General features: G+C 60.2%; 39 protein-coding genes. 23 read left to right on the top strand and 16 right to left on the bottom strand.

Translation table 11 applies throughout. The features are described from left to right. Window positions 1-109 precede the first annotated feature (109 nt). The 4 genes from Q0721_RS10890 to Q0721_RS10875 are packed head-to-tail and all read right to left on the bottom strand — an operon-like array spanning window position 110 to window position 3090. On the bottom strand, window positions 110-1408 hold the full coding sequence (locus Q0721_RS10890) for a PTS transporter subunit IIC (RefSeq protein WP_299029700.1): 1299 nt from the start codon (window positions 1406-1408) through the stop codon (window positions 110-112). A gap of 54 nt (window positions 1409-1462) precedes the next feature. Further along, window positions 1463-1765 carry a PTS sugar transporter subunit IIB gene (locus Q0721_RS10885; protein WP_299029695.1) on the bottom strand — a complete coding sequence of 101 codons (303 nt, stop codon included), beginning with the start codon at window positions 1763-1765 and terminating at the stop codon, window positions 1463-1465. Window positions 1766-1768: 3 nt separating this feature from the next. After that, complete coding sequence (locus Q0721_RS10880; RefSeq protein ID WP_299029692.1) at window positions 1769-2284, bottom strand: hypothetical protein; 516 nt, start codon at window positions 2282-2284, stop codon at window positions 1769-1771. A gap of 14 nt (window positions 2285-2298) precedes the next feature. Further along, a complete protein-coding gene (locus Q0721_RS10875) occupies window positions 2299-3090 on the bottom strand; it encodes a DeoR/GlpR family DNA-binding transcription regulator (RefSeq protein ID WP_299029689.1) in 792 nt (263 codons plus the stop codon). Between the two features lie 158 nt (window positions 3091-3248). Between Q0721_RS10875 and Q0721_RS10870 the strand changes: the two genes are divergently transcribed. The 4 genes from Q0721_RS10870 to Q0721_RS10855 are packed head-to-tail and all read left to right on the top strand — an operon-like array spanning window position 3249 to window position 5875. Beyond that, window positions 3249-3896 carry a hypothetical protein gene (locus Q0721_RS10870; protein ID WP_299029686.1) on the top strand — a complete coding sequence of 216 codons (648 nt, stop codon included), beginning with the start codon at window positions 3249-3251 and terminating at the stop codon, window positions 3894-3896. Continuing rightward, the gene (locus tag Q0721_RS10865; RefSeq protein ID WP_299029683.1) at window positions 3893-4210 is read left to right on the top strand and encodes a transcriptional regulator; all 318 of its coding nucleotides are present in this window, start codon (window positions 3893-3895) and stop codon (window positions 4208-4210) included. Before Q0721_RS10870 ends, Q0721_RS10865 begins: the two co-directional genes overlap by 4 nt. Continuing rightward, window positions 4210-5154, top strand: coding sequence for an ABC transporter ATP-binding protein (locus Q0721_RS10860; RefSeq protein WP_299029680.1), 945 nt, complete (start codon window positions 4210-4212; stop codon window positions 5152-5154). Before Q0721_RS10865 ends, Q0721_RS10860 begins: the two co-directional genes overlap by 1 nt. Then, complete coding sequence (locus tag Q0721_RS10855) at window positions 5144-5875, top strand: ABC transporter permease (protein ID WP_299029677.1); 732 nt, start codon at window positions 5144-5146, stop codon at window positions 5873-5875. Before Q0721_RS10860 ends, Q0721_RS10855 begins: the two co-directional genes overlap by 11 nt. A gap of 166 nt (window positions 5876-6041) precedes the next feature. Here the strand turns inward: Q0721_RS10855 and Q0721_RS10850 are convergent, their stop codons facing one another. From Q0721_RS10850 to Q0721_RS10835, 4 genes are all read right to left on the bottom strand, one after another. Continuing rightward, complete coding sequence (locus Q0721_RS10850) at window positions 6042-8672, bottom strand: PKD domain-containing protein (protein WP_299029674.1); 2631 nt, start codon at window positions 8670-8672, stop codon at window positions 6042-6044. Window positions 8673-9555: 883 nt separating this feature from the next. Then, on the bottom strand, window positions 9556-10137 hold the full coding sequence (locus Q0721_RS10845; RefSeq protein ID WP_299029671.1) for a protoglobin domain-containing protein: 582 nt from the start codon (window positions 10135-10137) through the stop codon (window positions 9556-9558). A 37-nt stretch (window positions 10138-10174) separates the two neighbouring features. After that, window positions 10175-10444: a glutaredoxin family protein gene (locus Q0721_RS10840; protein ID WP_299029668.1), complete on the bottom strand. Its 270-nt coding sequence runs from the start codon at window positions 10442-10444 to the stop codon at window positions 10175-10177. A gap of 15 nt (window positions 10445-10459) precedes the next feature. Beyond that, window positions 10460-11080 (bottom strand): MarR family winged helix-turn-helix transcriptional regulator, encoded by a 621-nt coding sequence (locus Q0721_RS10835; protein WP_299029664.1) that lies wholly within the window; start codon window positions 11078-11080, stop codon window positions 10460-10462. A 156-nt stretch (window positions 11081-11236) separates the two neighbouring features. Between Q0721_RS10835 and Q0721_RS10830 the strand changes: the two genes are divergently transcribed. Continuing rightward, a complete protein-coding gene (locus tag Q0721_RS10830; protein ID WP_299029661.1) occupies window positions 11237-12148 on the top strand; it encodes a cation diffusion facilitator family transporter in 912 nt (303 codons plus the stop codon). A gap of 47 nt (window positions 12149-12195) precedes the next feature. Here Q0721_RS10830 and Q0721_RS10825 read toward each other — a convergent pair whose 3' ends face one another. From Q0721_RS10825 to Q0721_RS10800, 6 genes are all read right to left on the bottom strand, one after another. After that, on the bottom strand, window positions 12196-12771 hold the full coding sequence (locus Q0721_RS10825; protein WP_299029658.1) for a thioredoxin family protein: 576 nt from the start codon (window positions 12769-12771) through the stop codon (window positions 12196-12198). Beyond that, window positions 12758-13210 (bottom strand): hypothetical protein, encoded by a 453-nt coding sequence (locus tag Q0721_RS10820; protein WP_299029655.1) that lies wholly within the window; start codon window positions 13208-13210, stop codon window positions 12758-12760. Before Q0721_RS10820 ends, Q0721_RS10825 begins: the two co-directional genes overlap by 14 nt. Before the next feature lie 22 nt (window positions 13211-13232). Then, window positions 13233-13910 (bottom strand): cytochrome c biogenesis protein CcdA, encoded by a 678-nt coding sequence (locus tag Q0721_RS10815; RefSeq protein ID WP_299029652.1) that lies wholly within the window; start codon window positions 13908-13910, stop codon window positions 13233-13235. Continuing rightward, window positions 13907-14380 carry a thioredoxin family protein gene (locus tag Q0721_RS10810; RefSeq protein WP_299029650.1) on the bottom strand — a complete coding sequence of 158 codons (474 nt, stop codon included), beginning with the start codon at window positions 14378-14380 and terminating at the stop codon, window positions 13907-13909. Before Q0721_RS10810 ends, Q0721_RS10815 begins: the two co-directional genes overlap by 4 nt. An 85-nt stretch (window positions 14381-14465) precedes the next feature. Beyond that, window positions 14466-17312 (bottom strand): transglycosylase domain-containing protein, encoded by a 2847-nt coding sequence (locus Q0721_RS10805; protein ID WP_299029647.1) that lies wholly within the window; start codon window positions 17310-17312, stop codon window positions 14466-14468. Between the two features lie 9 nt (window positions 17313-17321). Beyond that, complete coding sequence (locus tag Q0721_RS10800) at window positions 17322-19190, bottom strand: tetratricopeptide repeat protein (protein WP_299029644.1); 1869 nt, start codon at window positions 19188-19190, stop codon at window positions 17322-17324. A gap of 193 nt (window positions 19191-19383) precedes the next feature. On the opposite strand from Q0721_RS10800, the gene Q0721_RS10795 reads away from it, so the two are divergent. The 5 genes from Q0721_RS10795 (at window position 19384) to Q0721_RS10775 (ending at window position 28665) form a co-directional block, all read left to right on the top strand. Beyond that, window positions 19384-20085: a TadE/TadG family type IV pilus assembly protein gene (locus tag Q0721_RS10795; RefSeq protein WP_299029641.1), complete on the top strand. Its 702-nt coding sequence runs from the start codon at window positions 19384-19386 to the stop codon at window positions 20083-20085. 1 nt (window position 20086) lies between these two features. Beyond that, window positions 20087-21907, top strand: coding sequence for a vWA domain-containing protein (locus Q0721_RS10790; protein ID WP_299029638.1), 1821 nt, complete (start codon window positions 20087-20089; stop codon window positions 21905-21907). 92 nt (window positions 21908-21999) lie between these two features. Further along, entirely contained in the window at window positions 22000-24204 is a 2205-nt protein-coding gene (locus tag Q0721_RS10785; protein ID WP_299029635.1) for a TadE/TadG family type IV pilus assembly protein, read from the top strand. 90 nt (window positions 24205-24294) lie between these two features. After that, window positions 24295-25074, top strand: a complete 780-nt coding sequence (locus Q0721_RS10780) for a CPBP family glutamic-type intramembrane protease (RefSeq protein WP_299029632.1) — start codon at window positions 24295-24297, stop codon at window positions 25072-25074. 93 nt (window positions 25075-25167) lie between these two features. After that, on the top strand, window positions 25168-28665 hold the full coding sequence (locus Q0721_RS10775) for a transglycosylase domain-containing protein (protein ID WP_299029629.1): 3498 nt from the start codon (window positions 25168-25170) through the stop codon (window positions 28663-28665). Window positions 28666-28698: 33 nt separating this feature from the next. Here the strand turns inward: Q0721_RS10775 and Q0721_RS10770 are convergent, their stop codons facing one another. Together Q0721_RS10770 and Q0721_RS10765 are read right to left on the bottom strand one after the other, a co-directional pair. Then, on the bottom strand, window positions 28699-29964 hold the full coding sequence (locus Q0721_RS10770) for a cysteine desulfurase-like protein (RefSeq protein ID WP_299029626.1): 1266 nt from the start codon (window positions 29962-29964) through the stop codon (window positions 28699-28701). A 17-nt stretch (window positions 29965-29981) separates the two neighbouring features. Further along, window positions 29982-31337: an FAD-binding oxidoreductase gene (locus Q0721_RS10765; protein ID WP_299029623.1), complete on the bottom strand. Its 1356-nt coding sequence runs from the start codon at window positions 31335-31337 to the stop codon at window positions 29982-29984. Window positions 31338-31576: 239 nt separating this feature from the next. Here Q0721_RS10765 and Q0721_RS10760 point away from each other — a divergent pair, with 239 nt between their 5' ends. From Q0721_RS10760 to Q0721_RS10700, 13 genes are all read left to right on the top strand, one after another. Next, the gene (locus Q0721_RS10760) at window positions 31577-31939 is read left to right on the top strand and encodes a hypothetical protein (RefSeq protein WP_299029620.1); all 363 of its coding nucleotides are present in this window, start codon (window positions 31577-31579) and stop codon (window positions 31937-31939) included. An 82-nt stretch (window positions 31940-32021) separates the two neighbouring features. Continuing rightward, window positions 32022-34364: an EAL domain-containing protein gene (locus Q0721_RS10755; protein ID WP_299029613.1), complete on the top strand. Its 2343-nt coding sequence runs from the start codon at window positions 32022-32024 to the stop codon at window positions 34362-34364. Further along, complete coding sequence (locus Q0721_RS10750; protein WP_299029607.1) at window positions 34361-34846, top strand: calcium-binding protein; 486 nt, start codon at window positions 34361-34363, stop codon at window positions 34844-34846. Before Q0721_RS10755 ends, Q0721_RS10750 begins: the two co-directional genes overlap by 4 nt. 121 nt (window positions 34847-34967) lie before the next feature. Continuing rightward, a complete protein-coding gene (locus tag Q0721_RS10745) occupies window positions 34968-38870 on the top strand; it encodes a DNA polymerase III subunit alpha (RefSeq protein WP_299029602.1) in 3903 nt (1300 codons plus the stop codon). Between the two features lie 166 nt (window positions 38871-39036). Continuing rightward, a complete protein-coding gene (gene pfkA / locus Q0721_RS10740) occupies window positions 39037-40020 on the top strand; it encodes a 6-phosphofructokinase (RefSeq protein ID WP_299029599.1) in 984 nt (327 codons plus the stop codon). 262 nt (window positions 40021-40282) lie between these two features. Further along, the gene (locus Q0721_RS10735; protein ID WP_299029596.1) at window positions 40283-43723 is read left to right on the top strand and encodes a diguanylate cyclase; all 3441 of its coding nucleotides are present in this window, start codon (window positions 40283-40285) and stop codon (window positions 43721-43723) included. Between the two features lie 59 nt (window positions 43724-43782). Beyond that, a complete protein-coding gene (locus Q0721_RS10730) occupies window positions 43783-44190 on the top strand; it encodes an OsmC family protein (protein WP_299029593.1) in 408 nt (135 codons plus the stop codon). Window positions 44191-44310: 120 nt separating this feature from the next. Then, window positions 44311-45525, top strand: a complete 1215-nt coding sequence (locus tag Q0721_RS10725) for an ROK family transcriptional regulator (RefSeq protein ID WP_299029590.1) — start codon at window positions 44311-44313, stop codon at window positions 45523-45525. A 135-nt stretch (window positions 45526-45660) separates the two neighbouring features. Then, on the top strand, window positions 45661-46998 hold the full coding sequence (locus tag Q0721_RS10720) for an extracellular solute-binding protein (RefSeq protein WP_299029587.1): 1338 nt from the start codon (window positions 45661-45663) through the stop codon (window positions 46996-46998). Between the two features lie 91 nt (window positions 46999-47089). After that, window positions 47090-47971, top strand: coding sequence for a sugar ABC transporter permease (locus tag Q0721_RS10715; RefSeq protein ID WP_299029584.1), 882 nt, complete (start codon window positions 47090-47092; stop codon window positions 47969-47971). Then, the gene (locus tag Q0721_RS10710) at window positions 47968-48822 is read left to right on the top strand and encodes a carbohydrate ABC transporter permease (protein ID WP_299029580.1); all 855 of its coding nucleotides are present in this window, start codon (window positions 47968-47970) and stop codon (window positions 48820-48822) included. The genes Q0721_RS10715 and Q0721_RS10710 overlap by 4 nt, the downstream gene beginning before the upstream one ends. Window positions 48823-48932: 110 nt before the next feature. After that, window positions 48933-50594, top strand: a complete 1662-nt coding sequence (locus Q0721_RS10705; RefSeq protein WP_299029577.1) for a glycoside hydrolase family 66 protein — start codon at window positions 48933-48935, stop codon at window positions 50592-50594. Between the two features lie 2 nt (window positions 50595-50596). Further along, entirely contained in the window at window positions 50597-51703 is a 1107-nt protein-coding gene (locus Q0721_RS10700) for a glycoside hydrolase family 15 protein (protein ID WP_299029574.1), read from the top strand. The last annotated feature ends 42 nt before the right edge of the window (window positions 51704-51745 follow it).

Genomic DNA, 51745 nt, shown 5'->3' with positions numbered 1-51745 from the left:
GGAAGGCGCAGAGTTTTTCCAACAGAGCCCAGTCGTAATCGGTCATCGTATTGCCCCTCAATCCCTTGGGGGGAAGGGTTTCCATAACCCTTCCCCCTATCTCCATGAACTAACTCCCAAAGATCAGGCGGGTGAGGGTAGTCAACACCCAGGCAATCCAGTTGCCGCCAGAAAGGCCGGTGATCTGCACTGCGCCTTGAGGAATAGCGTACCCGATATCACGGGCAATTTGGGTCAGCAGCGGGGCAAAGGCGCTGGAAATGTAGAGCACCATGGTCATAATGAAGATGCCGTAGAGCACCGAGCGGAAGAAGTTCCCCCGTGTCAACGGCGGCACCATGCACACGAAAAACGCCGTGGCGGCCAGGTCAGCGGCGGGCAGGGTGGTGTTGCCCGGCAGGATCGCGGCCAGCAGTAGTGTGATCGGGATCAACAGGATACCGGTGGCAATGGTGATAGGATGACCGATCAGGATGGCCGAATCCAGACCGACGTAAAATTCACGCCCGGCAAAGCGCTTCTGCATGAAGGTGCGCGCCGCTTCTGAGACCGGCGTCAGCCCTTCCATGAAGATGGCGATAATGCGTGGGATCAGCAACATCACTGCGGCCATCTGCACTGCCAGCATCAGTACCTTGCCCAGCACCTCATTGAAGGTCATCCCGGCGGGGTTGATACCATAGGCTAGGATACCAAAGAGCAGGCCCAGGATCGCGCCCATGATAATTGGCTGGCCGAAAATCCCCAGGCGCTTCTGCAGGGTCTCTGAGTCCCAATAGATATCACGCAGGCCGGGGATTTTTTCCACAATCCAGTTAAAGACCTTGATAATCGGCACCGAAGTGATCGCCCAACCCTGCGGGATAGAGATGCCCGGCAGTTTGAAGAAACCTTGCACGTCCTTTGCCACCCAGTCAGCAATCAGCAGGGCAACCACGGCATGGATGGCCGCGGCGATCAACCCCAACAGCAGGTTACCGCCGCTGACCAGGTAGACGAGCGAGCCGGTGAAGGCATAGTGCCAGTAGTTCCACATATCCACGTTGAGCGTCTTGGTCCAGTTGAGTACGAGCATGATCAAGTTGACCCCTAAGGCCACGATGAAGACCAAGGAGCCGACTGCGGTGCCGAACGCGATGGCTGCTGCTACGCCCCACCCAACATCGAGCGAGTTCAACTGCAGCCCGGTGGACTTGACCAAGGCATCAGTGGCGGGCCCCAGCGCCTGGAACAAGAGGGTGATCACCAGCCCCAGGCCGATGAAACCCACGCCCACCGTAAGCGAAGAGATGAACGCGCGGCTGAGTTTCTGCCCCAAGATGAGGCTCAGGATGAAGATGACAATCGGCAGCATGACGGGCGAACCCAGGCCGGTGAGAAAATCGAAAATTGACTTAATCGCCTCCATTTTTTACTACTCCTTTCTTCCTCCCACTTTTGTCAAAAATGAACAACATGAAGATTAGGATTTTTGACGCAGAATGCTTTCAATCTTATCCACCACCTCCTTTACGCCGAATCCAGTTAAAAAGGGAATGCCGTCCACAACCGGGACGTTCACATCGAAGGGCACCTGAGCGGTTGCCACGATTACATCGGCATCGAGAGCCATCCCGGGAAGGTCTTGCACGCGGCATTGCACCGTCTGCACGTTCAAGCCGCGCTCGCCCAATAACTCCTTGATCTTCAGCGCCACATGGGTTGAGGTGGCGATGGCCGTACCACAGGCCACCAGGATGGTGTAGGATTGAGGTGCGTTCGTCATGGGCTACTCTCCGCCGAAAAGGTCGCGAAATGTGAGTTCAAACATCCAGATATCGTACTCGTAGGCATCATCGAAGGGTGGTGGCACAACGGCTAAGAGACGGAATTTCTTGCTGGCCAGCTGGGCCTCGAAGTGGGTGGGGAGGCTGCCCGGGTCGCCAAACTGGGAATGGACGATCACGGTTTCGGCGTTCTCGGCCTCCTTGAGCCATTCGAGCCGTTGCTCAGTTTCGGGCGTGACGGAGCCGGGCTCACACAAGCCGACGATAAACTTATCGCCGGTTTGGGCCAGTACGTCTACGATGAAGGTGTGATCGTTCAAACGCACGCTAGGAAGGATATAGACCCGTTCGGCCCCCTGGTTGAAGAGCGCCCGCGCAATATAGAAGCGGAAGATGTGGCGCAGGTGTGCATCCTCATGGGCCGGCTTGAGGATATCACTACGGAATGCCATGTACGTTTTGGTATGTTCGGGCAAAACCCGTATGGGTTCACAGGTGGGATCAAGGGTAAGTTTCATGACAACGCTCCATGTTACAGAGCGGGAGGAGTGCGGGCGATAATGACCTTGATGCCCGCTTGGTGAAGCGCCTCGATGATCTCGCGAGGGGCTTTGTCGTCGGTGACAATACAATCTACCGCCGAGAGGGGAGCAATCGAAGCAAAAGCGGTGACGCCAAACTTGCTGCTGTCGGCGACCACGATTTTCTCGCGCGCCGTACGCAGCAGGACTTTTTTGATCTGTGTATCCTCAAAGTTATATTCGGTCAGCCCATCTTCAAGGCTGATTCCACCTACGCCGATGAAAGCTTTGTCCACATGCAATTCTTGGTAAATCCGCTCGGCGATGGCGCCAATCATAGAGAGTTCGCGCGGGCGCACGATCCCGCCGGTCAAGATTAGACGTGCATCCACCTCCAGTGAGAGATGGTTGACCACGGCATTAGCGATCTGCAGGCACGAAGTCACAATGGTGAGATTGCGTTTGGTTTTCAAATGGGGCACGATTTCCAGCGTGGTGGTGCCCACATCCAGGGCGATGCTGTCGCCATCGTAAATGAGTTCGGCGGCGGCGCGCCCAATGGCTTGCTTGGACAGTTGATTCTTGGTGGCGCGGGTGCTGAAGGGGGGCTCGTAACTGCGCCCCAAGTTGGCGATGGCCCCGCCGTGCACACGACGTACTAAGCCCTGCCGATCCAGTTCGTTCAGATCGCGGCGGGCGGTCATTTCGGAGACGTTGAACAGACTGGCAATCTCGGCAATTGAGATGCTACCCTTTTCCAGCACCATCTCCACGATCTTAGCCTGGCGTTCTGCCGTGTTCACCGCGCGCTCCGTTATTGTTTGAATTTGTTTATATGATACAAATTTTTTGTTCGAATGTCAATCGGTTTAACGCCCAAAATGGCCTCTTGACAGGGAGAATTTTCCAGTTTACAATGTTTGCAAACAAGTCTGTAATACAAACTAGTATGTGAGGTCTTATGAATTCCCCTCAACCCCCGCTCGATGTGTGGTTGCGCCGCCCCCAGCGTTACTGGTACGCCGACGGCCTAGCCGAGATGGCCGTGGGCAGCATCTTCCTGCTGGTCGCGCTGACCAACCTGGCGGCATGGCGGTTGCCCCCCGGGCCGTGGCAAAGCCTGATATTGGGCCTGTGCCAATTCCTGGTGATCCTTGGGAGCGTGTTGGGAGCGCGCGCCGTGGTGCACTTTCTCAAGGAGCGCATTACCTACCCCCGCACCGGCCGAGTTATCTACCGCCGGCCCAGCCCAAGCCGCCGCTGGCTACTGGCCGGCGCAAGTTTCACCTTAGCCGCAGGCTTGGCCTTTCTGATGGTCACGCTGAGCAAAACGGTTGGCCAGCGCTGGTTACCCCTGGCAAGCGGTTTTCTGATTGCTTTTGCTACTGCTGCCGGCTGGCGCCTAGGCCTGACGCGCCTACTCGTCCTCGCCCTCTACATCCTAGGGGTCGGCATTGGGTTAACTCTGTGGCCACTTCCCGAGCCCCTAGATGCGGCGGCGTTCTTCGGTCTGGTGGGGCTGGGCTGGCTGGCCAGCGGCGGCTGGGCGCTCGGGCACTACCTGCGCCAAACCCGTCCCCAGCCTGAGGATGAAGGGGAGGCCGCATGACCACCCCTTCGCGCTGGCAGGACCTGGATCGGCTGATCCACGAACCGGCCCGCCTGATGATCGTTACCCTGCTCTACGCGGTGGAAGAGGCCGATTTTCTCTACCTCTTGCACGAAACTGGCCTGACCAAGGGCAATCTCTCTACCCACCTGAGCAAACTGGAAGAGGCCGGCTATGTGCGCATCACCAAGACCTTCCGCGGCAAGATCCCGCGCACCCTGGTCGCGCTCACCCCAGAAGGGCGCCAAGCCTTTGAAACCTACCGCCAGCGACTCAGTCGCCTGATCCACCCCCCTGCCGAAGGAGAAACCTGATGTCCCAGTATGCCATTCGCACCGAACACCTCTCGCGCGCGTTTGGTGCCCTGCGCGCGGTGGAGGACCTCACCCTGGAAGTGCCTGCCGGGATCCTCTTTGGTTTTCTGGGCCCCAACGGCGCCGGCAAGACCACCACCATCCGTCTTTTGCTGGGGCTGTTACCCCCCACAGCCGGCACAGCGTTCGTCCTCGGGTACGACGTGCGTACCCAGGCGAATGCCATTCGCGCCCGCTGTGGGGCACTGCTGGAGCATGCCGGCCTGTACGAGCGTTTGAGTGCCGCCGACAACCTGGAGTTCTTCGGACGTGTGGCCCGTCTGCCCCGCGATGAGCGCCAGGCGCGCATTCGTCAGTTGCTGACCGATTTGGGCTTGTGGGAACGGCGGGGTGAGCCCGTGGTCACCTGGAGCCGCGGGATGAAGCAAAAACTGGCCATTGCCCGCGCCTTGCTGCACCGCCCGGATTTGTTGTTCCTGGATGAGCCCACCGCCGGGCTGGATGCTGTCTCGGCGGCAGCCCTGCGCGAGGATCTGGTGCGCCTGGCGCGCCAAGAAGGCATTACTATCTTTCTCACCACCCACAACCTGAGCGAAGCCGAGAGACTCTGCCAGCAGGTAGCCGTGATTCGCGAGGGGCGTTTGCTGGCGGTGGGTAGCCCAGAGGCGTTGCGCCGCCAGCGCCGCGCGCCGGTGCACCTGGTCACTTCGGGGCTTACGCCAGCCGTGCTGGAGGGCTTGCGTGCTACCTTCGGCGTTGAGGTCATCCAGTCTGGAGAAGCCGATGGGCACTGGGCGGTCAACCTGGGCCCACAGCAGTCGGTGGCGCCGCTGGTGGCTTACCTGGTGCAGCACGGGGTGGCCGTGGAAGAGGTGCGGCGTGAGCACGTCAGTTTAGAAGAGGTTTTCTTGAGCCTGGTGCAGGAGAACGAGCATGCTGAATGATGTGTACACCATGATTTGGAAAGAGTGGAGGGAACTTTTTACCTCCCGCGCTGTCGGGCGCGGTACCCTGCTCTCCACACTGATCATCTTGGGGATATTGGGGGTGTTTCTGCCTCTGCAGGTGGGCGCGGAGTGGTTTACCCAGCCCCTGACGCTAATGGTCTGGGCGTGGATGCCCATTTTCCTTACCCTGGGCATGGTGACCGATTCGTTCGCCGGCGAGCGTGAGCGCCATACCCTGGAGACGCTGCTGGCCACCCGCTTGCCAGATGCGGCCATCCTATTAGGGAAGGTCCTGGCGGCAGTGCTATACGGCTGGGGCGTGGCCGTGCTCAGCCTGCTGCTGGCGGCGCTGACCCTCAATCTGAGCCTGGGAGGTGGCCCTCGTTTTTATACCCCGCCGTTCTTCGCTACTGCACTGGGCTTCAGCCTGCTCAGCACGGGCCTCTTTGCCGGGCTGGGGGTGCTGGCTTCACTGCGCGCTGCCACGGCGCGTCAGGCTTACCAGCGCCTGAGCCTGATCTTACTGGTGTTTTACTTCCTGCCCTTTGGGGTGCAGTTCTTGCCGGCTGACTGGCGGCTGACCATTCTGGGGGCGCTGATGCGCCTGGACCTGACGAGCGTGATGGCGGGGGTGATGGGCGCGCTGCTGGTGTTCAATCTTGCGGTGCTGAGCCTGTGTTTCCGACGCTTCCAACGAGCACGGCTGCTGCTGGATTAAGGCAGGTGCGGCTTGGTTTTCGTCCCACCAAGGGGGCGCCTCTACGGGGCTAACCCACTAATAGGGAAGGGGCGCACAAAGTGTGCGCCCCCGAGGGACTGCGCCGGCGAAACGCCTCCAAAGCGGGTTCTTGAGTCAGGTAAGGCCAAACCTCAAAAGCATTGCTTCACGGACTGGGTGGCTTTACATAGTTTTTGCTGACGCAGAGGACATCCACTCGCCAGTCTTCCTCCTTGTTGTGTGTGGCAAAGTCCGCCCATATCTGCCATTGCCCACTCACAGGAAGTGTGCGCACGGCTAGGAGCACGTCCCGGGTACCATGCTCCTCGATATCACCGCGCTCGGCTGACACGCCCACCACCCCACATTCGTAGTCGCTAACTTTAATGTCGGTGGTGTATGTGTGCCCAAGCGGCTGGATGAGATTGTAGGTGCGCATCAAGAAGGGCGGCTTCTCAGTGGCCAGGTACAAGCCCCCTTTGATACACAGCACATTAACATTCCAGGTCTCCTGAGGTTGATCGCGATGGGTGGCAAAATCCACCTTGATCACCCATTCGGAACCTGCGACATCCATATAGGCTTGCCAGATGACGTTTTGTACGTTTCTTTCCTCTATGTCGCCCCAGAGCGCCGCCTGTCCCACAATGCCACAATATTTGTAATCCTCGATCATAACACCGGTTAGGTGATCTTTGCCACCCTCTAGGGCTGTGTACTCACGATATACGAACACCGATCCCTCGCCTTTGCGATCGAGGCACAAGACCTTTACGACCCAACGCTCTTCTGGCCCCTCGGTGCGGAAATCGCTGGAAAGCCACCAGGTGTTCTTGCGAAATGAACCGCTGTATTGAGGGAGGAGATAGGCCTTTAGAATATCCCCCGCGCCGCTCTCCCTGATATCGCCTCTGGTCGCTGTCATGCCGATGATGCCACAAACGTATTGGTCAGAAGCCCAGCCGGTATCCACAAACCCGCCCCCGTTCAGAGTGTATTCGGAGACATGTGCAGTGATCTCGCCGGGGATCTGGAACAAGGGCGGCAAAATCAAGCCTGGACGCCATTCGAAAACCTGGAGAGTAATATAACCGTTCCGCCTGAGAGATTGCTTCTGACCTGCGGCATTGGTCACCGTCAAAGTGACATCATAAGGTGGTTTTTTCTCAGCATTGGAATCATAGGTATAGGTGTGGACGGGGTTACGCTCGGTGGAGGTGCTGCCATCGCCAAAGTCCCACTCCCAGGCCACGATGTGGCTACCCCTGGACTGGTCCTGGAAGGACACCGTCAGGGGAGAGCGGCCGCTCAGCGGACTGGCGCTGAAATCGGCCACCAGTTTTTCCAGCACCAGGATGCGATCCGGGGCCGTATAGGTGGCGCTGCCCGTAGCATTGCTCACGCGCAAGGTCACACTGTAGCCCTCGGGACGGGGATGGAGGTAAATATGCACTGGGTTCTGCTCATTGGAACGTTCGCCATCTCCAAAATCCCACTCCCAGGCCGTAGGATTGCCGCTGGAGCGGTCAGTGAACTCCACCACCAACGGCGCTTCGCCCTGCCGCGGGCTGAACGTGAAGTTTGCCTGGAGTTCCTCGCCCACCACCAGGATTTGAGAGACGCTGGATGACCCCAAGGGGTTTGAGACAGTCAGTTGAATCTCGTAGCGGCGGGCCTCAACAAATGTGTGGGTGGGATGGCGCTCGTTCGAGGTGGCGCCGTCCCCAAAATCCCACCACCACTCGGAGGGGTCGCCGCTGGACGTATCGGTGAACTGCACGGTCAAAGGCGCATTACCGCCGGTGGGCGTGAACGTGAAACTGGCGACAATGGGATTGGCCAAAGGCATTAGAATCGCCACGCCGGTTGTCTCGGGAACATTGGGCCAAGCAAAGACGATGCGCGAACGCGGTGGAATGGCACTGAAATCTAACCCTTGCAGGTTAAGTTGAATCTGATAGGGGCTGGTGCGGTAGGGGAACAACTGCAGGCCGGGGAGAGGATTGCCGGCCTCATCGGCGATATAAGCGCGCGGCGCGTTGGCGTCCACATAGTTATAACCGGTCAGGGTGAGCAGGCCGGCCTGGAAGATTAGACGCTCACCCACTTGCACCAGTTCCACTCGTTCCGGGATCACCTGGCAAACCCACGGCGTAGGAATGGGCTCGGTTGGGGGCTGGCCGGAGAGGATGTTGCGCAACTTGCCCACGATGGAATGACCGATGAATTCTTGTAACGTCGCGCCAGCCTTGGAGCCGAGGAAATCCACATTGCAGCGGAATTCGGTGCCCGCAATGGCAGTCATCTGTTGCATGTTGAGGCGGGCTTCGTTCATGACACCCTTGACTTCATCCGCCATGCGGCCGGCCATGCTGCCGCCCGAACGCTCCAACGTGCGGATGATCTCGGTCGCGGCGACCTCCCAGTTCCCGGGTTGGCGATCAATCATCTCGACTAAGCCGTTGAGGGTGCTCAAAGTCTCATCATCCAGGCCAATTTTCAAACCATCTTCGACCACGCGCAGCAATTCATCCACACGGCGCAGGGTGGCTTCATCGAACCCTCCCTTGACCCCCTGGCGGATGGTCTCGTTGAGTTCCCGAATCACCTGACGGGTCTCGGGGCCCACCTCCATCCCGGTTGCCAGGGTGCGGTTGACCGCATCAATACGCGCCAGGGTGTTGGGACCGAGTTCGTTGGTGGTTTCCACTTCAAGGTTGAACGCGGTGGGGATGCAACTCCGTGCCGGGAGTACAAGGCTCAGGCACACCATTAAACTTAAAACGATCCGGTACATCTTTCCCTCCCTGAATAGGCCAAAAGGGACGCGTGCATTTATAAATGCCCCGGGTCTTAACAAAACGAAGAAGGCGATATCAGCCCGCCGTGGATCATACGGGGGTGGAAGGATTCCAGATCAGGGGCAATTAAAACGCAGCCTCCTTATCTAGGTGTGCTCTTCTGGCCTGTCGGAGCATCTTAATCTATGCAGAGGCTGCTGAGGTTGATTTTATAGAAGCCCAAAACGATTCCCGGCACGTTGGAGAGCCCCTTACCAGGGGTGTTCCTCGTGGTCGCGGTCGTGGCTTACCGGGCTTGCATGTTGGGCGATTGAAAAGCTCTTGGGTTCCCCACCAAAGGTTCTGGGCTGGAGGATGGCGGCATTATCCTGATGATAACATCGCTTGGTATTGACCTGCTCCAACAGGCACTTGGCCAGACAGCCACCAGCGCATGGCTTTGAAAAGATCAGCGCCCGTAATTTGCGCACTGCTTAACAACATTGTAGCACGCTTGTCAAGGGTTATTGATGGGGGTCGCGGTTTGCAAGTCTCCCGAAGGAGCAAGCCACTGAACGGCTATGAAACCGCACGCGATATGCCAAAGTGATCGGTGTAGGGCTTCGTTGACCGTCTCGTGGAGGTGTACCGTTGGTATGACGCGAGCCCCTCGCTTTGGCTCTGCAGTATGGATATATAGCCCGTGCTACCTGCGCAGAGAGACAATCCAGCATCCGAGCAGGCAGCACGCATTGTGGCAGAATGCTGGCACCGCTGACGGGGCAGCCACCGGAGCTACTCGAGGCCCCGATGGCTGCCCTCTTTAGGAAACAGGCCAGGCAGTGGGCGTAGGCTTTTTAACCTTGCCCCCCAAGTCATATTCCCAGCCGCCAACCAGCCCTAAAACTCGCCCGCGTGGACGTAAGGTGCGCTCCACAGCGCCACCTGCAGTACTACGGCCTTAAACCAGGCCTGGTGCATCTTTTCCACCTCCTCAGGGCTGTGTCCTTTGCGCGCCAGGAAAGGCTTGATCGTAGCCGTGATGGGGTAGATAAAGGCCACCAGGTAGCGGTGGTGCACCAACGGTACGGAGGTCACCCCGTCGGTGCGGTTTTTCTTACTGTGATGGTGACGCAGGCCAATTTCGTGCTGATAGTTGAGCCAGTCTTGGTCGTAAGGGCGCATACAGGTATCCAGGATCCATTGCCCAAAGCGACGGCGCACCGCGGCCAGATAATCTGCGTTGGGATTGCCATGACCATCGGTAAAATAATACAACAGGTGAGAGTGCGCGCCGACAAAGCCATACCACACATCGAGGATTTCCTCAATGTGATCTGCCAACACCTCGCCGGCCAGGCGCAGATATCGCTCGTCGTCTGGCCCAAAAAGCACGGCCTGTTTCAAGTGTTCCAGATCGGCAGGTGTGAGGGGTGAACGCGTCTCCGTCACGCCGTAGGTGTAACCCGGAATGGCGCTCATGCGTAACCTCCTTTTATTTAGTTTGTATCAACCAGAGTTATTCGTGCAACGCAGTAGCCAGGCTCAAGGCCCAATCCAGATCCGAAGGGGTGGGTTCGGTCAGAATCACCTTGCGCTTCCCGCTCCCGATCACCAAAGTGGGGGTGCTGCGATAGCCGCGGTTGATGAACCTCACGAAGGCCTCCGCAGCCGGATCGGTCGCTATGTTGATCGCTGTATAGGCGATGCCCCGCGCCTGTAAGGCGGCACAGGTGTGAGCCGTGTCGTCACAATCGGTTGCACCATATAGGATGATCGGGATGCTCACCGCTCTCACCTCCTTTCAGGTAGAACGCGGAATAAAATCGGGGCATTCCAGATAGGTGTAAGGATCAGATAAGGGGGTATCGACAAAGGCGCAATGATGCGGCGTTTGGGGGGTTTCGGGGTGGGCATAGGGGCGAAAGAACTGACACCCCCAACACATCTCATAAACCACCACGTCGCCCGCCTGTTGCAGAGTGCGCACCAAGGCCTGCACGGCGGTCAGTAGCGCCTGCTGTTGTGCGGGGGGTAGGGCGGCCAGAGTGGTTTCGAGGTCGTCCAACCAACCTTCAAGCGCGGTGATCTCCTGCTCTCCCGCGGGGGTCAGGCTGAGCGTGATCACCCGTTGATCTTCTTCCCAGGGGTGGCGCTGGAGTAGCCCTTTGCGTTCAAGGGCGTCAGCAACCTCGCTGGCCGTGGCGGCTGTGCAACCCAACCGCTGTGCTAACCCCCCGATGGTACGGACGCCAGGGCGGGCGTATCTGAGAAAAAGTAGCGCCTGTACTTGGGCCGGCGAGAGCCCGCGCGCTTGTCCCCGTTGACGTAGGCGGTGCTGCAGCCCCTGGGCAAGGCGGTACAGCCCGATCAGGGCCTGGGCCGAGGGAGTGATGCGCGCGCGTGGGTCAAAAAAGGTTGCCATTATTTAGGACTCCTAAATAATTATAGGTTATAAGGTCGGAGTTGTCAAGATTTTGATTGACAGCAAATTTATCCCATTGACAGAGACATGAACCGGGGGTTAAATAAACGGACATTTTGGGAGGGAGCATCCCCCTAAGGAATGGGGCAAATAAAAATGCATAACCATGCTATAGAACACAACAGCAAGAAGTTATTCATTGCACTCGCTCTGACAGGACTAATTTTCATCGCCGAATTTGGCGGGGGTTTATGGACTGGCAGTCTGGCGCTGATTTCCGATGCTGCACATGTCTTCATGGACGCGTTCGCCCTGGGATTGAGCTATCTGGCACTGCGTGCCGCCACTCTTCCAGCCGATGACCGTCATACCTACGGTTACCATCGTATGCAAGTACTGGCTGCGCTGGCGAATGGCGCAACCTTGCTGTTCATTTCGTTTGAGATTCTCAAAGAAGCGCTCACTCGCTTTCAAAGCCCGGAACCGATTCTAGCCGGCCCTATGTTGCTCATTGCCGTAGCCGGTTTGGGGGTGAATATTGTGGTTGCCCTAGTGTTGCGCGAGCATGACCCCGCCGACTTAAACACCCGCGCTGCATTTTTACATGTACTGGGGGATGCCTTGGCCTCGGTGGGCGTGATTGGGGCTGGCATTGCGATCTATTTGACAGGACAATTGTGGATTGATCCCTTGGTCAGCGTGCTGATCAGCCTCCTGATCCTATTCAGTTCCGGTCGCTTACTGAAAGAGACGGTGCATATTTTAGCGGAAGGAATGCCAGAAGGCATGACCGCCTCGGCTGTCGCTGAGAGCATGAAATCGGTTGCCGGAGTTTTAGAGGTTCACGATCTGCATATCTGGACGGTCAGCCCAGGATATGTTGCTCTCAGCGCGCATGTTGTTCTGGAAAATCAGACGCTTGCCCAAACCGAACGGATCATGAGGGAGTTAAAAGACAAGTTGGATCAACAGTATGAGATTGAGCATACTACCATCCAATTCGAATGTGCCAACTGCGGCCAGGGATCAGTCGTTTGCCTTCAGGCGCAAGGAGCCGGCACAGTTTGAAACCGTGTCAAGCAATTGGGCCTATACGCTAAAGAAACCAAACCGCCTTAGGGTTCGTCCATCCATGGCCACATGCGCGCTTCGAGACTTTGGGGGTACCGTTCCAGAATCTCGCGCATGGCGCCGCGAAAACTACTTTTTTCTTTACCGATTAGGTACTCGGCCATCCCCCGAACCAACAACAGGGTGGCGGCCCGAGGGTTTTCGGGGAAACGCGCCAGCCCATCGTCCATGAGATCAATCACCTCGAAGTAACGGCCGCGCGGCAGATCCAACGCTGCCTTGCCCAAACGCAGCAGTACGCGAAAATCTTCCACGTTGAGATAGCCATTGAACGAATAGAGCATGTTCCCCCGTGTATTCAAGAAATAGAATGAAGGTGTCCAGTAGGCGGAATAGCGCGAGCGGATGGCGCGATCCCTCAAAATATCGGCACGCAATAGGACGAACCAACGCTGCATCTCTTGACGAACCTGCGCATCGGCGTAGGTTAACGCGTACAACTTTTTGCAGCCCGCACAGTCATCCCGATGAAATTGGAGTAGCACGCCCTTGCCTTCGGTGCGTGCCTGCTGTAAGGCGGTTTCTAAATCGTTTAACCAAACCAGGTCATTCTCGGCCATGCTTCATCTCCCGAATTTTTTGCTCAAAGGTTTTCAAGTCCAGTGGAAGGTCATCTTGGATAACTTCATTCTGCTGGTAAATCACACGGCCGGCTTCGTCCAGCAAAATCAGGGTAGGGGCCCGCTGCACCTTAAACCGCTGGCCTAAGTCTGGATGTCGGTCAAGATTGATTACGATTACTGGCACCGATGAGCGTGCTTCCTCTGGCCAGACCTCCACCTGCCGTTCTGCGGCCTTGTACACGTTCAATGCGCATTCACAACCGCGGTATCGGTTAAACAGTAACAAGACCGGTTGAGGGGGGATTTCTACCGGCGTTACGGGAGAAAACCAGTCCTCCTGCCACGCTTTGAGGCCCAGGACTACGCCGATTAACACCAAAACCATTCCCCCCACGAGCATTCGCTGATGAACATTCCTCTTCTGGCCCTCGGCCATCTGCTACCTCGTGCCAACCGGCTCAGGCAATATATAAGAAGTATAACCCAACGCCTATTAAGATCGTACCGGCTATCTTTTCCAGCGATGAGGCATATGGTGCCATCGCGCGAAGACCCTTTAGCACGCCGGTGAAGGTGCCAGCAAGGACAATCGGCACGCCGCGTCCCATTGCGTAGATGAAAAGTAATAAAGCCCCATAGAGGAGACCGGTTTTTTCGGCCATCACATAGGTTAGGATGGCAGCCAGTACAGGTGTAGCGCATTGAGACGCCACCAAGCCTGAGACCAGGCCCAGCAACAAAGCCCCGCTTAGGCCTCGGGCGGTTACTTTTTCACGCAGGCTGCCAAACCAATCCGGCAGGGTAAACTGGAAGACTCCCAGCATCTGCAAGCCGATAAAAAAGCAAACAGCGGCAACTAGGTAATACCAAAAGCGCGTGGTACCGCCCAAAAGCCCGCCGATCAGCGCGGCGGCCACCCCCAGCAGCACAAAGGTGATCGCCAGACCCGTTGCAAAAACAAATGAAATGGTGAATGCTTGGCGCCGTGTGATCTGAGTGCTGCCCCCGATTACTCCCACAATGAGTGGAATCATGGCTACATTGCAAGGGCCAATGCTGGTCAGCACTCCACCCAAGAAGACCAGGACGTACCCAATTAAGGAAGTGGGTTGTAAGAGAGTTGGATCAAGATTCATCGGGGTTCTTCCGCGAGTTGTTGTAATTCTTGCTGCAATTGTTCTTTGCTCATCACGCCAAGAAACACTTTGCCGCGGCCGTCCTGGCCAATAAAAATCTGGGTTGGAATGCTAAGAATACGTGCCCGCCGCAACAAGTTTTGATTGGCAGGATCATATACATTGACATCTACCAGAGCCACCTTTTCTTGAAAAGGCGGATACACTTCATCCACCAACTTCATCATCTCAATGCAGGAATGGCAATCGGTCGAGTGGAAGAAGGCCAACATTGGTTTCTGTTGCTGTAAGTTTCGGTCGAACTGAGCTTCTGCGGGCTCATCAAGCCCCGGTTGGGCCGATGGATTTTGATGCTTAACCCACAAAAGGATTCCCACGAGCCCAATCACTACGGCCAAAATCACCCAGCGGCTGGTTTTTGAAGAGAGCGGTGCATGTCCCGAACGGGGGTGGGGGTGTATGTTCGGCATGTTGAGTTATTCCCTATCCTTCAGGAGTTTACCAATTGGGTTTAGCGGTGTCAATGCTGCGCGTTCAGCACCCTTTGCGCCCGGGTTAGCGCACGCGGAAATGGACCTTGCCTGAAGAAGCGCGGTTGCCGGCGAGGTCTTCGGCCACCACTTCCAGGGTGTGTTCGCCGCGGGTGGCGTTCCAGATCAGGATGTAGGGAGGAGTGCGGCTCTCACCCACCTCACGTCCATCCACCCGCCAGACCAGGCGGTGTACGCCGTAGGCATCGCTGGCCTCAGCGTACAGGCTCAGCCGTCCGTTCGCGGGCAGCAGCAGGCTGGTATTGGGGGTAGGAAGGCGCACTTGTACCTGGGGCGGGGTGTTGTCTACCGTCACTTGGAGCAGGGCGATCTCAACGCGCTGATCCAGATGCACGAGCGATAGGCGCAGGATGTAGAGGCCATCGGGCAGGCCGGTCGTGTCCCAGGTGGCCAATGCTCCCTCCTCCACCGGCCCGCGGCTGGCCGGGGTGAGGGTCACCCAGGTGCGTGGGTTGAGCCCCTCGCCCACTTGAACGCGGTAATCAGCGAAATCGGGGGCGCTGGCGGTGCCGCGCAGGGTGACCGTGCCGCGCACGTAGGCAAACGGCGCAGGCTGGGTAAAGTGCACCTGTGGGTTGGCAGTGGGGTTCGGGATGTTATCGTACTGGGTGGGGGGCAGTGGCAAGCCGGCTTGCGCCGCCCACGCGCTGGCTTCCGGTGGTACGACTAGGTAAACGCGTTCCTCCACCAGTTCCGGCGGGGTGAAGGCGGTGGCGAGACGCCCGGTCTCACGGTTGATCGAGTAACGACGGTAGAGTGTGTCGTACTGGGTGGGCTGGTTTTCGCTGAGGAAGATCTCGCGCACTACCTGGGGGCAATCAGCCGTAGGGAGCAATCCGGAAGGATCGCACACATTTACCAGCGCCAGCCCCGGCGGGATTGACCAATCGGTGGCCGGCGTATCGCGGTGCAGGTCGCGCATCAGACCATGCCACAGCGTGGCGGCCAGGCGGGGGTTGAGCGGCGCGCCCTCGGCGCCGGAGCGGTAGCCCACCCACACGGCTACCAGGTAGTGAGGTGTGTACCCCACCGCCCAAACCGTCTGCCCATCGGCTACCTGGCCCAGTTTGGCCGCCGCCGGGCGCCCTAGGTCGAGCCAATCTGGACTGCCGAGGCGCTGACGACGGGCTTCGCCGTCGCTGAGCACGTGGTGCACCAGGTAGGCCAGTTGGGCGCTGATCAGCGGACGTACCTGCCCCGACTCACCTTGCATCCACAATGTTCCATCGTACCCTTCCACGCGGCGCAGGGCTAGGGGCTGCGCTTCTGGCCAACCCGGCAGACGGTAGCCCAGCCCCAGGGTGGCTAAGGGTAGGTACATCTGAGCTACTTCCGGGAGGGTGAGGGGGGCGCCGTGGGTGAGGAAAGGGGCGGCATCACTGGATGTCAGGGTCAGGGGCACCCCCAGCGCGCGGACGGTCTGCACCACGGTGGGCACGCCAAGTTGTTCCAGCAAGCGGGTCAGGGCGCCCATATCGTCGCCGGCCAGTGCCAGGCGCAGGCGTTCCGGGCCGTGGTAGTGTGCGGCGGTCAGGGTGGCTTCCTCTGATGCAGGAGGAACGTCCCACACCAGGCTAGCCGGGCTCATCCCGCGAGCAAACGCCGCGAGCGCCAGGAAGGGGGTGAGCAGGCTACCGGTGGGGCGGCGGCTCAGGCTGGAGGCTGGCTGGCCACGGGCGTCCATCTCCACCAGCGCGAGCATCTCGCCACGGGTTACATCCACTACCACGGCGCCGCCGGCCAGGTCCTCGGGCTGCGCAGGCCAGAGTGCGCTGGGCAGGGTAGGCAGGTCGCGGGTGGCTTCACAGGTGGCCCCCTCGGCGGCTGGGGCTCCCAGGCTCTGGAAATAAGCGCCCAAGACACACCTCACTTGCTGCTGCAAACCCTCGTCCAGGGTAGTGAGCAGGCGCAACCCGCCGCGTTCTAGCACTTCTGGCGGAAAGGTTGCGGCCAGGGCGCCCTGCACCTGGTGGACGAAGGCATCGGTTGAGGTTGGGGGGGCCTCACGGCGCGGCAGCAGAGCGGGGGCATGCTGATGGGCCTGCTCGTAGGTAGGCAGGTCAATCACCCCGGCGCTCAGCAGGCGCTCCAGGACCTGCTGCTGGCGCTCCAGCGCGCCTTCGGGGGTATCCAGGGGATTGAGCGCGGGGCTTTCCAGCGCGGCCAGGAGTAGAGCCACCTCGCCCGCATCCAAATGGGTGGCCGGCTTGCCCAGGTAACGCCGTGCCGCGGCTTCAGCGCCGTAAGTCTGAGGACCGAAACGAGCACTGTTAAGGAAGCCTGCCAGCACCTGCGCCCGTCCGTAACGCGTGACCGCCTGCCAGGCCAGCAGGCGCATGCGCAAAGTTCGGCGCAGGGAGGGCGGTTCGCGCCAGAGCAACAAGTCACTCACCAGGCGCTCGGCGAGAGTTTGGGGAGCGGGATTCAGGGTGAGGGCGAAGCCCGGGCTGGTCCAGAAATCGGGTTGAAGGAGGGCCAGGGTGGCCTGTACCAGGAGCGGGCTATAGGCTTCCGCCGTGCTGGGGTCCACACTGCGGAAGGTGCGTGCGCCCACGCCACCATCCAGAGCGGCCAGTAGGTGGGTGCCGGTGCGGTCGTAGAAGCGGGTGGGCTGGGTGAGCGTCCCCGCGGTGGACGCCAGTAGGGTCTCCAGGGACTCGATGGGGGGCAAATCGGCAGTGAGTGCGGTGTAGCCCAAGGCTAGCACGAGGCTGAGCAGGGCCAACGTGAGGCTAAGCAGTAGCGTCAATCCGCTGCCTATCCGCAGAGTGTAGTGATCGGCGCGGCGCCGTTGGGCAGTCTGACGCCGCCGACGGACTTTGAGCCAGTGCTGCACCCACAGCGCGCGCATGGGTGGCCCTCAGCGAATGGCGGTGGCCGCATAGGTGGGGGTGACCTGCGGCGGGGTGCTGGTGAGGGTGAGGGAACGCAGTGGGGTGGCGGTGGGAGTGGCCAAGCGGGCCAGAGCAGCCTGCGCTTGAGTGCGCCAGGTGGCCGGCATGGCCGTCTCAGGTAGGGCTAGCAGACGCTGCCAATCCGCATAGGCAGCGCGGGGGTCAAGGGGTTCGACGGCTTGCGCGCGCCAGTAGTAGACGGCCGCCTTGTCTGCCGCGCTGCGTGCCAGCCCTTCGCTTTTGCTCAACTGCATGTAGGCATCGCCATAGGCCTGTAACCCCAGCAAGGCGCGCCCGCGCCCCAGGCTGGCCGCAAATGAGCGCGGGTTGAGGTTTAGCGCCTGTTTGAAGTCCTCCAGGGCCGCCGTGTTGTTGCTGGCCTGCAGGTTCACCTCGCCGCGTTGCAACCACAGCGTCAGGTTCAGACGGTCAGCGGCCAGCGCACGGTCGAGCAGGGCTAGCGCCTCGTCCGCGCGCCCCTCGCGGGCATAAGCCTGGGCCAGCCAGCCCAGCGCCTCCACATCCGCGGAAGGTGGGCCGTAGGTCAGGTACACCTCCAGGGGAGGGATGGCTTGCGCGGGCTGATCCTGGAGCAGGTAAATCTGCCCCAGCAAGCGGTAAGCCGGCAGTAGCGTCACATCGCGCCGTAAGGCTTCCTGCACCTGGCGCAGGGCCTCATCCAGGTCGTTGGATTGCAAGGCGAGCCAGCCGCGGTAGTAGGCCACCAGCGGGGACTCCGGCAGTTGTGTGGCCGCCTGCTCGATTTGGCGGGTGGCTGCGGCGAGGTCGCCCTGCTCGGCTGCCAACCTAGCCAGTTCCAAGCGGGCCTCGGCCAGGTTGGGATCGAGGCGCAGGGCTTCTTCTAGGTTGCGGCGGGCTTCTTGTTCGGGGTTGGGCGCGCTTTGGAGCAGCGCGCGGGCCCGCCCCAGGTAAGCCGGAGCGTAGGTTTTATCGGTTTGGATGGCCTGGTTGTAGGCTTGGAGGGCCTGGCTGTAAGCTCCTTGGCTGAGGTAAATATCCCCGATCAGGGTATAGATATCGGCGGCGGGCTGGATCTGAGCGGCCTGATCAAGGTACTGGATGGCGCGGTTATAATCGCCGCGCTCAAAGGCGCGCAGGCCCAGGCTGTAGGCTTCGATGATCGGGTGAGGGGTGCGCCCGTAGGCTGGGGTGGGGGTGTAGGTAGCGGCGAGAGCGGCCCACGGCGGGGTAATGGTAGGGGTGAAGGCGGGGTTAGGGGTGGCGGCCGTCTGCGCAGCGGGCAGGGGGGTGGCGGTGGGCAGGGGCTGGAATGAGATCACCGGGCGGGTGGGCTGGGCGCGCTGGCGTAGCCGGTTGACGCTGAAAACGCCCAGGGTGACCAGAGCGGCGACCAGGATGACCAGCCCGGCGTAGAGGGCAACGCGCCGCCACAGATGGTGGGTGACTTCATCGCGGGGTTTCTCCAGGTCAACCTGCCAGGTGCGGCGCTGCAATGCTGCCGGGGCCACCAGGCGCTCATCGTGGGGCAAAGCCCCCATGAGGATCAAACCGCGCCGGGCGTCCAAGTTATCGGGGTCCAGGCGCAGGACCTCGCGCAGGCAGTAGAGGCGCTCTTTGGGCGTCTCCACGGCGGCGCTCATCCACAGCCAGTACTCGGGCTGGTTGGGGGCGCGGCGCAGCAACCGTGTCAGCAGGTCACGGGCGCGGGCGCGCTGCCCCTGCGCCAGGGCGGTGCGCACTTCCTCGAGGATCTTCTCGTCGGCCATCCTGGTGAAAAGTGTAGCACAGCCCGTCCTCAGGGGCAAGGTGAAGCGCGCTGCTTCCTGTGCCAGCGCGGGTGGTGCAGCAAGCACCGTGTAGAGGCTTGATTGTGAAAATGAGATGAAAAAATGGTGATAAAACCATGACAGCCACCTTACAGAATCCTAAGAATGGCTTGACAGACAGGCCGGCTTTCGGATAATGTAAAAACAGGCCGCACTGGCGGAACAGCCCAGGCGGGTAATGGGATGGACCGATCTGCAAAACTTTACGGAGAAGGTCAGAGTGAGGCTATCTTTAGGGCGTGTTCGATTTTCCCAACCGCGCGGCCAGTCGTTTATTGAACTGGCCTTGGTGTTACCTGTTCTGCTGATTCTGCTGCTGGGGGTGGTGGAGGTGGCTTTTTTCATTGGGCGCTACCTCGACCTGCTCGACCTCACCCGTGAGGCAGCGCGTTTTGCCTCGGTGCGCGATCCCTTCCAGACCGCTCATAATGGCACGCGCTCGTGTAGCAATCCGGAATACTACGATTTCTGGTTCACCACCTCCTGCATTTTTTCGCCCCCACAAGGGTCAACCCTGTGTACCGACCCCAATTTCTGCAACGGGATGAATCCTTTCGTCTACCTCAACCCTGCCACCGATGATGTGGTCATTTCGGTTTACACCGTCTCCGGAAACGTGGTGAGCGATGTGCACCCGAAGCCACAGGGATTCTACTCCCTCTACGGGAATTGGAACAAGGATTGTCAGGGCAATATTGTGCGCACCACCCCCCATTTCACCCGGGAGGTCGTTCAAAGCTTGCTTTCGGATTATTCCACCCCCAATAAAGGCTTTGTAGCCGTTGAGGTCTATTATTGCCATGAGCAGATGCTCAAGCTCCCCATTTTTACCGCCTTTGTGCCGGATCCGTTCCAGGCGATTGCCTACACCATTATGCCCCTGCCGGCTGCCCAACCCACTCCTACTCAAGGAGCGCCTTGAGATGAACCTTTCTCGTCCACGTGGTCAAATCCTGGTCGTTTTCGCCATTACCCTGCTGGCGCTCGTCTTTTTTGTGGGCCTGGCCATTGATGCGGGTTCCCTCTATGTGACCTACGGGCACCTGAAGCGCGCAGTAGATGCGGCGTCGGTGGCGGCGGCCAATTCGTTCAAACGCGGTGAGGTTAACCGCAACCCGGATGGCAGCATGGACCTGACCCGCATGATCGGTTCGGCGGAGGAAGCCCTGGAACTGCATAACTTGGATATGAGCCAAGTGGATCTGGTGGTGCGTATTTGTGATGCCGATGGTATCCTCGGCCCTGATCCCGATTTGCAGACCGTAGCGCCGTTCTTTTACACCCGTTGCCCGGATACTCTGCGTGGCGAGGCAGCGCGCCGCCTGGTGTACGTGCGGGCAACCCAGCATGCGCCGTTGTACTTCCTGAGCCTGATGGGGTTTGGTAGCATTCCCCTGACTACCGACACCATCTCTGAAGCCGCTTCGGTCGACCTAGTCATTGCGATTGATATCTCTGAATCCATGGCCGAAGGCACCCCGGGTTTCGGCCCCGACTACGACCCGGATGGGCCAGGTGGCTGTAACCTCAACAATTCGTGCAAGGCCCTGCGCGACGCCAAGGAGGCTGCCAAAGCGCTGGTGGATAAGCTTTATGATGGGTACGACCGCGTGGGGCTGGTGACCTTCGACTCCCAGGCGGTGATCTACCCCATCCTGGATAAAAACGGCCAGTTGGTCATGATGAGTGACGACCTGGAGCAGGTGAAGGCGGCCATTGACCGCATCAAACTACACGATGACCCACCTTTTGGTAAGTTGTGGGCGCCCTGGCGGAATTACAAACTGTACAACCCAGTTAACCCTGAAGATCTGGATGGCGATGGCAGCGATTATGACGACCCGGCAAAACTGGGCTACACGTGCCCGCCGATGACCGACCCGCGCGTGGCGGATCGCTGGTGGAGCACCGATGAGGGAGCGCCAAATCCCTTTGGCGTCGGTGGGGTGCCGTGCGATGACAACGGTAAACTGGACGCATTTGATTGGGACGGCGATGGGGTCTTCACCCAGGCCGATCACGATGCCAGTATGGCCTATTATGATAAGGAGCGGGCCAAGTACGGAGTGCCGGGACTGAAACCCTCGTTGTCTTTCCTCTCCACCTGCACAGGGTGTGGCATCCGCGCCGCTACGCGCGTTTTTGAAGATGCCCGCCCCGATAGCATTTGGGTGCTGGTGCTTCTCTCAGATGGGTTTGCCAATCTTAGCGATACCTACGGCAGCGGCGGCACCAGCCCCGGCGACACGCCCAACACCGGTGGTGCCGTCCCCGCGGTTTATCCCAACGGCTTCTGCAACGGTAAATTGAACCAGGGCTGGTGGCCGGGTATGTGTAGAGATAACTCGCTGACGCCCCGCTACTGCATTGATGTTGATCCGGCGACATGCCCACCGGGAACTACCTGGGTGCTTCAGAACCCCGAGGATTACCGCTATAGCGTCATGGACTACGCCATGGACATGATTGACCAACTGGCGCTGACCAAATCCACCAACCCCCGCGAACCACGTGGCAATGACGTGGCCATTTATGCGATTGGCCTCGGCAATGTGTCTTTGGGGGAGAAATTGTTGCGTTACGCTGCCGCGGTAGGTGATGACGGTGACCGCACCACCGATCCCTGCGCCTCCACTCCCGCCTACCGCAGTTGTGGGCAGTACTACTACACCAGCACCAGCAGTGGCCTGCTTAAGATCTTTGAGGACATTGCATCGCGTATCTACACGCGCATTACCGATTAAGAGGAGGGCTTGGATGGCTTTCAAGATCGGCTTAGGCCCTTGGCGACTTTTCTACCGCATTCATCCCGTTGGCGGGATGGGGGAGGAGAATAATGCGACTTAAACTGCCGTACTTCAGAAAGCGCGCCGCACGCCGCCGCGCCCAGGCGCTGGTGGAATTTGCGCTGGCTTTGCCGTTGCTCTTGTTGCTTGTTTTCGGCATCATTGAGTTCGGGCGTTTTATGCAAGCCTGGCTGGCGCTGGAAAATGGCGCCCGCTTTGGGGTACGCTATGCCGTTACCGGAGCTTATAATCCCGATTATTGTGACGAGGCGGATGCCCTCTTTGGGCTGGGTGATGAGGACTTGGCCGACGGCAAGGTGGATTGCAAGGTGCCGCCCCGCCGGGATTGGAACGGCGACGGCAGGGTGACCAGTGAGGATGACCGCCTGGCCGAGGAAATGACCAACCGCCTGCAGGATTGGGCGCGCCTGCCGTCAATCCGCGATGCAGCGCTGGCCGGCGCCATGGGCATTGCCGCCGCCTTTGATGATTTCGCCATCGCGCAGGATTACTTCGGCTATCTCAGCCATCCGTTCAATTCCTTCAGCACGCAGTACCGCGGGAATCCCAACCGCACTGGCTACTTCGCCATCTCAATCTGCAGTAGCCGCCATTATGATGATGGCAGCCCGCAGTTTGGCTTCCTGACCGCTGAGCGCCTCGACGCGCAGTACCACGGTTACCTGCCGGTGTGCATTGAAATGGACGAGAACGGCAACATTATCCGCTACATGGATGATCCCGGCGGGCCAGGCGACCGCGTGCGTGTGACCCTGACCTACCGCCATGCCTTGATCACGCCCCTGCCCAATGTAGCCGCCCTGTGGACGCCGGGTGCCAACGCCTGGTGGGATGGGCTGCTGGTCAGTGCTCAGCGTGAGGGTATCGTGGAGAAATTCCGTGTCTCACGCGTGACCGGCCTGGCCGGCGCCATCGGCATGGCGGCGACCTTCACCCCCACACCCTCCGAAACCCCTACTGCTACCTCTACGCTGACCCCCACCGAAACGCCCACCAGTACCCCCACTCAAACCAGCACCCCGACGCCCACCCGCACGCCCACCCCCCTGCCGGATTGCTCACTGTTGCAAAACATCGGCGAGGAAAAACTGATGTTCCAACTACTGACCAGTGGGGGCTATGTGCTCGAGTCCCAGTTGCAGAACACGGGGCCCTACCTGATCCAATTTAGCGGGGCGGCGTTGGACTGGAACGGCAACTGGCACAATCAGATGCAGGGACCGCGCCCTGGTCATATCTTCAACTGGTACGCCAACAACAACAACACGACCAAGATTTACGATCCGCCCGATACCGGCACCTATCCCTTTGCCCACACCTTCATCAATCCCAGCAACCAGAACCTAGGCGCGCTGGGCAGCACCTGGTTCAAGTGGGTCTATGGGTCCCCCAATCCTGGCCAGAATACATTTACCTTCTGGATTACGCCCTACGTCAATTCCTACCCAGTGGTCGGTGCCGGCACGCCCACGCCGCGCATGAGCGTGACGCCGGTTGCGGTGGAAGCGCAAAATTTCTACTGGAGCGGCGAATTCAACGGTACCATCTACTACAACCTCATCCCACCCACTCCGGTGCCCACCTTGGCCTGTGATATGAACGTCAGCGGCCTGATGGGTCCTAACATCCAGCCTACGCCGATCATCTCGGGGCTCAATTTCAGCCTGCGTGCCCGTGTGGAAGGGCATCAAGGTAGGGGGGACTGGGATCGCAATATCAGTTATGTGTACTTCTTTGTATATAACAGCGCCGGCAACCTGGTACACTACTTCCGTGATACCGCGCCCATCTACTGCCTCTTTGGTGATAGCGGCGGCCAATGCACGACGCGCCGCGTCGGGATTGATACGTGGTGGCAAGGCGCCTCCAATCGCCCCGGCCAAGTGATCCAGAATGGGACCTACACAGTGGCCATCCTGGCTCGCAACAGCGATGGGCGCCCCAAATCCAACCTGATTTTGACCACATTGGTGCTGCAGGCGCCAACTCCCACACCCACCTACACCCGCACCGTTACGCGTACGCCCACGATTACCTTCACGCCCACGCGCACGTTCACGCCGGCCCCGCCGACCGCAACGCGTACGATCACCCCCACGCGTACGATTACCCCCACGCCCACGATTACGAACACCCCCACGCGTACACCCTCGCCTACCAACACAGTGCGACCCACAGCGACGCGCACGCCCACACCCTGCTTGACCCCGCCTGATATGGGCGGCTGTGGGTAATCCCATCTGATTCCCACCGGGGCGGTTCCACCGGCCTGGGTCTCCCGACCCAAGCACGGTAACCGCCCCGGGCTGCTGGTACGTGCTCTCGTGCCTACCTCCGCTGAGCTGCGCCCCCTGCTGATCTTGCTAGCCCTGTTGCTGGGGTTATTGGGACTGGCACTGAGTGGGTTACGGCAGGTGTTGCGCTGGCTACAATCCCACCCACGCTGGGCGGTGGCGGGGACGTTTGGCTTGGCCTACCTGCTGCCCTGGGGGCTTTACCTGGGGGTGCTGGGGGTCAGCACGCGTCTGAACCCGCAGGCCTTGCCCTGGTCAACGCAGATCCTGATCTTGGGGCAGCCCTGGTTGTACCTGTGGCAGATGCTGGCATTGGCGTTGAGCACGCCGTGGCCGCCCCCGATGACGCTGGCGGGACGCGGATGGGCTTCCCTGCGTTGCCAAGGGGCGGCTTTTCTTGTGGGATTGGGGCTGGGGGGGCTGGGTGGGTTGGGGTATGCGCTACTCCTGGCTGGGTTTGAGGGGCGTTGGCCCGGCGCGGTGGAGCGCCTTCCGGGCCTGCCCCCGCTGGCGCTGGGCCTCTGGCTGGGAATTGGCTTGCTTCTTGCACCGTGGGTGGAAGAGCATTTTTTCCGCGCTACATTGCTCAATGCGGCTGCCGTGCGGTGGGGCCGTCCGCGCGCCGTACTGCTCTCGGCGGCGCTGTTTGCCCTCGGGCAGGGGCGGCCCCTGTTGCTCCTACCAGCTTTCATCCTGGGGCTGGCACTGGGTGGACTGGCGCTACGCCGGGGGTCGTGGGAGGCGGCGGCGTGGGCGCACATGGGCATCAACCTGGTCCTGGGCGGTCTGGCGTGGTACCTGCTGATCTGATCCCCTTCCCCTTTTTCTTGTGTTAGAATGAAGGCAATCTGCGCCGCACGGCAGGAATGGCCTGCTTTGTCGGCGCTGCAGAAGGTAAGGCCTATGAGCGAGAACGAGATGCCCAACCTGGAGGATACCCAACCCACCCGTCCGGGGGAGCGTTTGCGCCGGCTGGTGGCCGCGGCTCAGGAGGAGACTGGCGCCACGGCGTCGCCGCCGCCCCCTGCGGCTGACCCCGAAAAGCCGCCGGTCGAAGCGGCCTCCCCAGCACTACCACCGTCGGCGGCCTCCGAGGCACCGCCTCCAGAGGTGCCCCCAGAGGCAGCCCCGCCGCCCTCCGCAGTCTCACCCACCGCTGAGGCAGGTGTCCAAACCCCATTGGCCTCCTCACCAGCCCCTACCGAGACCCAGGCGCTGCGACATCACCCCACCGGCTTGCCGGAGCGCACCGGCGGGTGGTTTGGCGAGGATCTGTTCCCGCCACAGCCGCCGCCTGCCGATGAACCGGCAGCCCTGTCAACGCCCCCGCGTGAGCCAGTCACTCCATCGCCATCCCCGGGTGAAGCGACGCCCCCGCCCCCCTCGATGGATGAGCAGGCTACGCTACCGCCACCCCCATCCCCGTCGCGCGCCCCGCAACGGGTGGAAATTGTGCCCGATCCTAACCTGACCCGCGTCCGCCAGCCGGGGAGTGTACCGCGTCCCCCCGCTGCCAGTAGCGCCCCCTCCGTCCGTCCGGCGACTTCGACCCCGCCGGCGCGCCCTGCAGGGACACCTTCGCCTTCGCGTCCGGCGGTACCTCCTGGACGCAGTACGGCCTCTCAGCCCCCAACCCAGCCGCCATCTCCATCCGGCAACGGCCGGAAGCGCGCCCTGGGTTGTTTGTTGCGCGCCTTTATCGCCCTGCTCTTTGCTGGCGTGGTGGTGCTCATTGCCATTGGCTCGTTCCTGATCTACCGCTACTTCTCGATTGCGGCCAACCTGCCCAGCGTGGATGACCTGCAGGCGCGCGCCTCGCAGTTTGAGACCACGCGCATTCTCGACCGCAACGGCAACCTGATCTACGAAATTCTTGACCCACGCGCCGGGCGGCGCACCTACGTGCCCCTGGAGAAGATCTCACCCTACCTTATCGCCGCTACGTTGGCCACGGAAGATAAGGAGTTCTACAATCACCCCGGCTTTGACCCCTGGGCGATTGCGCGCGCCCTGTGGCAGAACTACACCACCGGTGAGGTTGTTTCGGGCGCCTCGACCATCACCCAGCAACTGGCGCGGGCGCTGCTGCTTTCACCGGATGAGCGCGCCGAGCGCACGGTTGAGCGCAAGGCCCGCGAGATCGTTCTGGCCGCTGAGATCACCCGTAAATACTCTAAAGAGGAGATCCTTGAACTTTACCTCAATGAGATCTACTACGGCAAACTGGCCTACGGGGTGGAGGCGGCGGCGGAGACTTACTTTCACACCAGTGCCGAGAAGTTAACCCTGGCGCAGGCGGCTTTCCTGGCCGGGCTGCCCCAGTCGCCCGCAGTGTACGATATTGAGACCAACCGTGAGGTCACGCTCAACCGCTTCCGCCAGGTGCTGCGCCTGATGTACGAGATGAGCCAGGAGAAAGGCTGTATTGAGGTCAGCACCAGCCTGCAGCCGGTATGCGTCACGCAGGAAGATGTGGCCTTGGCGGCACGCGAGATGGAAAATTACCAGTACCAGGCGCCGACCAACGTGATGCGCTTCCCTCATTGGGTGGTGTACGTGCGCTCGCTGCTGGAGGCCCAGTACGGCGCGGATGCTATCTACCGTTCGGGCTTCACCGTCTATACGACGTTAGACCCCGACCTGCAGCAGCAGGCCGAGGAGATGGTCAGGCGTCAGATTGCCCAACTGGCCGACCGCCACGTAACCAACGGCGCTTTGGTGGCCCTGCGCCCTACCACCGGCGAGATCCTGGCCATGGTGGGTTCTGCCGATTTCTACAACGAGGCCATCTCCGGCCAGGTCAATATGGCGCTGGCGCCACGCCAGCCCGGTTCGGCCATCAAACCGCTGACCTACGTGGCCGCTTTTGAAAAGGGCTGGACACCTGCCACGCTGATTTGGGACGTGCCGAGCGAGTTTCCGCCTTCTGGCAATCCCAACGACCCGCGCGAGCCCTACCGCCCGGTTAATTACGATGGGCGCTTCCACGGCCCGGTGACGGTGCGTGTGGCGCTGGCCAATTCCTACAACGTGCCAGCGGTCAAGACTCTGCAATTTGTGGGCATTTACGATGACCCCAATACGCCCCAGCCGGATGGCCTGATCAACTTTGCCAAGCGCCTAGGCATTACCACGCTCACCCGTCCTGATTACGGCCTTTCGCTGACCCTGGGTGGGGGCGATGTGAGCCTGCTCGAACTCACCGCGGCCTATGCCGTCTTTGCCAACGGCGGGCGGCGCGTGCCCCCGGTGGCAATCACCAAAATTGTGGATTACAAGGGTAACCTGGTCTATGAATATCAGCCCCCGGCGGGTGATCAGGTGGTGCGCCCGGAGCACGCTTTCCTGATCTCTTCGATCCTTTCAGATAACCAGGCGCGGGCGCCGATGTTCGGCACCAACTCAGTGCTCAACCTGCCCTTCCCAGTGGCGGCCAAGACCGGCACAACCAACGATTTCCGCGATAACTGGACGCTGGGCTATACGCCCGACCTAGCGGTGGGGGTGTGGGTGGGCAATGCCGATTATACGCCGATGCAGAACACCACCGGCCTGACCGGCGCGGCGCCCATCTGGGCCGAGTTTATGCAGGCAGCCATCCAAAAACTGACCGACGGCCGCCCGACCCCCTTCATCCGGCCGGCGGGCGTGGTGGAGAAGATCATCTGCGAGGTTTCGGGCGCTGAACCCTCGGAGTGGTGCCCCTCGCAACGCCTGGAGTACTTTGCCTATGACCAGCCGCCGCTGCCCAAAGAGGACGATCTGTGGAAAAAGGTGGTGATTGATACCTGGACCGGCTTGCGCGCCACCTCGGCCTGTGCCGATTCGATCAAAGAGGTGCTGGCGCTTAACGTTACGGATCCCTTTGCCATCAAGTGGATTCGCGAGACCGCAGAAGGACGGCGCTGGGCCGAACAATACGGCTTCAAGGATCCTATCGTCTTTGTGCCCGAGCGGGAGTGCCGGCCGGGCGACCCGCGCCCATTGCTACTCTTCTCCAATCTGAGCGAGGGGCAGACCATCACCACCAGTCCGTTGGAGATCTACGCCCTGGTGACTGTGCCGGAGCCGTTCCGTGAATTTCGGTTGGAATACGGTCTGGGTGATGATCCCGACGCGTGGACGGCGCTGGCGGTGGGTAACACTAGTGAGAACCAGCCGCGCCTGTTAGCCACCTGGGATTTGCGCGAGGTGCCCGCAGGGCGGGTGACTCTGCGCCTGTATGTTGAGAGCCAGCGCGATACGTATGCCGAAAGGCGCATCCACTTGAACCTCCAAGTGCCGACGCCAACCCCCACGCCCACGCCGACGGCAACGATGACGCCAACCCCGACGCTGACCCCCACGCCCACAGCGCCCCCCTTCCCCCTGCCCAGCGAGACGCCCACCCCGGGGCCGTGAGCCGGGGGGCGGGGGCGAACCTGAGCGCCGCGCTCAGGTAGTCTCGCGTTCTAGGTGGCGCAGGGCCTCGCCCAGGCGCTGTACCTCCTCAAGCGTGTTGTAGTGCACCGGGCCCACCCGCACCAGTCCGCCGCGCCCTTCCAGCCCCAGGCGCTCGGTCACGGCCAGGGCGTAGAAGTTGCCATCCCAGACGTAGATGCCGGCGCGATCCAGCGCTGCCGCTACCGCGCGCGGGTGCCACCCCGCCAGGGTGAAACTGACGGTTGGCACGCGTTCGGCCAGGCGGTTGCGGTCGCGCAGGCCATAGATCGTCACCCCTGGCGTGGCTTCCAACACATCCAGCAGAGCGCGGCTGAGGTCGAACTCGTAGGCCTGGATGGCCAACATTGCCTGCTTGAAGGTGCGCCGCCGTCCGCTATAGGCTGCCAGCGTGGGCGCATCCACCGCCGCGCCGTAGGTACGCCCGAGCCACTCCAAGTACTCCAGCGCCCCCAGCACCCCGGCGATGCCCTCGTGGTTTTGGGTGCCGGTCTCGAATTTACCCGGTGGTTCCTCGGGCGCCGGGCGCACTTTGTAGGCGCTCAGGGCCTGCAGGTGCTCATAGCGCCCGTACAGCACACCCACGTGCGGGCCGAAGAACTTATACGCCGAGCAGACTAGAAAATCGCACCCCAGCGCCTGCACGTCTATCGGGCCATGGGCGGCATACTGCACCGCATCCACGTACACCCACGCCCCGGCGGCATGTGCCAGCGCCACAATCGTTTGCACCGGGTTGATGGTGCCCAGCGCGTTGGAGGCATAACCCACCGCCACCAGGCGCGGCTTTTCTTCCAGTGCCCGCTCCAGATCCTCCAGATTAAGCGTGCCGTCCTCGGGATGAAAATCCACCCAGCGCACGCGACAGCCGCGATCCTGGGCGGCCAGCACCCACGGGGCGATGTTGGCATCGTGATCAAGGCGGGTGACCACAATAGTATCGCCGGGCTGCCAAGTGCGGGCAATCGCGCGGCTGAGGTGCAGAGTGAGCGTGGTCATGTTGGCGCCAAAGACGATCTCATCGGCTCGCGCCGCGTTGAGCCATTCGGCCACGGCTTGGCGTGCCCGATCCAGCACGGCATCCGATTCGCGGCTGGTGGCAAAGGCGCCGCCGTGGTTGGCGTTGTGCAGGGTGAGGTAATGCACCATACGGTCCAGCGCCATTTGGGTGATCTGGGTTCCACCGGGGTTGTCGAAATAGATCACCGGGCGGCGCAGAGCGGGGAAGTGGGTTCGAATCAAGTTAAGGTCGAGGGTCATCATGGCCTCCAGGGGGGTTATGAGGATAGGGATTGAGATTGCCCACGTTCGTTGGCCCAATCTTCCAGTTGGAGATAGGCGCGCAGGCCGGCGGCCAGGGCCATGCGCAGCGGCTCCGGCGGCCAAGGCAGGATGCGGCGGTTAACAAAGGGGCAGGTCTCCAACCAAGGGTTGGGGCGTTCTAGCACCAAATCTGCCAGCAGGTGGGCGTTGAGGTGGCTCATTGAGACGCCGTGCCCAATGCAACCTAGGCTATAGACGGCGCGGCGGTCGCCCAGGTAACCCAAGGCCGGGGTGAGATCCAGGGTGACCGAAAACGGCCCACCCCAGCGATGGCTGATGTGCACCCCGCGCAGGTGGGGGAAGAGGTAAGCCAGGTGCGCTTCCAGGTGGCGCCAGGCGGCCAGGCTCTGGTCGCCATCCAGGCGGTTGGCCCAGGTCAGCCCTACCGGGCCGCCACCAAGCACCAGGCGCCGGTCGGGGGTGAGACGGTAGTAGTGGATCAAATTGCGCGCATCCTCGATGCCTTCGAACCCCTGCCAGCCGATGGGGGCCAATTGCTCTGGGGTCAGGGGTTCGGTAGCAATCATGTAGGTGAAGGCGGGAATCTGGTGGCGGCGCAGGGATGGGAAGAAGTGAGAGTAGGCATTGGTGGCAAAGACCAGTTTTTCGCTCTCCACCTCGCCCTGCGGGGTGCGCAGGCGGAAGCGGGGGCGTGCGGTGATCTCTAGCACGGGTGAGTGTTCGTGCACGGCTACCCCTAAACGAAGAATGAGGTCGCGCTCGGCGCGCACCAGTTTGAGGGGATGGATGAGGAGCAGGCGTGGCTCCCACAGGGCGCCCAGGTAGCGCGGCGAATTCACCCGCTCTCGCACTGCGGCTGAATCCAGCCAGTAGATATCGTCAAAGCCCAGGCGATTCATGAGCGTCACCTCGTGCTGCAGGCGGCGCACGTAGGTCGGCGTGGTGGCCACGCGCAGAAAACCTGGGCGCAGGCGCTCGCAGGCGATGCTCTCGCGTTCGATAAAGGCATCCAGAGTGTCCACGGCCTCCATCATGTAGCGGTGGGCGGCGATGAAGCGTTTGCGGCCGAGCAAAGCCGGCATGACGCCAAAGCCCAACCCGACCACGGTCATCGCAAATGAACCGTTGCGTCCGCTGGCGCCGTAGCCGATGGCTTGAGCTTCCAGCACGACGATCTCCAAAGTGGGGTCGGTGCGCTTAAGTGCGTAGGCGGTCATCAAGCCGGTAAAGCCCCCACCGATGATGGCTACATCAGCGCGCACTCGCCCCTGGAGCGGGGGTTGGGGGGTGTAGGGGCCGGCGCTATCCAACCACAGCGAGCGTGGGAGGGGTGGGAAGGTGAGAGACATGAGCCACCTCAAACTAGGGGAAATGGAAAAATCCCCTATATTTTAGTCCTAATTGAGCCCCCTCGAGGGCCAAAGCGGCCGGTTGTGGCACAGATCACCATGCGGGTCATCGAGGGTTTTGCCTGGACGGGAACTTTACAATTGCCTTACAACTGGCGCCAGCCTAGTTGCAAATTTGGGTCAAAATTCCTTAAAATGTGGCTAATCCCGATCCCGATACCGAAAGGAGTTATTTGAGTATGAAACCTCGGTTGCGCTTATTGTATCCGCTCTTAATCGCTTTGGTGCTGGCGGCGGTGACCTTTGCCTATGCCGCGGCGAACACGGTGCCGGGCTCCTCGGCAGGGGATGGTAGCAACACCATCAGCGGCTATACCGTCAGCAATGTTCACTATGTGCTGGATAGCAGCAACCCGGCGCTGATCAGTGCCGTCGAGTTCACCCTGAGCGGGGCGAATCCGGCTCAGACGGTCAAGATTCAATTGACCTCAAACGGCTCGTGGTACTCCTGCACCCTCAGTGGCTCCACCTACTCGTGCAATGTGGGGGGTGGGGTGAGCGCCTACGACGCCGGTATTCTGCGCGTGGTAGCGGCGCAGTAACCTTCGAATCGGGTAAAATTGGGCGCAGGGCGCGCGGTCTGGAAACTGGACGCGCCCTGCGTTGCCTATTCGGAGGTGCCCAGTGCGATGGTGGTGGCGCGGTACGCGGGCGCGGGTGGCCGCGGGGATAAGTGCGTTGGTGGTGGTGTGGGTGCTGTTGGCCCCGCGCGCCTTTGGTGGGGGCGTGGATTACCTCATCCTCAGCGGCAACAGCATGGCGCCACGCTTTGTCCGCGGTGATCTGGTACTGGTGCGCCCGGCCCCGTTTTACCAAGTGGGCGATGTAGTGGCTTACCGCCACCCTGAGGTGGGCCCCGTCTTCCACCGCATCATCGCCCAGGAGGGCGAGCACTTCGTCTTACAGGGGGATCATAACACCTGGGTAGATGGCTACCGCCCCACCGCTGCCGAGATTTTGGGTAAACTATGGTGGCATGTGCCCGGGCTGGGCCGCGTGATTCTGGCTCTGCGCACCCCCGCGGCCCTGGCCGCCCTAAGCGGATTATTCGTTTTCTTGGTTGGAGCGACCCTGATGACCCCTTCCTCCGCATCGTCTTCTCGTGCACGTCTGCGCCGGCAGGCCCGCCGTGCCCTCACAGCCCTTAGCAGTGGCGTGGCGGCCCACGCCGAGGGCTACCTGATCGGGCTTTACCTCCTGGGCTTCCTGGCGCTGATCCTGGGCGCGTTTGCCTTCACCCGCCCACTTACGCTGCAGGCCTCGGAAGCCATCCCTTACACCCAGCAGGGCGCGTTTGCCTATACGGCTCCCCTGCGCGCCAGTGGGGTCTATGACGCTGATCACGTGCCCAGCGGCGGCGCCATCTTCCCGCACCTTTCCTGTACGGTGACCCTTACCTTTGCGTACCGCCTGGAAAGCGCGGTGCCGTTTGAGGGGGGTGGCAGTTACCGCCTGCAGGCCGAAGTGGCCGCACCCAACGGGTGGATGCGCGTCTTCCCGTTGCAGGATGAAGGGCGTTTCAACGGCAATGCTTTCCAAACCCAGGCCGATCTGAACGTGTGCTTGCTCGAAGACCTGCTGCGCCAGACCGAGGCCATCACCGGGGTGCAGCCCTTCCAATATACACTGGCGCTGACCCCCAACGTGCGGGTGCTGGGCGCACTGGGCGGTCAACCGTTACAAGCCACCTTTGCGCCCGCGCTGACTTTTACCGTAGAAAGACAGCAGATCTACCTGCGCCGTGAGGGCGGGAGCGAACAAGATCCATTAGCGCCACGCCGCGAGGGCCAAGTCACGCGCCCGGTGAGCCTTCCTAACACCCTGCCCATCTTTGGGCTGGCGCTCCCGGTGGGGTTGGCGCGCGGGATCGCCGCCGCCGGGCTGGGGCTGACCTTGTTTGGCCTGCTCCTCCTCTACGGGGTGGAGGCCTGGACAACGCGCCAGGCGCCGCCGCTGGCGGCCCGCCTGCGTGCTGGGGGGCAGGTGGTGGAGATTGACCGCCCGCTGACGCTGGTACATCCGGCACGGATGGTGCGGGTAAAGCAGCATGCCGATCTGCTGCGCCTGGCCGAGAAGACGGCACAGCCCCTGTTCCTCTACGCCGATGCGGCCTACCTGGAATACTACTTGCGCGCCGATGAAACGCTTTACGTATACCGTGAAGTGCCGCTCACCGCTCTCACCGCGGCTGAAGTGCAGCACGCTTTGGAGGAAGGTCAGTTTGTGCTTTACTACCAACCCGGGATTGCGCTGGAAGACGGGCGGATCACCCATTTAGAAGCCCTGCTGCGCTGGCGTCACCCCGCCCGCGGCCTGCTCACTGCGGCGGCCTTCTGGCCGCAGATCGAAGCGACCGGGTCGGCGGCAGACGTGGATCGCTGGGTGTTGGATCAGGTGGGGGCTCATCTGCGCACTTGGGAGGGTGCCGGCAGCCCGCCGTATCCCGTGGCGGTCAACCTGGCGCTGGCAACCTTGCAGACCCCGGGCTGGGCCGAGGCCGTCCACCAGCAGGTGCTTGCCGCCGGTCTTTCCCCTTCGCGCCTGATTTTCGAAATCCCGCCCGATGCGCCGCTGGAAGATCCCGGCGTGGCGCACACCCTGCGCACCTTGCACGAAGCCGGCTTTGGCATCGCGCTCAACGCCGTCAGTGATGTGGAAGTGCCAGCCTGGCAGGCTCTGCCAGGGGTGGAAGTGGTCAAACTGGGTTACCCTGCTCTGCAGCGCCTGGCCAGCACCGCCAACGCTGCCGAGGCGCTTGGACGCTGGATTGCTGCGGCGCACCAGGCGCACACGCACGTAGCGGTGGTGGGGGTGGAAACGCTTCAGCAGTTGCGCCTCTTCCGCGCCCAGGCGTGCGATCGCGCCCAGGGGTATCTGATCAGCCCGCCCCTGGCCGCCGAGGATGTGCCGCTCTTCCTGGCGCGGCGCGAATCCTTGCTCGATCCACTCTGGCTGGAGGTGAGATGAACACCCTGCGGCGTAGATGGCGTTGGCTCCCCTTCTTGATGCTGGCGTTGCTGGTGCTGGCTGGCATCGGCGCTGCCTCCGCCGCCGCCAATGTTGTCCCGGTGACCTGGTTGGGGGCCACCAACCTGCCCATCACCCCCAATGACCTTAAGCCCGCCGCGTGTGCTGCGCTGAACCTGACCAACTTGGTGGTGAACAGCGGCACGTTCAACGGCACTAATAGTAACGATCTGATTTTGGGCGGTCCAGGGGCGGATACGATAGATGGTCGTCAGGGCGGGGATTGCATCCTGGGCGGGGGTGGTAACGATGTCATCCGCGGGTTTGTCGGCAATGATGTTTTGCTGGGTGGGCCAGGGGATGATGTCCTCTACGGCGATCAGGGGAACGATATCCTCATTGGTGGCGACGGCTACGATATTTGCTACGGCGGGGGTGGTGCGGATACGTTTGATCCCTCGTGTGAAGTGCAGTATCCATAAACACCTCATCTTAAAATCCCTTATTTTTTAAGCCCCCCGTGGGTAAGGCAATGATGCCCCCATGCTATAATCGTTAGCGTCCCCGCGTTCATTTCCCTCATTGCCTTTCCCAGGGGTAGGTATGTCATTCGTCCACCTGCATGTTCACACCCAATATTCCCTGCTCGATGGGTTTAGCGATGTCAAAAAACTCGTCCAGCGAGTTAAGGAATTGGGCATGCCTGCCGTGGCGATCACTGATCACGGCGCCATGTACGGTGTAATTGATTTTTTCAACGCCGCGCAGGCCGCCGGGGTCAAGCCGATCATCGGGCTGGAAGCCTACCTGGCCCCGCGGCGCATGCAGGACCGCGACCCCAAGATTGACCGTGCCGCCTATCACCTGCTCCTGCTGGCCGAGAACGAGACCGGCTACCGCAATCTGCTGCGCATTGCCTCGGCGGCGCAACTGGAGGGGTTCTACCAGTACCCGCGTATTGACCGCGAGTTCCTGGCGGCCCACGCCGAGGGGTTGATCGCCACCTCGGGCTGCCTGGCCGCCGAGGTGCCCCAAACTCTGCTCAAACTCGGCCCCGAGGCCGCCCAGCGCGTCCTAGATTGGTACTTTGAGGTCTTTGGGCGCGACCGTTTCTTCATTGAACTGCAGCACCACAACATTGAGGAACTGCACACTGTCAACCGCGCTTTGCTCGAATTGCGCCAGCGCTACCAGGCGCACCTGATTGCCACCAACGACGTCCACTACATCAACCCCGAGGACTGGCGTCTGCAGGATATCTTGCTGGCCATCCAAACCGGCGCCCTGCTCAGCGATCCCAATCGCTTCCGCATGACCGATCCAACCTACTACCTGCGCACGGCGGAGGAGATGGCGGCGCTGTTCCACGAGGTGCCTGAGGCGCTCCAAAACACGTTGTGGATCGCCGAGCGCGCCAACGTGGACCTTTCGCCCAAGGGCTACCATCTACCGGTCTTTGAGGTGCCGGCAGGCTACGATACGCAAACTTATCTGCGCAACCTGTGCGAAGAGGGGCTGCAGCGGCGTTATGGCCCACGCGCTCACGACCCGGTAGTGCGCGAGCGCCTGGAATACGAACTCCAGGTTATTCACGAGATGGGGTTCGATGCCTACTTCCTCATCGTGTGGGACCTGTGCCGCTACGCGCGCAGTCAGGGCATCTGGTACAACGCGCGTGGCTCGGCGGCAGGTTCAATGGTGGCGTACGTCCTGGATATTACCAACGTTGAGCCGCTGGAGCATGGCCTGATCTTCGAGCGTTTTCTCAACCCCGGGCGTATTTCCATGCCCGATATTGACCTGGATTTTCAGGACGACCGCCGCAATGAAATGCTGGCCTACTGCGCACGCCGTTACGGCGATGATCGCGTGGCGCAGATCATTACGTTTGGCACCCTGGGTGCCCGCGCGGCTATCCGCGATGTGGGGCGGGTGATGGACATCCCCCTCAGCGAGGTGGACCGCGTCTCCAAACTGATTCCCAACATCCCCGGCAAGCCGATCTCGATCCCGGAGGCGTTGGAGCAATCGCCCGAACTTAAAGCCCTCTACGACGAGGTACCCTATCTCAAAGAACTGATTGACACCGCCGCGCAGATGGAGGGTTCCCTCCGCAACGCCGGCACCCACGCCGCCGGGGTAATCATCACCGACCGCCCGGCCATCGAGTACGTGCCGCTACACCGTCCCACCGGTGGCGATGAGGATAACCCCATCAAGACGGTCACCCAGTTTGAAATGGCGGTACTCGAGTCGCTGGGCCTGCTGAAAGTGGATTTCCTGGGGCTGGCCACACTGACCATCATGCAGCGTGCCTGCCGTCTGATCGAACAGCGTCACGGCGTGCATCTGGACCTGAGCAATATCCCCACCGACGATCCTGCCACCTACGCGTTTTTGAGCGAAGGGCATACGGCGGGCGTCTTCCAGTTGGAAGGTGCGGGGATGACGCGCTACCTGATGCAGATGCGCCCCAAGACCCTCGCCCATGTCATCGCGATGGTGGCGCTTTACCGCCCTGGCCCGCTTGAATTCATCCCTGCCTATATCCGCCGCATGCACGGTGAAGAAGCGGTGACCTACCGTCACCCGGCCATGCGGCCGATTTTTGAGGAGACCTACGGCATCCCAATCTACCAGGAACAGATCATGCGCGCGGCGGTGGAATTGGCGGGGTATGCGCTTTCTGAGGCGGATGACCTGCGCAAGGTCATTGCTAAGAAGCAGAAGGACAAACTGGAAAAGCATCGCGAGAAGTTCGTCCGGGGAGCTGTGGCACGGGGCATGGACGAGGCCACGGCCCAGGCCATCTTCGCCGATTGGGAGGAATTTGCCCGCTACGGGTTCAACAAGGCCCACGCGGCCGATTACGGCATCATTGCCGTGCAAACGGCCTACCTGAAAGCCCACTACCCGGTGGAGTACATGACCGCGCTACTCTCGGCTTCGATGAACGACAGTGAGAAAGTGGCGTTTTACGTGGCCGACTGCCGTAGCATGGGGATCGAAGTACTGCCACCGGACGTGAATTACAGCGATTACGATTTCACTATTGAAGATCGCCCCGATGGCAAGGTGGCCATTCGCTTTGGGCTGGGCGCGGTCAAGAATGTCGGGCAGGGCCCGGTGGCGCTGATTCTGGCGGGGCGGCGCGCGGGCGGTCCCTTCCGCGACCTGAACGACTTTGCCCGCCGTGTGGACTTGCACCAGGTGGGGCGGCGTGCCCTGGAATGCCTGGTGCGGGTGGGGGCGCTGGATGGGTTAGGCCCGCGCAAGGCAATCCTAGAAGTGCTCGACCGCCTGATTGCGCTCAGCCACAGTCACTTCCGCGCCCTGGCCAGCGGGCAACTCTCGTTCTTTGGCACTGTGCAGGGGGTGGAGGAACCGGTAACCCTGCCGACGGTGAACAACATCAACCCGCGTGAGTACCTGGAGTGGGAGCGTGAGCTGCTGGGGCTATATGTTTCCTCGCACCCCCTGATGCCCTACCTGGAACGCCTGCGCCGCGAGGTGACCCACTTCTCCACCGATTTGCCCAATGGAGCTCACCACCAGAAGGTACGTGTGGCCGGCCTGATCAGCCAATGGCGCACTTATCAAGCCAAGAGTGGCAAGCCAATGGGGTTTGTCACTTTGGAAGATCTGCAGGGCACCATTGAACTGGTGCTCTTCCCCAAAGTCTGGGAGCAGTACCGTGGGCTGTTGGTGCGCGATCAGGTGGTGTTGGTCAGCGGAACGCTGGATCTGAGCAAAGATGAACCGGTGGTGCTGGTGGACACGCTGGCGGTGCTCTTGCCTGAGGCGGTGGAGGATCGGCCGTCCGATTTGTCCCTACCGGCATCGCCTGTCATCGCCGAGGTGACACTGGAGGATGAGGCGGAGCTGGTGGCGGCGCCACCGCCCAACCTGCGCGAGAAGCGAGCGCCTTACACCATCCCCCCCCCACCGCCGGAGCCGGACGACTGGCATCTGCTCCCGCCGGTGGGCGAGGAGGGAGAAAGCGAGGTAGAGTCCCTTTTTGCCGATGATGCGTTGCCCAAGGCCCTGCTGGAGGTGCGCGCCGGCCACGCGCCAGAAGATTCGATGGACGACTTGCTCCTGCCCACTCCTGGTGCCAATGGACTCCCTCGTCCCGCCGGTGAGGCGCCGCCTACCCCCTTTGAGCCGCCCCCGCCACCCTGGATGGGAGAGGTGGACTACCTGCTGCCACCAGCGCCGCGGGCCGCCGATGGTAGCACCCTGCCGGTGGACCTGCGTATGATCACGCTGGTCTTCCGCTCCAGCGGTGATAAAGGGCGCGATGTGCGTCGCATCCGGCACGCCTATTATCTGCTGCGCTCCTCGCCTGGGCGGGATCGTTTCGCCTTCTGGGTTTTTGAGGGTGGTGCGCGCTATCTGCTGGAATTTCCGAACGAAAGCACCGGCATCACGCCGGAACTGCTCCAGAGCCTAGTGCGCTTGGTAGGGCAGAATAATGTCTTCATGGAGACCATCCGCGTGCAGTGAGCGGATTGATGTTGGCTCCGGTGGTGGGGAGTCGTAGCGGCGCGGCGTGTCCGTCCCCCGCGCGCGGGGAGCGCTTGAGCGCACACCCCCTTCCATCCCGACAGGGAGTCGGGTACAATCCAGGTCAATCCACAGCACGCTCATGGAGCCACTCAGGGAGAAGAGTATGGATGCAACGCCAAAGATCCGCACACTGGCGGTGATGACCGCCGGAGGGGATGCGCCGGGCATGAATCCCTGCATTCGGGCCGTGGTGCGTACGGCCTTGCATTACGAAATGAAAGTCTTGGGGGTGGTGGGAGGATTTGACGGGCTGATTCGCGGCAACTTCACCCCGCTGGGGGCGCGCGATGTGGGCGGCATTCTCCAGCGCGGTGGCACCATTTTGCAAACTGCGCGCAGCAAGGCCTTCCTGGAGCCGTTTGCGCAGCAGGAGGCGCTGCGCCAGCTCAACGCTGCTGGGGTAGATGCCCTGGTCGTCATCGGTGGTGGGGGGAGTCAGCGTGGGGCATTAGCGTTGCACCAGCGCGGGGTGCCGGTGGTGGGCATCCCCGCCAGCATTGATAACGACATTTACGGCACCGATATCTGCATTGGGGTGGATACCGCCCTTAACACAATTGTGGACGCGATTGACAAACTGCGCGATACGGCCTCTTCACACAACCGGGCTTTCTTAGTCGAGACGATGGGGCACGAATCGGGCTACTTGGCCTTGCAGGCCGGCATCATCAGCGGGGCCGAATTGGTGCTTATCCCCGAGATTGAAACCTCGGTGGAGGCGGTGGCGCAGGCCATTCAAGATGCCTACCGCCGCGGCAAGACCCATGCCATCATCGTGGCGGCAGAGGGGGCGCGTCCCTCGGTGACGCAACTGGCCAGCCAGATTGATGAGATGGAGGTGGGCTTTACCATGCGGGTGACCATCCTGGGGCACATCCAGCGGGGTGGCAAGCCCAGCGCCTTTGACCGCCTGCTGGCTTCGCGCCTGGGAACCAAGGCGGTGGAGTTCCTGCGCGAGGGGCGGCACGGGGTAATGGTGGGGCTGAGCGGCCGTGAGGTGGTGGCGGTTGATCTGGCCGAGGTCAGCAGCCGTAAACGCGAACTGCCCCTAGAGTACTATCAAATGGCGGTGACGCTGGCGCGCTAGCCCCCGTAGCCGGCTAAGGCTAAGGGGGAGTGTAGCGCTTGACCCAGGGCTTTCGTCGTTCCCGCGCGCAACCTGACCCCTGAACGCGGGTTTATGCCCAATAAAGAAGGGTCGGTGGGTGTCAGTTGTATTCTTCCTCTGCGTAGCCTAGGTTGCACTGAAGTGGGCAAGAATGGCAAGGAGGATGATGGGTCAATAACCTTCTGAACCGACAGACAGAGAGCGTTTTTGAACGGGGAGAGATAGAAAGTGCAGGTAGAATGTGGATTTACCCCTGGATACCCTGACCAATGTTTATTCGCGTGCCGCATTAATTCCACTGGTGCAATCCCAACCCCCTGAGCGGCCTTGGGCTCTCTTTTTCCTGGATCTGGATGATTTCAAATCCATCAATGATGCGTTTGGCCATGCTCGCGGGGATGCCATTCTGGCAACGCTGGGGGCGCATTTGCGCGTTTTCTTGGGCGAACGGGGTTGGGTTGTGCGCTACGGTGGGGATGAGTTTCTGATTCTCCTGCCCGGACTGGCAGCCGCCGACGCAGTGGCGTTGGGGGAAGACCTGGTCTCCAGCGTTGAGAACTGGGCATTTCCGGGTGACCCTCCCTTGCGCTTACGCCTGAGTCTGGGGGTGGCGCTCTACCCCCAAGATGGGACGGAGATTGAGACACTGCTGGGGGTGGCGGATCGGCGTCATTATCAGGCCAAGCACAGCGGGAAAGGGCAAGTGATCGGGCCGCATAGTCCAGTGCTGGAGTGGCGTTCCCTCCCGCTGGTTCCGCCGCGCCTGATCGAGCGGGAGGCAGCGCTGGCGGCGCTGCGTACTTGGTACGACGACCTGGAGGATCATCATCGCGGCGTCTTGCGCATCGAAGCCCCACCGCAGGGGGGCCAAACGCGCTTTCTGGAAGAAGCGCAGCGCCTAGCGCATTTGCGCGGGCTGGCTGTGCTAGCGCTTAACGGCACACCCGCCCGCTCGCGCCGTCACCTAGGGGCGCTCAGTGAAGCCGCCCGCACTTGGCCGCTGGAGGTATACCCCGCGCAGGGGCTGGCATCCTTCTTTGCTGCGCTCTTCCGCGAGGTGGCGCGCCAGAATGCGCGTGGCTTGCTGGTCACGGTGGATAACCCCGCCTGGGTAGATGCCGCCTCACTCCAGGCCATTCGGGCTTTATTGAGCGAAGAAACGCCCTGGCCGTTGGGGGTGGCTTACACCACCCAGGGCATGGTAGGTGATTTTCGGGCGGCGCTCTTCTCTGTCATCCGCCTGGGCCCGCTTTCGGAGTACGGTACCCGCCTGTGGGTACGCCAGGCGTTGCAAATAGAGCCTGCGCCGGATTTCCTGGCTTGGCTGCACGCGGCTAGCGGCGGTCTGCCCGGGGCGCTGGAGGATCTGATGACGGGGCTGATCGCTCATCAGGTGTTGCTGCCCACCCCAGCCGGGTGGCAGTTTCAAGCGCCGGTGGTGGGGCTGGATGTAGAGCAGTTACGTCCCCCACGGCCTCCTCATAACTTGCCTGAGCCCCTGCTCTGGATGCCCATTGTGGGGCGCGAAGAAGAGCTTTGGGCGTTGGAACGGATGGCATTGCAGCGCCGCCTGGCGGTGGTGGTCGGGCCGGGCGGGGTGGGAAAGTCCCGCCTGGCGCTACAGGTGGCCTGGGAGCACCTGGATGATTTTCCGGATGGCGTCTTTCATTACTCGGTGGCCGCGGCCAGTTCACTAGAGGAGGTCGCACTGGGCCTTGGTGAGGTGCTCGGCCTGTCTTTCCGTCACGCTACCCATTCCGTTTGGGAGCAATTACTGGACTACCTGCGCCCGCGTCACCTGCTGCTCGTGCTGGAGGACATGGAGCACCACCTAGAATTGCGCACCTTCCTGCTCCAGTGCCTAGATGCTGCACCCCGGGTGCACCTCCTGGTGACCAGCCGCCAAACGCCGCACCTGCCAGGCGAGTGGCTGTATCCATTACATGGGCTGGCCTACCCGCCCGTTTCAACCGTTGAAGCGCTGGAGGACTACCCGGCAGTGCAGGTATTCCTGCAGCGAGTGCACCAGATTCAACCTGCTTTTGCCCTGAGGGATGAGGAGCGCGAGCCGGTGGCCGAATTGTGCCGGCTGAGCGGTGGGCTGCCTTTGGCGCTTCAGATTATGGCTTCGTGGGCGACTTCGTTGGGTTGTACCGAAGCCCTGCGCCTAATCCGCCAGCGCTTGCCCTGGTCGGAGGACCTCGGGTTGATTACGGCTGGGGAGCCCCCCTTGCAGGAGGTGCTGGATTCGTTCTGGAGCCTGTTCTCGCCAGAGGAACAGCGTGTGCTGATGCGTTTGAGCGTGTTCCAGGGCGGGTTTACCGCTGAGGCGGCACGGGGGGTGGCGGGGGCCTCCATCTTTTTCCTGGATGGGCTGGTGGGTAAGGCCTATTTGACCCTGGAACCAGAGGGTCGTTATCGGGCACACCCGCTTTTGCATCAATATGCGGCCGACCACCTGAGCACTTCCCCCGCCTTGGAGGAAGAAACCCGCCGCCGTCACGCTGAGTGGATGCTGTGGCAAGCCGGACAGGTCAATGCTCGACTGTATGGAGCCGAACAGGCCAATGCGTTGCAAAGGTTGGAGCAGGATTACCTGAACCTGCATCAGGCTTGGACATGGGCGCTGGAGCGAGGGCGCTATGAGTGGCTGCTTGCGGCGTTGGATGCACTCAGCACGCTGTTGAGTACGCGCGGGCGTTTTCTGGAAGCGGCGCACTGGCTGAGCGAAACGATGAGAGCACTAACCTCTGAGGCGATGACGGTTGAGACAGAGGCGCGGCGTTTTTTCGCCCAGGTGCTGATGCGGCGCGGGGAGTTTGCTTATCATCTCGGGGATTACGCTGAGAGCCTGGGCTATTTGGAGCAGGCGCTTGCCCTGCTGGATACCGAGGACGAGGGCCAGGTGTATGCGTTGGCGCTGGACAGTCTGGCTAGCACCTTGCGCGCCCTGGGACGGCTGGAAGAAGCCCAGGTACAACTAGAGCAGGCGCTGTATCTTTTTCGCCGCGTGGGCAACCTGCGTGCGGTGTGCGAGGCGCTCAATCACCTGGGAGTGGCGGCGTATCAGCGCGGGGATAACACGCTGGCGGTGGCGTATTTTCAGCAGGCCCTGGATCTGGGGCGGACGCTGCGTTATGAGGGTCAGGTGGCCCGTGCACTCAACAACCTTGCCAACGTAGCCCTGGAGGCGGAGGATTACCCCCAGGCGCGCACGCTACTGACCGAGAGTTTGGAGATGGCCAGACGGTTGAGGGCGGCGGTGCTAAACGCGGCAGTATTAGATTCGTTGGGCAAGGTGCATGCCGGCTTGGGAGAAGTGGAAGCGGCTGCCCGTGCTTTTGGCGAGGGCCTGGTCCTTGCCCTGAACAGCCAGGCCTGGCCGCTACTGCTGGAGATCCTGACCAACCTAGCGGCACTATGGGCCCAACAGGGACAGACCGCGCGCGCTCTGGCCCTGCTGGAGAGCCTCAAGGCGCATCCCCAAGCTGTGCACGAAATCCGCCAGCGGGCGGAGGCGGTTTATCGGCGTTTGGTTCACGTGGAAGTGGCCGAAGACGCGCTGACCGCAGCCCGGGCGGAGTGGCGGGGCCTTACGGTAGAGGGAATGGTGCGACGCGCGTTGAGTCTGCTCCCACTGCATAGGGTAACGACCCTGAACGGGGATATACCGGCTTCCTGAAAAGTGGCGTTGGCGGTTAAACTAAAGCCGTTTATCCATTTCTTCCTAAGGAGACGCGCATGGCAACTGCATCGGTTGAGTGGATCGGCGGTCAGCGGTTTGTGGGGGTGGATTCGACCCGCCACAGCGTGGTGCTTTCGACGCCGGATGAGGGGGTGGGCATGAAGCCTTCCGAACTGCTCCTGGTGGCACTGGCGGCTTGTACGGCGGTGGATGTAGTGGAGATTCTGCGCAAAAAGCGCCTGGACTTACGCGGGCTGCGCATCACGGTGCATGGCGAACAGGATACTGATCCGCCCTGGACGTTTCGCAAGATTCACATGCATTATGCCCTGCACGGTCCCGATTTGACTCTCGAGGCGGTGGAGCAGGCGATTCGCCTTTCGGAGGGGAAGTACTGCTCGGTTGCGGCCACGGTGCGCGGCGTGGCCGAAATCACCTATGATTACGAGATTGAGAGGGTGTGAGGGGAGAATCGCCCCTTGCGCCGAAGTTGTTTGGGGGCGGGAAGTAGAAAAACCACTTGACATTTTGTTGAAATCGATGTATGCTTGATTTTGATACTATATTCAGTGAATAAACTAACTATGTCTCCTGCCCCCCTTGGTAATCGCGACTTGATGCGTGCACATAATCGTTCAATCATTTTGAACGCCATCAAATCCCATGGCAATATTTCGCGTGCGGAGATTGCCCGCCTTACCGGCCTCAGTCCGGCGACCGTGAGTGCTATTACCGCTGAGTTGATAAAGGAGAATCTCGTGCTGGAACACGCCGAAGGGGATTCGAGCGGTGGGCGCCCTCCTATTCTGCTGCGTCTGAACCCCCATGGCGGTTTTGTGGTAGGTGTCAAAGTCACCGAACATCATCTGATTGGCGCGCTGACGGATTTGACCGCCTCGGTGATGGCCAAGCAGGTAGTGACCCTGCCCGATCATACGCTGGAAGACGTCCTTGCGGGAATTGCCGAGTTGATCACCCGCTTGCTTCACGCGGGGGGGGTGCGCAAAAAACAATTGCTGGGGGTAGGAATCGGGCTGGCAGGGGTTGTAGATGGTCGTCAGGGGGTGCTCAAACACTCGCCTATCTTCGGGTGGAGTGAAGTGCCGTTGCGCGATCTTCTGCAATCTCGCTTGCGCATTCCGGTGTACGTGGATAATGATGTCAATACCCTTACACTAAGCGAAAAGTGGTTTGGCACAGCGCGTACTATGGAAGACTTTCTTGTCATCACCTTGGGGCGGGGAGTGGGGATGGGCATCGTGGTGCAGGGCCAAATTTATCGTGGGCATGGCGGCGGTGCTGGGGAATTCGGGCATATTGTGGTAGATCCTCAGGGGCCAGCCTGTGCTTGCGGTGGACGAGGGTGTCTGGAAACCCTGATTGCCGATCCAGGCTTGCTACGTCAAGCGCAGGAAGCCTGGCAGCGCGGGGAATTGCGTCAACCAGTTGGGCGCATTGAGGAATTGGTAGCCCTGGCCGAAGCGGGCGATGAAGGTGCACGGCGTATTTTTGCTCGGGCTGGTGAATTGCTTGGACTCCAGATTGCTAATCTCATCAATATCTTTGATCCTGGAATGGTCATTATCGGGGGTGAAGGCACCCGCAACGGTGAGTGGCTGTTCGCCCCGATGCGTCAGGCCATTGCACGCCATGTCATGCCGGGGCTGCGCAACGATGCAGAAATCCGCATTGATCCGTGGGGCGACGATGCCTGGGCGAGAGGGGCGGCGAGCCTTGTTCTGGGTGAGCTCTTCAAGTCGCCCATTCAGCACGAAGCCATTGCGGGCTCAATCGGGTAAATTTTTTTACCGCCAATTTGTTTATTCGATGAAAATAGTAACTAAAAGGAGGTGACGCGTTGGGCTAAAAGTAAGGCAAACCTTTTTCCGGTTCCCTGTTTTGTCCCCCACATAAGGTAGAAAAAGGAGAAGAAAATGAACGTTCGGAAGATGTCGTTGACTTTGATGACCCTGCTGATGATGTTTGCAACCTTTCTGGCAGCCTGTGCGCCTACCGTGGTTCCTCAGACACCCTCGACGATCAAAGAGACCGTGGTAGTCGAAAAGGAAAAAGTGGTCACTCCCACTGCGCCACCCGCCGGACCGGTCACAATTTCCTTCTGGCATGCCTATAATGCCGACGTGGAAGCCAAGTTTTTGGAACAAACCATCATTCCGGCTTTTGAAGCCCAGCATCCCAATATTAAAGTGCAGGCGGTTTTGGTGCCCTACGATCAATTTCGGCGCAAACTCCTGATCGCGCTTTCGGGTGGGACGGCGCCAGATGTGGCCCGCGTAGATATTATCTGGGTGCCCGAACTGGCCGACCAGGGGGCTCTGGCCCGGCTGGAGGAAGTGATGCCCGATTTTGAAACGCTCAAGGAGCAGATGCTGCCCGGGCCGCTTTCAACCAACTTTTTCCAGGGCCATTACTACGGACTGCCTCTAGATACCAATACACGGGTGCTGGTTTACAATAAGGACATGTTTGCGGCGGCCGGCGTTGAAAAATCCCCGGCTACCATCGAGGAATTTCTGGCCGTGTGTGAGAAGATCAAGCAATTGGGTGCGGGCAAGTACTGCTTTGCCGATGGTGGCACATACGCTTGGGCGGTCAATCCATGGATCTGGTCGTTTGGTGGTGATATCACCGATCCCCAGATTACCAAAGCCAGCGGTTATGTGAACAGCCCGGAGACGGCGGCGGCTTATCAGTTCCTCAAGGATGGCGTGGATAAGGGCTACATCCATCCGGGGATTAAGGGCGGTGGCGTAGATGCGTGGGGCGGTTTTGCAAAGGATGAGATTGCGATGTTGCTTGAAGGGCCCTGGTTCCCGCCCCTGTTTGGTAGTCAATTCCCGGATAAAGCCTATGGATTGGCCTTGATGCCGGCTGGGAAGGGCGGCTCGATCTCGGTTGTAGGTGGTGAGGATATTGTGATCTTCCAGCAAAGCCAACACAAGGAGGCGGCGGCGGAGTTTGTGCGCTTTATGCTCTCCGAGGAGACTCAGTTGAAGTGGGTGGAAACCGGCCAGATGCCGGTGTTAAAGAGCGCAGGAGAAAGTGAGGTGATTCGGAACCACCCCTTCTTCGGCATTTTCCTGGAGCAACTCAAAACTGCCAAAGCCCGCACACCTCACCCTGCCTGGGCACGCATGGAAGAGAAACTCACCAACACCGGCCAGGCCATTCTAGCGGGTGAAGGAACCGTCCAAGAGAATCTGGATCGCCTAGCAACTGAATTGGATGCTCTGTTAGCCTCCACGCCGTAATTACCTCCAAGGGGGGTGTGATCCACTTGCACATCCCCCTTCCTCCATGTTCTGCTTATCCGGTTGGGTGCCCATGGCTTTAAGTCTGAAAATGCGTAAAAGGCTTGTGCCGTATTTATTCCTGGTGCCAGGGTTGCTATTCTTCCTCATCTTTCAGATCTACCCGTTGGCCAAGGGGCTTCAGATGAGTTTTTACCGCTGGTCTATCATGCCGGGCAAAGCCAGTCTGTTCATTGGCTTGGCGAATTATCTGCGCGCCTTTGAGGACCCGGTGGTGGGGCGAGCCTTTCTGAATACGCTGATTTACACCTTGGTAACCGTCCCTGGTCAGATGATTTTGGCCATGCTGGCGGCACTGCTCTTGCACAGCCTGCCGCGGGGGCGGGCCTTCTTCCGCACCGTTTACTATCTTCCAGTGATCACCTCATGGGTCATTGTTTCCCTTCTCATTCGCTACCTTTTCCAAAGTCCCAACGGGCTGATCAACTATTTTTTGGTTGAGGTGTTTCACGTGATCAGCCAACCAATCATGTGGTATGAGCAAGCCCGCACAGCCTTTATTCCCATTCTGGTGTTGGGAATTTGGAAGGGCATTGGGTGGTCCATGGTCATTTACTTGGCTGCATTGCAAGGCATTCCCAAAGAACTTATGGAGGTGGCGGCAATTGATGGTGCCAGTGGCTGGCAGCGGTTCTGGCGCATTACCTTGCCTTTGTTGAGCCCAACGGTCGTTTTTACGCTGGTGATGCTACTGATTGGTGGGTTCAATGTGTTCATTTCGGTGTACCTGATTACCGGGGGAGGACCGCGCCAACAGACAGAGGTTTTGCTGAGTTACACCTACCGTCAGGCCTTTGATTTCCTGGATTTTGGTTATGGTGCCGCCCTTTCGATGCTCATGGCGGTTTTCCTGATCACGGCCAGTTACCTGCAAATGCGATTTTTACGCAAACCCGTTGAGGTTTACGGATGAAAAAGTCTCAACGCCCCCTCAATCGCTCCCGAGTTTTGCGGCTTCTGCTGCTTTATCTCCTGGCCGTGGCGGGAGCTGCGGTAATGGTCTTCCCGTTTCTGTGGATGGTTTCCAATGCTTTCAAAGAGCATGTTTTTGTCATCGAGTATCCACCTCAATTGATCCCCACCCATCCCTCAGTGGGTAATTTCGTGCGAGCCTGGACATCAAACAATTTTCAATTGTATTTCACCAACAGTGCTATCGTTGCGCTGACCTCGACTTTCTTCACCGTTCTCTTCTCGGCCATGATGGCCTATGCCTTTGCGCGTTTCCAATTCCCGGGGCGTGAAGCGCTGTTCTTCACCATTCTCCTGGTATTGATGGTGCCCGATATGATCACCATCATTCCCAAGTTTCTACTGATCAAGACGCTGGGATTACGCAATAGTTTGTGGGGCTTGATTCTGGTTTATATTGCTGGAAGCACCTCCCTCAATACCTTCCTCTTGCGCGGCTTCTTCGAACAATTGCCTCATGAACTGGAAGAAGCCATGCTGATTGATGGAGCAGGTTACCTGACCATTTTCTTGCGGATGATCTTGCCACTTTCGGCGCCGGCGCTGGCTACCGTGACCATTTTCTCCTTCCTGGGCCATTGGGATGAGTTTACTTGGGCGTTGACCATCATTGATGATCCCTTGAAGCGCACTTTGCCCATTGCTATCTATTCGTTTCAAGGCCAACATGGTACTGAGTGGGGGTTGGTCTTCGCGGCGATGATTATTGCATTGATTCCAGTGTTGATCATTTTTATTGCGCTTCAGCGCTATTTCGTTAGCGGGATCACCGCAGGTGCGGTCAAGGGATGAAATGGCGTTGGCTAGCCTGCATAACGCTGATTGGCGCAATGCTACTGAGCGCTTGTGCAAATCCGCCTTTGTCTTCCCCCACAATAACATCTTTGCATTCTGAGGTTGAGATGAATACTGCTGCGATCACGATTGCTTCGGTTGAATTCCCACGCGCGTTCTTCCTCCCCGGTGAGCCAGTACACTGGGTGGTGAACCTAAAAAATACCTTGACAACTCCGCAGGCGGTCACCTTAAGGGTGCGCATTACCTATCTCACCCAAACGTTGCTGGAACTGGAGCGCTCACTGAGCCTCTCCGAGGGTCTCTCTCCGGTGGAGTTTGTCTGGCAGGCAGAGGAAAAAGCGCCGCGCGGGTACGGGATGGACCTGGTTCTGAGTACTTCAGATGGGCAGATTCTTTCAACGTATTCAACCGCCTTCGATGTACTGGCGCACTGGACCCAGATGCCACGCTACGGCTTTTTGAGCGATTTTGCCCCCGATCGCCAGAACCTTGAGGCTACCTTTCGGAGCCTGATGAAATACCGCATTAATGCTCTACAGTTCTACGATTGGATGTACCGCCACGAACAATTCCTCACGCCCCAGGAACCATACCCAGATCCTCTGGGACGGACGCTTTCCCGCCGTACAGTTGAAGCCCTAATCGCTGCAGCCCACGCCCGGGGCATTGCGGCCATGCCCTACACATCCATTTACGCTGCTTCCGTCGCGTTTTACCAGCAGCATCCCGATTGGGCGCTCTACCGCCCAGAGGGTCAGCCTTATGTGCTGGGGGAGAATTTCCTCGTTTATATGGATCCACGCCCGGGTTCGCCCTGGTCTCAACATTTGCTGGCTCAATTCGATGACGTCCTCACCCGCACCGCTTTTGATGGAATTCACTTGGACCAATATGGCGATCCTAAGGACGCGTATGATGCGCAGGGGCACCATTTTGGCCTAGCCGAGCCGCTGGCTGCACTGATCAATGCCACCCGCGAGCACGTGCGGCGATTGCGTCCGGATGGGTCGGTTGTCTTTAATGCGGTGGGGAATTGGCCAATTGAGACCGTGGCTTCCGCCGGCCAAGATATTGTTTACATCGAGGTGTGGCCTCCCTATACCTCGTTTGATGCGCTACATACTTTGATTACCCAAGCCCAGCAACTCGGTGGTGGAAAGGCTGTGGTGCTGGCAGCTTATATTGACCCTACTTACGAAGTGAATGCCCGCCTCATGGATGCAGTTATTCTGGCCAGCGGAGGCACTCACATTGAGTTTGGGGAGCAGGAAGGATACTTGGCAGAGCCCTATTTTCCTCATTACAAACTTCTCCCCCCTACTCTGGGGGAAGCGCTGAGGCGTTACCAGGATTTTGCCATCCGCTACCAGAACGCATTCGGGCCGCTTGCCCACGAATCCACGTTCAATTACCTCCAGCGTCTTACCCTGCCCGGGGTAGAGATCTCGCCTAGCCTGCAGTGGAACAAGGTGTATCCGCTGGTGAGAGACGGCGACGCCTTCACAGCCATTAGCCTGATTAACTTGGTGGGGCTTTCTAGCGGTGAATGGAATCAGCCGCTGACCCGGTCCCCATTTCCATTACTCCATCAGCCCGTCCTACTTAGAGGGGTGTCGCAACCGGTACGTTACGTGGGATGGGCTTCACCGGATACCCAAGACCTTTCCCCAATTCCACTGGTTTTTCGCCAGGAAGGGGATCAATTGAGCCTTCAAATACCCTTTCTCCATTACTGGGGGCTTATTCTACTTGAATGGAGCAAATGAGGATGCAACCCAATCTATTGCGTGCGAGCATCGCTATCATTCTTGAAAATCAGGCGCCTGCGGGCAGTTATGTGGCCTGCCCCAATTTTCCGATCTACCAATATTGCTGGTTTCGGGATGGCGCCTATACCGCCTATGCTATGAATCTGGTGGGCGAACATGCAAGCGCGCGCCGCTTCCATACCTGGTGCGCTGCTACCATCCTGCGTCACGCCGAGCAGGCCCTGCGGGCCATTGAAAAGGCGCGCCATCATTTGCCGCTGGGTGCGGATTACCTGCATACGCGGTACACCCTCGAGGGGGAGGAAGGGCGCAGCGAAGGTTGGGCGAATTTTCAGCTTGATGGGTTCGGAACTTGGTTGTGGGCGGTTGGAGAGCATCTACACAAAAGTGGTGATACCCTGCCAGGAGATTGGCAGCAAGCAGGCGAACTGGCAGCCGCTTATTTGGGTGCGTTGTGGTCATACCCGTGTTATGACTGTTGGGAAGAACGCCCGGGAATGATTCATCCTCATACCCTGGCCGCGATTTATGGGGGGTTGATGGCTTACTCACATTGGGGAGGAAACCCCGCGTTTGCCCAGTTGGCACAGGGCATTCGAGATTTCCTTCTCAACCGTGCGGTCCATGCGGGGTATTTTGTTAAGTACCTTGGGGCTGAGGACGTGGATGCCAGTTTGTTGGGTTTAGCGGTTCCCTACGGTGTGGTTGCAGCCGAGGATCCGTTAATGCAGGCGACGGTCAGACGCATTGAGCAGAGGCTTCGCGTGCCTCGCGGTGGGGTTCACCGGTATGCCACCGATACGTATTATGGGGGTGGGGAGTGGATATTGCTGGCTGGCTGGTTGGGCTGGTATTACGCTGAGGTGGGTGAGGACGCCCGTGCACTGGAGCTGCTGACCTGGATGGAAGCGCAGGCCGATTCAGCGGGTCAGTTGCCCGAGCAAGTGCCGGCAAACTTGATTGCGCCTTCTTTCTACCGCCCCTGGGTGGAGCGCTGGGGGCCTATTGCCACGCCCTTGTTGTGGTCGCACGCCAAGTATCTCATCCTTTACCAGGCTCTAAAGCGTTACCGCGGTACCGGGGATTCAACGCATGGGGAAAGGTAGGGAGTGGCTTCCTGGTCATGCCATCTCTCTTGTTGGTCCTGT

The organism is uncultured Thermanaerothrix sp. (assembly GCF_938028735.1).
In the GTDB taxonomy this organism is placed as follows: Bacteria; Chloroflexota; Anaerolineae; order Anaerolineales; family Anaerolineaceae; genus Thermanaerothrix.
Note: the sequence above shows the minus strand (reverse complement) of the source record. Positions and strands in the feature narration are given on the sequence as shown.

Excerpts from the sequence above, each read along its gene's own strand:
- Q0721_RS10890 (WP_299029700.1), bottom strand. The coding sequence starts at position 1,408 with ATGGAGGCGATTAAGTCAATTTTCGATTTTCTCACCGGCCTGGGTTCG.
- Q0721_RS10885 (WP_299029695.1), bottom strand. The coding sequence starts at position 1,765 with ATGACGAACGCACCTCAATCCTACACCATCCTGGTGGCCTGTGGTACG.
- Q0721_RS10880 (WP_299029692.1), bottom strand. The coding sequence starts at position 2,284 with ATGAAACTTACCCTTGATCCCACCTGTGAACCCATACGGGTTTTGCCC.
- Q0721_RS10870 (WP_299029686.1), top strand. The coding sequence starts at position 3,249 with ATGAATTCCCCTCAACCCCCGCTCGATGTGTGGTTGCGCCGCCCCCAG.
- Q0721_RS10865 (WP_299029683.1), top strand. The coding sequence starts at position 3,893 with ATGACCACCCCTTCGCGCTGGCAGGACCTGGATCGGCTGATCCACGAA.
- Q0721_RS10860 (WP_299029680.1), top strand. The coding sequence starts at position 4,210 with ATGTCCCAGTATGCCATTCGCACCGAACACCTCTCGCGCGCGTTTGGT.
- Q0721_RS10855 (WP_299029677.1), top strand. The coding sequence starts at position 5,144 with ATGCTGAATGATGTGTACACCATGATTTGGAAAGAGTGGAGGGAACTT.
- Q0721_RS10850 (WP_299029674.1), bottom strand. The coding sequence starts at position 8,672 with ATGTACCGGATCGTTTTAAGTTTAATGGTGTGCCTGAGCCTTGTACTC.
- Q0721_RS10845 (WP_299029671.1), bottom strand. The coding sequence starts at position 10,137 with ATGAGCGCCATTCCGGGTTACACCTACGGCGTGACGGAGACGCGTTCA.
- Q0721_RS10835 (WP_299029664.1), bottom strand. The coding sequence starts at position 11,080 with ATGGCAACCTTTTTTGACCCACGCGCGCGCATCACTCCCTCGGCCCAG.
- Q0721_RS10830 (WP_299029661.1), top strand. The coding sequence starts at position 11,237 with ATGCATAACCATGCTATAGAACACAACAGCAAGAAGTTATTCATTGCA.
- Q0721_RS10825 (WP_299029658.1), bottom strand. The coding sequence starts at position 12,771 with ATGGCCGAGAATGACCTGGTTTGGTTAAACGATTTAGAAACCGCCTTA.
- Q0721_RS10820 (WP_299029655.1), bottom strand. The coding sequence starts at position 13,210 with ATGGCCGAGGGCCAGAAGAGGAATGTTCATCAGCGAATGCTCGTGGGG.
- Q0721_RS10815 (WP_299029652.1), bottom strand. The coding sequence starts at position 13,910 with ATGAATCTTGATCCAACTCTCTTACAACCCACTTCCTTAATTGGGTAC.
- Q0721_RS10810 (WP_299029650.1), bottom strand. The coding sequence starts at position 14,380 with ATGCCGAACATACACCCCCACCCCCGTTCGGGACATGCACCGCTCTCT.
- Q0721_RS10805 (WP_299029647.1), bottom strand. The coding sequence starts at position 17,312 with ATGCGCGCGCTGTGGGTGCAGCACTGGCTCAAAGTCCGTCGGCGGCGT.
- Q0721_RS10790 (WP_299029638.1), top strand. The coding sequence starts at position 20,087 with ATGAACCTTTCTCGTCCACGTGGTCAAATCCTGGTCGTTTTCGCCATT.
- Q0721_RS10785 (WP_299029635.1), top strand. The coding sequence starts at position 22,000 with ATGCGACTTAAACTGCCGTACTTCAGAAAGCGCGCCGCACGCCGCCGC.
- Q0721_RS10775 (WP_299029629.1), top strand. The coding sequence starts at position 25,168 with ATGAGCGAGAACGAGATGCCCAACCTGGAGGATACCCAACCCACCCGT.
- Q0721_RS10770 (WP_299029626.1), bottom strand. The coding sequence starts at position 29,964 with ATGACCCTCGACCTTAACTTGATTCGAACCCACTTCCCCGCTCTGCGC.
- Q0721_RS10765 (WP_299029623.1), bottom strand. The coding sequence starts at position 31,337 with ATGTCTCTCACCTTCCCACCCCTCCCACGCTCGCTGTGGTTGGATAGC.
- Q0721_RS10760 (WP_299029620.1), top strand. The coding sequence starts at position 31,577 with ATGAAACCTCGGTTGCGCTTATTGTATCCGCTCTTAATCGCTTTGGTG.
- Q0721_RS10750 (WP_299029607.1), top strand. The coding sequence starts at position 34,361 with ATGAACACCCTGCGGCGTAGATGGCGTTGGCTCCCCTTCTTGATGCTG.
- Q0721_RS10745 (WP_299029602.1), top strand. The coding sequence starts at position 34,968 with ATGTCATTCGTCCACCTGCATGTTCACACCCAATATTCCCTGCTCGAT.
- pfkA (WP_299029599.1), top strand. The coding sequence starts at position 39,037 with ATGGATGCAACGCCAAAGATCCGCACACTGGCGGTGATGACCGCCGGA.
- Q0721_RS10730 (WP_299029593.1), top strand. The coding sequence starts at position 43,783 with ATGGCAACTGCATCGGTTGAGTGGATCGGCGGTCAGCGGTTTGTGGGG.
- Q0721_RS10725 (WP_299029590.1), top strand. The coding sequence starts at position 44,311 with ATGTCTCCTGCCCCCCTTGGTAATCGCGACTTGATGCGTGCACATAAT.
- Q0721_RS10720 (WP_299029587.1), top strand. The coding sequence starts at position 45,661 with ATGAACGTTCGGAAGATGTCGTTGACTTTGATGACCCTGCTGATGATG.
- Q0721_RS10715 (WP_299029584.1), top strand. The coding sequence starts at position 47,090 with ATGCGTAAAAGGCTTGTGCCGTATTTATTCCTGGTGCCAGGGTTGCTA.
- Q0721_RS10710 (WP_299029580.1), top strand. The coding sequence starts at position 47,968 with ATGAAAAAGTCTCAACGCCCCCTCAATCGCTCCCGAGTTTTGCGGCTT.
- Q0721_RS10705 (WP_299029577.1), top strand. The coding sequence starts at position 48,933 with ATGAATACTGCTGCGATCACGATTGCTTCGGTTGAATTCCCACGCGCG.
- Q0721_RS10700 (WP_299029574.1), top strand. The coding sequence starts at position 50,597 with ATGCAACCCAATCTATTGCGTGCGAGCATCGCTATCATTCTTGAAAAT.